At 39.6% G+C, this 57,671-nt stretch carries 45 protein-coding genes (1 of these 45 running past the window's edge); 23 read left to right on the forward strand and 22 right to left on the reverse strand.

All coding sequences use genetic code 11. The features are described 5' to 3' along the window. Window positions 1-149 precede the first annotated feature (149 nt). The gene (locus AAEY62_RS14955) at window positions 150-1,370 is read right to left on the reverse strand and encodes an alkaline phosphatase family protein (protein WP_024591549.1); all 1,221 of its coding nucleotides are present in this window, start codon (window positions 1,368-1,370) and stop codon (window positions 150-152) included. Window positions 1,371-1,533: 163 nt separating this feature from the next. On the opposite strand from AAEY62_RS14955, the gene dgt reads away from it, so the two are divergent. Next, on the forward strand, window positions 1,534-3,000 hold the full coding sequence (gene dgt, locus AAEY62_RS14960) for a dGTPase (protein WP_101163538.1): 1,467 nt from the start codon (window positions 1,534-1,536) through the stop codon (window positions 2,998-3,000). A gap of 70 nt (window positions 3,001-3,070) precedes the next feature. Then, a complete protein-coding gene (locus tag AAEY62_RS14965; protein WP_024591550.1) occupies window positions 3,071-4,738 on the forward strand; it encodes a hypothetical protein in 1,668 nt (555 codons plus the stop codon). 317 nt (window positions 4,739-5,055) lie between these two features. Here AAEY62_RS14965 and AAEY62_RS14970 read toward each other — a convergent pair whose 3' ends face one another. The 3 genes from AAEY62_RS14970 to AAEY62_RS14980 form a co-directional block, all read right to left on the reverse strand. Beyond that, window positions 5,056-5,934 carry a bile acid:sodium symporter family protein gene (locus tag AAEY62_RS14970; protein WP_024591551.1) on the reverse strand — a complete coding sequence of 293 codons (879 nt, stop codon included), beginning with the start codon at window positions 5,932-5,934 and terminating at the stop codon, window positions 5,056-5,058. A gap of 257 nt (window positions 5,935-6,191) precedes the next feature. Next, window positions 6,192-6,773 carry a uracil-DNA glycosylase family protein gene (locus tag AAEY62_RS14975; RefSeq protein WP_024591552.1) on the reverse strand — a complete coding sequence of 194 codons (582 nt, stop codon included), beginning with the start codon at window positions 6,771-6,773 and terminating at the stop codon, window positions 6,192-6,194. A gap of 150 nt (window positions 6,774-6,923) precedes the next feature. Continuing rightward, window positions 6,924-7,280 (reverse strand): VOC family protein, encoded by a 357-nt coding sequence (locus AAEY62_RS14980; protein WP_024591553.1) that lies wholly within the window; start codon window positions 7,278-7,280, stop codon window positions 6,924-6,926. Between the two features lie 232 nt (window positions 7,281-7,512). Between AAEY62_RS14980 and AAEY62_RS14985 the strand changes: the two genes are divergently transcribed. The 3 genes from AAEY62_RS14985 to AAEY62_RS14995 are packed head-to-tail and all read left to right on the forward strand — an operon-like array spanning window position 7,513 to window position 9,784. Further along, entirely contained in the window at window positions 7,513-7,854 is a 342-nt protein-coding gene (locus tag AAEY62_RS14985; protein WP_024591554.1) for a hypothetical protein, read from the forward strand. Then, on the forward strand, window positions 7,851-9,452 hold the full coding sequence (locus tag AAEY62_RS14990) for a PepSY-associated TM helix domain-containing protein (protein ID WP_024591555.1): 1,602 nt from the start codon (window positions 7,851-7,853) through the stop codon (window positions 9,450-9,452). Before AAEY62_RS14985 ends, AAEY62_RS14990 begins: the two co-directional genes overlap by 4 nt. Next, entirely contained in the window at window positions 9,449-9,784 is a 336-nt protein-coding gene (locus AAEY62_RS14995; RefSeq protein ID WP_007583595.1) for a DUF3325 domain-containing protein, read from the forward strand. Before AAEY62_RS14990 ends, AAEY62_RS14995 begins: the two co-directional genes overlap by 4 nt. Window positions 9,785-9,993: 209 nt before the next feature. Here the strand turns inward: AAEY62_RS14995 and AAEY62_RS15000 are convergent, their stop codons facing one another. Beyond that, window positions 9,994-10,515 (reverse strand): lipocalin family protein, encoded by a 522-nt coding sequence (locus AAEY62_RS15000; RefSeq protein WP_007376693.1) that lies wholly within the window; start codon window positions 10,513-10,515, stop codon window positions 9,994-9,996. 130 nt (window positions 10,516-10,645) lie between these two features. Between AAEY62_RS15000 and AAEY62_RS15005 the strand changes: the two genes are divergently transcribed. The 3 genes from AAEY62_RS15005 to AAEY62_RS15015 all read left to right on the forward strand — a co-directional run bounded on the left by AAEY62_RS15005 (window position 10,646) and on the right by AAEY62_RS15015 (window position 12,277). Further along, on the forward strand, window positions 10,646-11,101 hold the full coding sequence (locus AAEY62_RS15005; protein WP_007376692.1) for a YaiI/YqxD family protein: 456 nt from the start codon (window positions 10,646-10,648) through the stop codon (window positions 11,099-11,101). 1 nt (window position 11,102) lies between these two features. Beyond that, a complete protein-coding gene (locus tag AAEY62_RS15010; protein WP_024591556.1) occupies window positions 11,103-11,666 on the forward strand; it encodes a DUF6942 family protein in 564 nt (187 codons plus the stop codon). 218 nt (window positions 11,667-11,884) lie between these two features. After that, on the forward strand, window positions 11,885-12,277 hold the full coding sequence (locus AAEY62_RS15015) for an ACT domain-containing protein (protein ID WP_350635247.1): 393 nt from the start codon (window positions 11,885-11,887) through the stop codon (window positions 12,275-12,277). 160 nt (window positions 12,278-12,437) lie between these two features. On the opposite strand, the gene AAEY62_RS15020 is transcribed toward AAEY62_RS15015, so the two are convergent. The 4 genes from AAEY62_RS15020 to AAEY62_RS15035 form a co-directional block, all read right to left on the reverse strand. Continuing rightward, the gene (locus AAEY62_RS15020; protein ID WP_350635249.1) at window positions 12,438-13,094 is read right to left on the reverse strand and encodes a class I SAM-dependent methyltransferase; all 657 of its coding nucleotides are present in this window, start codon (window positions 13,092-13,094) and stop codon (window positions 12,438-12,440) included. A gap of 28 nt (window positions 13,095-13,122) precedes the next feature. Further along, window positions 13,123-16,773 carry an AAA family ATPase gene (locus tag AAEY62_RS15025; RefSeq protein WP_350635251.1) on the reverse strand — a complete coding sequence of 1,217 codons (3,651 nt, stop codon included), beginning with the start codon at window positions 16,771-16,773 and terminating at the stop codon, window positions 13,123-13,125. Further along, window positions 16,770-18,017 (reverse strand): exonuclease SbcCD subunit D C-terminal domain-containing protein, encoded by a 1,248-nt coding sequence (locus AAEY62_RS15030; RefSeq protein WP_024591559.1) that lies wholly within the window; start codon window positions 18,015-18,017, stop codon window positions 16,770-16,772. The genes AAEY62_RS15025 and AAEY62_RS15030 overlap by 4 nt, the downstream gene beginning before the upstream one ends. Before the next feature lie 78 nt (window positions 18,018-18,095). Beyond that, window positions 18,096-18,332, reverse strand: coding sequence for a hypothetical protein (locus tag AAEY62_RS15035; protein ID WP_002959190.1), 237 nt, complete (start codon window positions 18,330-18,332; stop codon window positions 18,096-18,098). Between the two features lie 579 nt (window positions 18,333-18,911). Between AAEY62_RS15035 and AAEY62_RS15040 the strand changes: the two genes are divergently transcribed. From AAEY62_RS15040 to AAEY62_RS15055, 4 genes are all read left to right on the forward strand, one after another. Continuing rightward, the gene (locus tag AAEY62_RS15040) at window positions 18,912-21,359 is read left to right on the forward strand and encodes a M1 family metallopeptidase (protein WP_197173468.1); all 2,448 of its coding nucleotides are present in this window, start codon (window positions 18,912-18,914) and stop codon (window positions 21,357-21,359) included. Next, window positions 21,359-21,853, forward strand: a complete 495-nt coding sequence (locus AAEY62_RS15045) for a DUF6702 family protein (protein WP_024609288.1) — start codon at window positions 21,359-21,361, stop codon at window positions 21,851-21,853. The genes AAEY62_RS15040 and AAEY62_RS15045 overlap by 1 nt, the downstream gene beginning before the upstream one ends. Window positions 21,854-22,172: 319 nt before the next feature. Continuing rightward, window positions 22,173-22,790 carry an HAD family hydrolase gene (locus AAEY62_RS15050; protein ID WP_007583617.1) on the forward strand — a complete coding sequence of 206 codons (618 nt, stop codon included), beginning with the start codon at window positions 22,173-22,175 and terminating at the stop codon, window positions 22,788-22,790. 133 nt (window positions 22,791-22,923) lie between these two features. Beyond that, window positions 22,924-23,649, forward strand: coding sequence for a YebC/PmpR family DNA-binding transcriptional regulator (locus tag AAEY62_RS15055; protein WP_024591562.1), 726 nt, complete (start codon window positions 22,924-22,926; stop codon window positions 23,647-23,649). 199 nt (window positions 23,650-23,848) lie between these two features. Here the strand turns inward: AAEY62_RS15055 and AAEY62_RS15060 are convergent, their stop codons facing one another. Beyond that, entirely contained in the window at window positions 23,849-26,038 is a 2,190-nt protein-coding gene (locus AAEY62_RS15060) for a malate synthase G (protein ID WP_350635254.1), read from the reverse strand. A gap of 402 nt (window positions 26,039-26,440) precedes the next feature. On the opposite strand from AAEY62_RS15060, the gene AAEY62_RS15065 reads away from it, so the two are divergent. Then, window positions 26,441-28,042 (forward strand): isocitrate lyase, encoded by a 1,602-nt coding sequence (locus AAEY62_RS15065; protein ID WP_024591564.1) that lies wholly within the window; start codon window positions 26,441-26,443, stop codon window positions 28,040-28,042. A gap of 816 nt (window positions 28,043-28,858) precedes the next feature. On the opposite strand, the gene AAEY62_RS15070 is transcribed toward AAEY62_RS15065, so the two are convergent. The 4 genes from AAEY62_RS15070 to AAEY62_RS15085 all read right to left on the reverse strand — a co-directional run bounded on the left by AAEY62_RS15070 (window position 28,859) and on the right by AAEY62_RS15085 (window position 34,911). Then, window positions 28,859-30,877, reverse strand: coding sequence for a S9 family peptidase (locus AAEY62_RS15070; protein ID WP_121953539.1), 2,019 nt, complete (start codon window positions 30,875-30,877; stop codon window positions 28,859-28,861). 152 nt (window positions 30,878-31,029) lie between these two features. After that, window positions 31,030-31,764, reverse strand: coding sequence for a 5-oxoprolinase subunit PxpA (locus AAEY62_RS15075; RefSeq protein ID WP_350635256.1), 735 nt, complete (start codon window positions 31,762-31,764; stop codon window positions 31,030-31,032). A gap of 1 nt (window position 31,765) precedes the next feature. Then, window positions 31,766-33,577 carry a glycoside hydrolase family 3 protein gene (locus AAEY62_RS15080; RefSeq protein WP_101163547.1) on the reverse strand — a complete coding sequence of 604 codons (1,812 nt, stop codon included), beginning with the start codon at window positions 33,575-33,577 and terminating at the stop codon, window positions 31,766-31,768. Window positions 33,578-34,386: 809 nt separating this feature from the next. Further along, a complete protein-coding gene (locus tag AAEY62_RS15085; protein WP_024591569.1) occupies window positions 34,387-34,911 on the reverse strand; it encodes a serine protease external chaperone in 525 nt (174 codons plus the stop codon). A 149-nt stretch (window positions 34,912-35,060) separates the two neighbouring features. Between AAEY62_RS15085 and AAEY62_RS15090 the strand changes: the two genes are divergently transcribed. Further along, window positions 35,061-39,083, forward strand: a complete 4,023-nt coding sequence (locus AAEY62_RS15090; protein WP_024591570.1) for a rhombosortase-dependent M36 family metallopeptidase — start codon at window positions 35,061-35,063, stop codon at window positions 39,081-39,083. A gap of 459 nt (window positions 39,084-39,542) precedes the next feature. After that, the gene (locus tag AAEY62_RS15095) at window positions 39,543-41,066 is read left to right on the forward strand and encodes a sensor domain-containing diguanylate cyclase (protein WP_024591571.1); all 1,524 of its coding nucleotides are present in this window, start codon (window positions 39,543-39,545) and stop codon (window positions 41,064-41,066) included. Window positions 41,067-41,742: 676 nt separating this feature from the next. Here the strand turns inward: AAEY62_RS15095 and AAEY62_RS15100 are convergent. Continuing rightward, a complete protein-coding gene (locus AAEY62_RS15100; RefSeq protein ID WP_350635258.1) occupies window positions 41,743-43,824 on the reverse strand; it encodes a TonB-dependent hemoglobin/transferrin/lactoferrin family receptor in 2,082 nt (693 codons plus the stop codon). 139 nt (window positions 43,825-43,963) lie between these two features. Here AAEY62_RS15100 and AAEY62_RS15105 point away from each other — a divergent pair, with 139 nt between their 5' ends. Genes AAEY62_RS15105 through AAEY62_RS15120 form a run of 4 tightly spaced genes read left to right on the forward strand, consistent with a single transcriptional unit; the run spans window position 43,964 to window position 47,323 of the window. Continuing rightward, a complete protein-coding gene (locus tag AAEY62_RS15105) occupies window positions 43,964-44,773 on the forward strand; it encodes a heme/hemin ABC transporter substrate-binding protein (RefSeq protein ID WP_350635260.1) in 810 nt (269 codons plus the stop codon). After that, window positions 44,770-45,822, forward strand: coding sequence for a FecCD family ABC transporter permease (locus AAEY62_RS15110; RefSeq protein WP_350635262.1), 1,053 nt, complete (start codon window positions 44,770-44,772; stop codon window positions 45,820-45,822). The genes AAEY62_RS15105 and AAEY62_RS15110 overlap by 4 nt, the downstream gene beginning before the upstream one ends. After that, a complete protein-coding gene (locus AAEY62_RS15115) occupies window positions 45,819-46,607 on the forward strand; it encodes a heme ABC transporter ATP-binding protein (RefSeq protein WP_350635264.1) in 789 nt (262 codons plus the stop codon). The genes AAEY62_RS15110 and AAEY62_RS15115 overlap by 4 nt, the downstream gene beginning before the upstream one ends. Beyond that, window positions 46,604-47,323 carry a HugZ family pyridoxamine 5'-phosphate oxidase gene (locus tag AAEY62_RS15120; protein WP_350635266.1) on the forward strand — a complete coding sequence of 240 codons (720 nt, stop codon included), beginning with the start codon at window positions 46,604-46,606 and terminating at the stop codon, window positions 47,321-47,323. The genes AAEY62_RS15115 and AAEY62_RS15120 overlap by 4 nt, the downstream gene beginning before the upstream one ends. Window positions 47,324-47,389: 66 nt before the next feature. On the opposite strand, the gene AAEY62_RS15125 is transcribed toward AAEY62_RS15120, so the two are convergent. After that, window positions 47,390-48,331 carry a ChaN family lipoprotein gene (locus tag AAEY62_RS15125; protein WP_350635268.1) on the reverse strand — a complete coding sequence of 314 codons (942 nt, stop codon included), beginning with the start codon at window positions 48,329-48,331 and terminating at the stop codon, window positions 47,390-47,392. Window positions 48,332-49,056: 725 nt separating this feature from the next. On the opposite strand from AAEY62_RS15125, the gene AAEY62_RS15130 reads away from it, so the two are divergent. Next, window positions 49,057-49,437, forward strand: a complete 381-nt coding sequence (locus tag AAEY62_RS15130) for a hypothetical protein (RefSeq protein ID WP_007583654.1) — start codon at window positions 49,057-49,059, stop codon at window positions 49,435-49,437. 226 nt (window positions 49,438-49,663) lie between these two features. Here AAEY62_RS15130 and AAEY62_RS15135 read toward each other — a convergent pair whose 3' ends face one another. Then, complete coding sequence (locus tag AAEY62_RS15135) at window positions 49,664-50,164, reverse strand: lactoylglutathione lyase family protein (protein WP_007583656.1); 501 nt, start codon at window positions 50,162-50,164, stop codon at window positions 49,664-49,666. Between the two features lie 114 nt (window positions 50,165-50,278). Here AAEY62_RS15135 and AAEY62_RS15140 point away from each other — a divergent pair, with 114 nt between their 5' ends. After that, the gene (locus AAEY62_RS15140; protein WP_222713190.1) at window positions 50,279-51,154 is read left to right on the forward strand and encodes a LysR family transcriptional regulator; all 876 of its coding nucleotides are present in this window, start codon (window positions 50,279-50,281) and stop codon (window positions 51,152-51,154) included. Window positions 51,155-51,215: 61 nt separating this feature from the next. Here AAEY62_RS15140 and AAEY62_RS15145 read toward each other — a convergent pair whose 3' ends face one another. Beyond that, window positions 51,216-51,893 (reverse strand): haloacid dehalogenase type II, encoded by a 678-nt coding sequence (locus AAEY62_RS15145; RefSeq protein WP_002959247.1) that lies wholly within the window; start codon window positions 51,891-51,893, stop codon window positions 51,216-51,218. Window positions 51,894-51,973: 80 nt separating this feature from the next. Continuing rightward, a complete protein-coding gene (locus AAEY62_RS15150; protein WP_350635270.1) occupies window positions 51,974-52,750 on the reverse strand; it encodes a DODA-type extradiol aromatic ring-opening family dioxygenase in 777 nt (258 codons plus the stop codon). A gap of 106 nt (window positions 52,751-52,856) precedes the next feature. Here AAEY62_RS15150 and AAEY62_RS15155 point away from each other — a divergent pair, with 106 nt between their 5' ends. Then, window positions 52,857-53,759: a LysR family transcriptional regulator gene (locus AAEY62_RS15155; protein ID WP_007583663.1), complete on the forward strand. Its 903-nt coding sequence runs from the start codon at window positions 52,857-52,859 to the stop codon at window positions 53,757-53,759. Between the two features lie 36 nt (window positions 53,760-53,795). On the opposite strand, the gene AAEY62_RS15160 is transcribed toward AAEY62_RS15155, so the two are convergent. Next, window positions 53,796-54,677 carry a LysR family transcriptional regulator gene (locus AAEY62_RS15160; protein ID WP_350635272.1) on the reverse strand — a complete coding sequence of 294 codons (882 nt, stop codon included), beginning with the start codon at window positions 54,675-54,677 and terminating at the stop codon, window positions 53,796-53,798. Between the two features lie 90 nt (window positions 54,678-54,767). Between AAEY62_RS15160 and AAEY62_RS15165 the strand changes: the two genes are divergently transcribed. Then, a complete protein-coding gene (locus AAEY62_RS15165) occupies window positions 54,768-55,196 on the forward strand; it encodes a PACE efflux transporter (RefSeq protein WP_350635274.1) in 429 nt (142 codons plus the stop codon). A gap of 456 nt (window positions 55,197-55,652) precedes the next feature. Here AAEY62_RS15165 and AAEY62_RS15170 read toward each other — a convergent pair whose 3' ends face one another. Both AAEY62_RS15170 and AAEY62_RS15175 read right to left on the reverse strand, forming a co-directional pair. After that, window positions 55,653-56,819, reverse strand: a complete 1,167-nt coding sequence (locus AAEY62_RS15170; RefSeq protein WP_024591585.1) for an aldo/keto reductase — start codon at window positions 56,817-56,819, stop codon at window positions 55,653-55,655. Window positions 56,820-57,170: 351 nt separating this feature from the next. Continuing rightward, window positions 57,171-57,671: the final stretch of an NADH:flavin oxidoreductase/NADH oxidase family protein gene (locus AAEY62_RS15175; RefSeq protein WP_350635276.1), read on the reverse strand. 738 nt of this gene lie beyond the right edge of the window; the window shows 501 of its 1,239 coding nt (coding positions 739-1,239); its start codon lies off the right edge, out of view; its stop codon occupies window positions 57,171-57,173.

Below are 57,671 nucleotides of genomic sequence, written 5' to 3' on the forward strand. Positions count from 1 at the left end.
TAAATTCAGAAGCCTTTATAAACTAACCAGAAGATCGGTCAATGGATCGTTAAATATTTCTTAACTGATCGGCATTAGGCTAAATAGCCCACTTTAAAGTTTTAACATGTTCTTCCCTGCAGAGCGCTTACGCGCTCTTTTAGATTAAGCTAATGCACAACGATTTTTTGCTTAATTGCTGGCATTAATGTTTTACCATTGCCATCTACTTTGTTTAACAATTTAAGTCCCATCACTTTTGCCAGTACTGGGTAAATATCAAGATTATTTACTTCTTTAAGGCTTACACCTTGTTTAAATGCAGGGCCTACAGCAATAAATGATGCTGCCATATCCTCGGTATATGCATAACCGTGAGTCCCTAAATAGGTTGGTTTTTTACCATTGGTAAATACCGCTGGCGCTGTAGTTTGCACCACAATATCGCCTACGCGAGTGCCTTTATTGTAATGATACGCTGCTAATTGCTCGTCAGTTAATACTGTATAACGACCGTTTGACGCATCTCGTAAACGTGCTTTGTAACCTTCAATATCAGCGTTTTTAGCATCAGGCTGAGTATAAATAAGTAAACGTGGACCAGTATTTTTAACTAAAAAGTTTTCATCTTGAGGCAGTGTGGTTACATCAATGCTTTTATCTGGATCTATACTCGTCATACCATGATCCGACACAATAACTAAGTTTACCTCTTGCTCTAATTTACTTAAGCGAGTTTGTAATTGCCCCATTAATTCATCAAGCTGTTTAACTGCATCACGCGTTTGTGGTGCGTCTGGCCCAAATTCATGGCCCATGCTATCAACTAGCGAAAAGTAACTCGCAATAAAACGTGGGCGCTGTGCTTTTGGTAAACTTAACCACTGAATAATTTGATCAACACGGCTTTGGTAATCGCTGTATTTAGAATAGTGATAAAAGTAATCTGGTGTCATGCCGTTAAATAATGCATCTGACTCAGGCCAAAAATAAGTAGCCGATTTAAGCCCCTGCATTTTTGCTAAATTCCAAAGCGGAATACCCTTTACCCATGTGCTATCGCCTAATGCTTTGCCCATGCTGTAACAGTCGTTCTTACGCGCTTTATCACAAAAGCTATTATCAACAATGCCATGGTTTACCGGCAGTAAGCCCGTAATAATAGAAATATGATTAGGAAACGTTTTAGTTGGATAAACAGGTATTAGCTTTTGTGCGCGAACACCGCGCTCGGCCATTGCTTTTAAATTTGGCGCGCCGTGTTTTTCAATATAATCCCAACGCAGGCCATCAATTGATACAAGCACCACAGTTTGCTCTTTTGCAGCAAATGCGCTGTTCATTCCTAACATTAGGCAAATTGATACTGCCTTTAAAATCCACTGTTTCATTATAAACACCTATAAATGCACAACAATTACTCAAAAAATTATTTTAAAGCAAGTTGTTACTTTATGATACAAACTGATAGATTAAACCCTGTATATTAAAGACAAATGACTATGTGCTAAAAACTATGCCAGTCATCAATTGTAAAAAAGGACAAGTATAAAGATGACCATAGATTTTAGTAAAAAAATAACGCCAGCACGAATGTACCGCACAACCTCTAACTTACAGATGGCGCTAGAAAGCGACCGTGGACGTATTATTAACAGTGCCGCTATTCGCAGGCTGCAGCAAAAAACACAAGTGTTTCCGCTTGAGCGCAACGCAGCTGTGCGCTCTCGCCTTACCCATTCGCTTGAAGTACAACAGGTTGGTCGTTTTATAGTGCAACGTATTTTTGCTAATTTAAGCTATGAGCAACAAAAAGATTACGGCTTAACCGACCTAGAGCGCCCACTAGAAAGCTTAGTAGAAATGGCCTGCCTAATGCACGACATAGGCAACCCACCGTTTGGACATTTTGGCGAAGCGGCTATTAACCACTGGTTTAATAACAACCTAGCAAGCGTAACACCCGAACGCTGTAAAGAACCAAACACCGGTATAGGTGTTGTTTTTAAACACCTTGCGCTCGATATTTGTAACTTTGAGGGCAACGCTCAAGGCATACGTATAATTCATTCTTTGCAAACGCTTAATTTAACCTACAGCCAGAGTGCTGGTATTTTAAAATACACTCGCCCTGCTGGGCTTGATGTAAAAGACACTCCGCAAAATAAAAACTATTTAATGAAAAAAGTAGGTTACTACTACAGCGAAAAAAACTTTGTTGAAGCGCTACAAAAAGAGCTCACTATTGAGCCTTACTGCCGCCATCCTGCAAGTTACATAATGGAAGCCGCCGACGACATTTCGTATTGCCTAGCCGACATAGAAGACGCCGTAGAAAAAGACATAATAAGCACTGAGTTGCTGTGCGAAAAACTTAAAAGTAGTTACAAAAAAGTATTAATAAATCTATTAATCGACGACGCTCAACATCAAAATTTTGTAGACAAAGCCGTAGACTACGCACTAGAGCGTGCACAAGCACAACCCTATAATTTTAATAGTGAATTTTTTATATACCTGCGGGTTGCATTGCTACATCCGCTAGTAAATCACGCCGCAAAACGCTTTATCGAAAATATAGAACCTATTTACCATGGCGATTTTAACCAAGCGCTTTTAGAAGATAGAAGCCATCTACATGCAGTAACTAAAACACTAAAGCAGGTAGCGCTTGAGCATGTATTTTCAAACAAAGAAGTCGAAAAATTAGAGCTACAAGGGTATCGCATAATTAATGGTTTGCTCGATTGCTATAAACCATTACTGCTACTAAACAAGGATGACTTTAAGCGTGCACTAAATGGCGATTCACGTTTATTAATAGAGTCGCGACTTATTAAAAAGCTCTCTAAAAAGCACTTAAATAGTTACCAACACGCAATAGATGCGATGCAAGAAGAGCCCGATCACTTTGCGGCATACGAGTTTTATTATCGTTGTAGATTAATCCAAGATTATATAAGCGGTATGACCGACCAATTTGCTTACGATGAATATCGCAGCCTTATGGTTATTGATTAGTTGTATTACTCTGGATAATTTTTAATTTTGCGCTTAAAATCAAACTATTAATATTTAAGCGCATAACTTCATGATATCAAAACTAATTAGATTTACCCTTTGCTTTGCCTTATTTTATAGTGCGCAAAGTGCTGCATACAACGAAGCTATGTGCATTTTAATTAAACAAGAAATGCAGCAAAATAGTAATAATAAAGCGAGTCAAAAATATCGTAAAGCTGCGCGTGATTACAAAAACAACTGTAATAAGCCAAAAGAAATTCAAGCACAACCTAAGCCTCAAATAATAGAGCCTGAGCCGACTATTATTACTCAGCCACAACCTAAAATTGTTGAACCTGCCCCTGTAATTAAACCTACTGAAGAAGCTGTTAAAGAAAGCATCAACGAGCAAACCCTTAATTTAACTAATGATCAAAAACAACAAATAAACGATCAGCTAAATACCAACAGTAACGAAATAGTAATTGATGCAGAGCCAACAAAAGCAGCACCCGAGCAAGTAGTTACAGAGCAAAAAAACGAAGCTGTGATAGAGCAAGTAAAACCGGCGACGCCAGAGCAAAGCGTTCAACCTGCGTCTGAAAAGCCTGTACTTGTAAAACCAGCACCGGTGTTAACTAAACCAGCGCCTGTAATTGCGCCGCAACCTGTAGCACAAAGCCCAAGCTCGTTACTTTTACCCACTTTAATACTTGTTATAGTGGTACTTATTGGCGCTATGGTAGTCGTGCGCCTGCGCCGTGCAAAACAAAGTAAAACGATGGCAGAACCGACTATAGCGGCTCCACCTGAAGTTAAATCAGAAAAAATTGCTACGCCAGCTAAACCTGAAATTAAAGCAACAAAGCCAGTACAAACAACAAAAGAGCCAAAGATTGAGCCTGTCGTCATTAACGAAGCAACTCAAAATAATAAAGCAGTTGAGAGCAGCGTAGCGACAAATGAAGAGTCAGTGGAACCTACTAACACAGCGCAAAATACTGATATTGAACATACAACAACGCAGATCTCAGATGAGCAAAACAACGTAGTTACTCCATCGCAAACAAGTGAAATTGAGTCTGCACAAATGGAGCCAGCAGATACTTTAGAGCAAACAAGTACCGCTACGTTTAACGAAGTAAAACAAAAACCAGAGCCTAATACCGCCGAGTTTGAAGCCGCCGCTAAAACAACCTTAGAGCGCATTAAAAATGCCAGCAGCTTTAATGAGCCAGAGGTACGCGACTTTGACCCAGATGCAAAGCCAGTAAAAAAACAACGTAAGCACTATACAGCGCAAGTAACGGAATCTTCGCCAATAGAAGCCGAACATAACACTGTAGAGCCGGTTATTACTACTCCTGAGTCAGTAACAGCGAGTGAGCCGGTTATAGATTTACACGCTCCAGAGCAAATATCTGACGCTCAATCGACTACGTATACAACCGAGCAAGACTTTAAAGAACCAGAGGTGCGTACATTTAACCCAGATGCCCCGTTACCTGGTGAAAAGCCGATGCCTAAAAAAGAAGACGCGATACCTGAGCAAGCACAAACAACACCGCTAGTTAATGAGCCAGTAATTGAGCCTAAAAAAGCGGACAGTAACAATCCATTTGCTAACTTATCGTTGGACTCAAGCTGGGATCCTGACTCGGCTGAAAAGCCCAAAATAGAAGAGAAAAAACGCGCCCCTAAATCACAAGCATTAATAGATGCAGAAGAACGCGCTAAAAACATGCAAACCAAATAGTAAGTTTTAAAGTAGCGCATCATATTTGAGGCGCTGTTTTAGTAACCAAATAATTAACTGTTTTTCACCGTATTACTTACACTCTTATCCCATCCTAAAATGCGCCTTAGTAATTAGAAGCTTCACTCCTCGCGCAAACAAGCTCAGCCCCTAGTGCAATATTCAAGCTTGAGAGTCTTTTGTGAGCCTACAATTTGTTGACGCGATGGGTGCTGAGCATACATTTAACAGGTGGTATTTTTAGACTGGAGTTTACGGCTACGTTATCCGCAGCCATAAATTAAAGTAACTTGGTCAACATGCCCTAATTAAAAGTCCTAGTTAACAGCCCTAGCGGTACGTTTATTTTTAAGCTTTAACCCGCCAATTAATAGCAGTGGCCCTATAAACATAGCAAGGCCATACACGCCACCGGTAACCGCGTATTCTGGTTTATTCAAAAAGCTAATAGCAATTAAAATAGCTAACGATGCATTTTGAATTCCAACCTCAATTGAAAGCGTCAGCGAATCAGTTAAATTTAATTTTGAACACTTAGCAATTAACCAACCAACAACCATTGAACCAATATTAAGTGCTATGCACGCCCAAAATACATCGTTAAATGAGCTAACTAATAAATCGCGCTCTTTTATTACTAGTGCGGCAATCATCATAAGCATAAAAAACAACGAGAAGCGTCTAAAAAACGGCTCTGCTTTAATGGCAAAATCACTTTTAAAGTGACGTAACCAAATGCCTATAGCAACTGGCACTAAGGTAATAAAAAATAGCCCTAATGAAGTAGTTAAAATAGAAAAAGTAGCATCGTCTGCTGGGGCAAACTGACTCATAGCAAAGCCAATAATAAACGGTGTGGTTATTATACTAATTGCGGTAGAGGCAGCGGTTAAACTTACCGAAAGCGCTAAATTAGCTTTAGCAAGCTGGCTTACTACATTTGACATAGTACCGCCTGGGCAGGCAGCTAATATCATTAAACCAATAGCGATAGGCGTTGGTAGGTTAAGTAAATAACACAGCCCTAATGCTAATAAAGGCATTGCTACAAGTTGGCCTATTAAACCCATAACAATGGCAAGCGGGCTTTTAAATAGACGAGTAAAATCGTTTGTTGTGAGCCCAAGACCCATACCAAACATAATAAGTGCAAGAGCGAGCGGAAGTATTACTTCAGTTAATATAGATGCATTCAAATTAAACAGCCTCGTTTGTTATTGTTTTTAATTGGAGTGTTAATTTTTAAGTTAACTGTATACCAATTCGCTTAATTAAGTGATCTATTTTGAGGATGGAAAAACGTGTTGATAGCTAGGCAAAAAATTCGCTATTTAGTTGTTCTAAATGAGAATTTTTTAACACAGGTAGCGACACGTTTAGCCCCGCAAAATGATTAAGTATTATTGCGGATTGGTATAACGCCCCTTTACAATAAATCCTAATGCTAGAAGCATTACTTATTTAAAATAGTAGCAATGCGTTTACCCAGTTCTGGAAGTACATCTTGCTCAAACCATGGATTCTTTTTAAGCCATATATTATTACGCGGACTGGGGTGTGGAAGCACTAAATAATTTGGCCAATACTCACGCCACGATTTTACTAACTCCGTAAGTGGCATTTTTTTAGTCTCCGGTAAGTGATACGCCTGCGCGTATTTACCTAATACTATTGTCAGCTCAATATTTGGTAGTGCAGCCAATAATTGCTCGCGCCATGCTGGGGCACATTCTTTTCTCGGTGGTAAATCACCCGACTTCCCCCTACCCGGGTAGCAAAAGCCCATAGGTAAAATTGCTATATTATTAGCGTCGTAAAATTCATCACGTGTTAGCCCAAGCCATTCTCGTAGGCGGTTTCCGCTTGCATCGTTAAACGGCACGCCTGTTTCGTGAACTTTTATACCCGGTGCTTGGCCTGCGATTAAAATACGTGCGTTTGGGTTAAATTGTATTACAGGTCGAGCCCCTAAAGGTAAATGAGGATCACAGATCACGCATTTACTAACTTGGTCTATTAATTGGTGACTATTCATGTTTATTTGGCCTTAAATGCTTAATTTTCATCCTAAATGGCCATTTAGGATAAATGAGTTGGTAAAAAATCGGTTTATTTTATCTAAAATGGCGATTAGTTAGTAAAATCCTGATCTTTAAGCCTAAATGCCCTACAGCCCTTATAGTACCTAGTGTTCTTTCGCCCATACCGCAAATTCGTTACCACTTGGTTCTGTAAAGTGAAACCGACAACCGCCAGGAAACTCAAAAATAGGTTTTAATATTACTCCGCCAAATGTCTCTACTTTTTTAAAGGTTGCGTGTATGTCGTCGCTATAAAAAATAAGTAATGCTGCCCCATGCTGAGTTAGTGATTTTAATGGAGCCTGAAAAATCCCACCATCTAACCCCTGCTCACTAAACGCCGTGTATTCTGGGCCGTAGTCAGTAAACTGCCAATTAAATACATGACTAAAAAAGGCCTTAGTTGCGGGTAAGTCGCATGCAGGAAACTCTACGTAATTTAGTTTTTCGTGATCGCTCATCGTTATTTCACTCTTTATTTTTACTCAGTTTATTAACCTTAAGCTTTACATACAGCCTGTGCAATATCATTAAACAATAACAGATCAGTATTTTACTAAGTAATTAAGTAAGTAAGCATAATTTACTTAAAAGTTAATGACTACAAATGAGAATAGCTATCTTTTGTATTTGTAACATATATAATAGCGCCTTTGTTTTATCCTCAGCTTTAAATAAAGGGATTAATTAACTATGCAGGCACCTTTGCACAGTGCGCCATTCGATAAGGTTAACGTAATTGCGCTTATAGTAAAAAGCGTAAGCAGTTATCGAGTTTTGGTATTTTTACGTTTTTTTATTGCCATAATTGGTGGCTATGCCTTTACCTCTGCAAGTATTGCGTTATTAAGTTTTGTATTGCCAATAGCTAAGCAAGACGCTGTACTGTTTAGTGTTTCAATCAGCATTTTAATTTATGCCGTAGTATTTATTTATGCCTTTAGCGTTAAATCATTAAGAAAAGTGTGGATCAGTATTTTACTAAGTACAGGTGCGTTTATCGGATTGCTTGTATTACTAAAGGGTTGGGTATGAAAGACAGCTTTTTTAGATCGATGACTTGGTTACACACTTGGGTAGGGTTACTCGTTTGTTGGTTATTATATTTAATATTTTTTGCGGGAACACTTAGCTTTTTTAGAGATGAAATAACGCTGTGGAATCAACCTGCCATACATAATGTACAAGCCCAAACACAGCGTATAGAAGCGCAAAAGCAGCAAATAATTACAGGGTTCGATTACCTAGCTAGCCATGGTGCTAGCTCACCAAACTGGCGTATTACTCTGCCTGAGCCGCGTATTCCTTATTTAATTTATGGTTATGCAAAGCCAAAAGAGCCAGGCCAGCGCCGCAGCCAGTTTAAAAACACACAGTTAAACCCTAATACCATGAAAGAGCTTGAGCCCTTTGTAGATACTAAAGGTGGTAACTTTTTTTATCGGCTGCACTATGATTTACATTACATGGATGCAATAACCGCACGCTGGATTGTGTGCTTTGCTAGCTTTTTTATGCTAATTGCCATTATATCGGGTGTGGTTATTCATAAGCGTATTTTTAAAGATATGTTTAGTTTTAGACGTAATAAAGGTAGCCGTACATGGTTAGATGCCCACAATTTAAGCTCTGTGCTTGCCCTGCCTTTTCATTTAATGATTACTTACACGGGCATGATTACGCTCATATTTATGTTGTTTCCCTACCCTGCGCAAACGTCTTACGATAACGGCATGCGTGGCTTTTTTAACGATGTAACCCCTCGCAACACCATGACCGATAAAGCCGAAGGCGAATCATCAATGGTGCCGATTCAAAGCATTTTGGATCAGGTTTATACTAAGTGGCCTCATGCAGATATTACTCGCGTACAAGTTAACCAACCAAATATGGCAGCTTCAACAATTACCGTATTGGTAAGCGCAGGTAAAACACTGCGTGACCAAGCACCACGCTTAATATTTAGTGGTGCTACAGGGCAAATGGTTGCTAAAACTGATGACGAGCTAACTAGCAGCAAAGCGCTTTACGAATCACTTAATTCAATGCATACAGGGCGTTTAGCTACGTGGTTACTGCGTTGGTTATACGTATTAGGCGGTATTGCAGGCTGTGTAATGATTGGCTCTGGCTGTATTATGTGGGCTAAGCGAATTCGCGAGCGAACTAAAAATAACGTTAAACCTTCGTTTGGTTTAAAACTAGTTGAAGGGTTAAACCTAGCCACTATTATGGGACTTCCACTGGCAACGTGTGCATTTTTTATTGCTAACAGACTACTTAGCCCAACTACCGCAGAGCGCGCCGATAAAGAAATACTCGCGTTCTTTTTAACATGGCTAGCGGTTGCTCTTTTAGCACTTATAAAGCGCGACACACTGCAATGGCGAGTTATGGCAGCTATAAATGCTGTTGCATGTTTAAGCGTACCGGTTATTAATGCACTTACAACTAACGGTAATATAGTTAGCTATTTGATGCACAAACAGTGGGCTTTATTTACTTTTGATGCACTGTTTTTGTTATTTAGTATATTATTTTTTATACAAACCGAAAAATTACGTACTGCTAAAAACAACTCAAAAATAATCAGCCCTAGTCAATCTAATAACCTTAAAAGGCAAAAACCATGATTGATTTACTTGGGTTTAGCCTATGCCTGCTCAGTTTTAACTGTTTTGCGCTGGCTAAGTATAATCATTTTAAAGATGTATTTAAAAAACGCCCTACAGAATCCCAACGTAAAAAGCTGCTATTAGCTGCTTGGATCAGTATTTTACTAAGCTTGGTGCTTTGTATAGTTACTCAAGGTGGATATGGAACATTACTATTTTGCGGGTTTATGAGCCTAAGTGTCTTAATTATAATGGTTTTTTATAATTTTTTAGTAGGCTACGTAAAGTGGTTTAGTGTTTTAAATAGCGTGTTAGTTGTACTAAGTGGGTTGTTTTTAGCATTAAACTAGCCTTAGTTAGTAAAAACGTGATCCGTTACTTTCCCATAGATTAGGCAAAAAAAATGGCAAGCTATATAGCTTGCCAACAATAGGGGATATTCAGTGTTTCCAATACTTACTGTCTCACGGCAAGTACACACAATATAACCATAATATATTTAAGTTACTTTACAGTTAGGTGACTCTTTTATTACTACTGTAAAGGGGCTTTACATTGTTTATTGCTCAACCCAAATTATTTCATCGGTAGCAAAGCCCAACTCTTTAGCTTTAGTTAAAAAGTGTTCTTTAAGCTCTTTGCTAACCGTTGGTGTACGCGATAAAAACCACAAGTAATCTTTGTTGTAACTGGTTATAAATGCATATTGATAATCGGGTTGGTCAAGTTCAAAAATCACGTAAGCGCCATAAAATGGACCAAAAAACGAGACTTTAAAATGCCCGGTGTCAGTGCCCTCAACAAACTTGGCTAAGCCTTCGGCGTCATCCCATTTTTTATCATCCGTTAAATACCCTTTGTTAAGGACCTTTACTGTGCCGTCGTCGTTAATTGAATAAGTCGCGGTAACTTGCTCCATACCTTCTTCGAATGAGTGATTGAGCCGTGCTATTTCAAACCATTTGCCTTTATATTTTTGTATATCAAAGTTTTTAACGGGTGTTATTCCCTCAGGAGGGCTGGTGCAAGCACTAAGAAAAAATAGCCCTGTAATAAGTAAACCGTATTTAATAGCCTTCATGTAAGCTCCTTTTTAAATTACATAAATAGTACGTATTATCTAAATATAGATGGATATAAAGTTTGCTAGCCGATTAAAAAATTTTGCTATAGGATCATATTAATTCTAAAGCAATAAAAATGACCATAGCATGAAAATTTGGGTAGATGCAGACGCGTGTCCTGTTGTTATAAAAGAAATACTTTTTAGAGCTGCAGAGCGTATGAAAATCGAGACTATTTTAGTGGCTAATCACGCAATGCGTATTCCGCCGTCAAAATACATAAGCCGCGTTCAAGTATCGTCGGGGTTTGATGTAGCCGACGACGAAATAGTAAAACGTATTGAAAAAGGCGATTTAGTTATTACGGGCGATATTCCGCTAGCAAGTGAAGTAATTGATAACGGCGGGCAAGCACTCAACCCGCGTGGCGAGCTTTATACCACCGAGAATATCCGCTCAATACTTAACGTGCGAGACTTTATGGATACCATGCGCTCAAGTGGCGTAGAAATGAGTGGTGGGCCGCCGCCACTTAGCCAAACCGATCGCCAAAACTTTGCAAATAACCTCGACCGTATTTTAGCGCAAAACAAGGCTAACTAACTTGAATACCCAATTAGTTGGCTTAGGTGATACGCAATTTAGCGTGGCGGTATACGTAGCAAAAGCGCCGCCAATGCCGTTTTTTGAAACACTTGAATGCCTAGAACCGGTTATAAATGAGCAAATAAATACCATAAACCAGCACTGTGGTAATGGTTGGCGCAAAGTGTTTAACGTGTACGCAAAAGTGCTATTTGCCCTGCCAAGTGAGCATTATTCATTTGCTAAACAAGCCCCTACTTGGCAACAATATCGCGATGAGTATTTACTGCAAAAAAATAGTAAAAACGCCCTGCTATTTAGCGCGCCCAACATTACTATTACGTGTGCAAATAAAGCTACTAGCAATAAAAACCAGTTACACATAATTGCCGGTCGTACGCACGCTAAAAACTTATTACAACAAGGTAAGTTACATGCACAATTTGATTGGCTCGACGACGAGTTTGCAATAGACACCAGTAACAACATTATTGTGTGCCCATATTTTGATTACAGGCAACTAAGTAATATAAAAATTGCGAGATTAAGCGAGCTAGTCGCGCAGCTAAAAATGACTAAATAACCTGAACTCTGGATAATAAATCTATCTCAAGCAGCTATTTTCAGCGCTAACTGCGTTGAATTTACTTGCAATAGGCCAGCTATTGACGCGTAAATTCGCCTTGCTTTCACTGAAAATCTCTGGCTAGAGAAAATAAATTTAAATATCAAAATAATTTAATATGTTAGTAAATATCTTAACCAGAGTTCAGGTTAAATAACACATTGTAGGGAACGACCATGGCCGGAATTTTAGAGTTAAACCAATTATTAAAATCAATGCAGCCTGTGCTTAAACAAGGTGAGTACATATTTTGCTGTTTAGCTGGTAAATTGGCCGATTATGTTCATTTAGAGCCACTTGCCACTTATGTTGAAGAAGAAGGGCTAACCCTTATTTTAAAAGCTGAAACCGCCGATAAAGCAGGTATTACTTACGAGGGTAAATATAATTTAATCACTCTTAACGTACATTCAAGTTTAGAGGCCGTTGGGCTAACTGCTGCGGTATCTGCAAAGCTAACTGAGCATGGCATTAGCGCTAATGTGGTTGCTGCGTTTTATCACGATCATATTTTTGTACAAACAGATAAAGCACAAGCTGCAATTAAAGCACTTGGAGAGATTGGTTAAGTTTACTGGCACAGTAAGAAGCTGAGCTAGTACAAGTAATGTTAATATTAGAGCGTCGGGTGGCGCTTCGCTTAACCGACCTACGTATAAAAACACCGAGTTTGTTCACTCGGTGTTTTTATTGGTGCTAAATAGCGGGTGCTTGTTTAGCTTGTAAAACTTAAACTACATACCCACTAAAGCCTAGAGCTTTAAAATACAGCTTCGGAATGCCAAATTTGCACTCATTTAGCAGTTCGCTAAAGCGCATTCTATCAAGCGGGTAAAACTCATTTTCTAAGTCGTGCCCTGTTTGTGTTTTACCTGTTTCGGTTAAGCCCAATTGCGCGCACGTTGTAAGCTGGGCTTCGCGCTCAAATGAAGTTTCAGGGCGCATTAAATCTGCAATATAAAGGTTGGCGTCTTTTTTAAGGCTGCCTTTAATCGCTTTTAATAACTCTTTTTTATCGCCGTTATCCTCTACAAAATGCATTACCAATAAACATAAAACAGCATCGGCTTTAACCGATAATTTATCAACTGGGCCATTATGAATATTTACGCGGCTTGTTATGCCTTGTTCATCAAATTGCTGCTGTGCGATAGCAAGCATATCGGCTGATGTATCTTGCGCAGTAAATTGCCATGTAGGGTTTAGTGCAGCCAGTGCAAGTACTTCTTTGCCTGTGCCTGCCCCTACTACCAAAATATGTGCATTGTCGCTTAGCGTTGCTTGTAGTTGCGCATTAGTGAGCTGATGTAATAATTCATAACCAGGAACTAAACGGGTTATGCGGCTATCGTATTGTGTTGCTTGCTCGCCTGTAAACGTTGGCATTGTATCTCCTTGTTTTCAGTAATGTTGCTTATAAAACTTCAACTGTGGAATATCCACCTGGCTTTTTGGCTACATGCACTTGAGTGGCTACACGCTCGCTCATTTGTGTTACGTGCGATATAACGCCTACTTTTCTGCCTTGTGCTTGCAAAGAATCCAAAGCGTCCATTGCAATGCTTAGGGTTTCGCTGTCTAACGTACCAAACCCTTCGTCAATAAACAAAGAATTGATTTGTACTTTGTTTGACGAAAGCGATGCTAAACCAAGTGCAAGTGCGAGCGATACTAAAAATGACTCCCCGCCTGAGAGTGTATTAACAGAGCGTTGCTCGTCGGCCATGTCGCGATCGATAATCGCAATGTCGAGCGTTTGCGCTATGGCGGTTAATTCGTAGCGTTTGTTGAGTGTTTTTAAATGGCTGTTGGCATAGTGCAGTAATATTTTTAACGTTTGTGTTTGCGCTAAGTTACGCATGGTTTTACCCGTTGCATCACCCAATACTTTATTAAGCAAGTGCCACTGCTCAACCTGCGTTTTAAGTTTAGTTAACTCAGCCTGCTTACCTTCAAGCGCTTTTGCGTTTTGGTTGTGTTGCTCAATAGCGGTATTAGTTGCTAGTAATGAATTTTGCAGCTGCGTTTGTTGCTCGTTTAAGCTGCTTAGTTGCGTACTTAAAGCCTCTGCACTTTGCGTTGGTTTATCGCTACTGTTGTGTTTTTCAAGCGTAAGTTGCTGCTGTTTTAATGCGGCGTTTGCATCTGTTAGGGCTTGAGTTAACTGCTCGTGCTGAGTTAAATGCGCTTTAATAGTATCGCTACTGAGCGTTAGTAAAATTTTGACCTGTTCGTGCGTTGCATTGCTATATTGCGCTTTAAAGTCAGTAAACCACTGGTTATAACGTGCCTCAAGCGTTGCTAGCTCTTGGCTGTTTTCAAGTAAGCGTTGCTCAACATTTTTAAGCGTTATAGCGTGCTCATCTCGTTGTTTTATAGCGTCGTCATAGGCTTTTTGACTCGCTTGAACCTGCGATTGCATTTGCTCTTGCGCACTTGTAAGTTTTGCTTGGTAGTCGTCTGCGCTTATTTGCTCGTTATTAAATAAAGCTAAGCGCTCACTTTGCGTAGCGTTTAATAGCTCTTTAGCTTTTACAAACTCTTCATTAAGTGCTTTTAACGATTGTTCGTTGTTACTTATAAGCGGTGTGAGCTGCTTTATTTGCTCATTAGCTGTGTCTTGACGTTTTTGGCTTTGCTCAAGTTGCATTTGAGTTTGCTGATACTGCGTAACTTGCTCGTGCAACTGGGTAAGCTCAAGCGTATTGGCTTGTAGTTGCTGCCAAAAATCACTGTTTTCAAATTGGCTATTAAGCGTTGTACCGAGCTCGTTAATTTGCGCACTTAGTTCGCTATGCTTACTCGTTATTTGGTTTTGCTGATGTGTAAGCTCAAGGTGTTTATTACTAAGTTGCTGCTGTACTTGCTGCTCTGCTTTAAGTGCTGCTAGTAGCTCATTTACTTTAGTTTGCAGTGTACGTTGGCGTTTTTGCTGCTCAAAGTATTGCGCTTTTTGCTCCGTTAACTGCTTATAAGTTACTTCAAGCTGATCAGGCGTTAAGTCGTTAAGCTCGGTGCGTGCACCTTGCATGGTATTTTTAATGTCGAGCTGTTTAGCTTTTGCTGTTTGTATTATTTGCTCAAGTTGTCCGTGTTCAGCAGTTAATACGGCATGTTGAGTTTGGTGCTTATGCAGCTCGCTTTGTGCATAGTCAAATTGCTTTTTAGCTATATTAAAAGCATTCTCAAAATCAGTAATTAAGTTATTTAATTGCTGATTTTGATTTACCGCATACGGGTGCTCAGTTGCGCCGCACACTAAACAAGGCTCATTAGGGCGAAGCTCTGTGCGTAAATGTTCTACGTTTTCGCTGGCTCTTAAGCGCGCTTGGTTAAGTGCGTACTCGCTGCCTTTAAGCGCTTGCTCACTGGTTATTAAATGCTGATTAAGTAAAGCATGGGCTTGCTGGCTTTCATTTAACTGCTGATTAAGTACTTGTTGGCGTTGAGTGCTTTGTTTTAGTTCTGCGTTAAATTGCCCGTAGCGCTCTCGCTGCTCTTTTAAGTAATCAATACTTTTTAGCTGCGCGTCGCAGTGCTCTGCATTAAATTCATTAAGCTGAGTATTTAATGCCTGTAAAGTTGATTGCTCACCACTAAGTGCCACCTCGCACTGCTGCACTTTATTATTTTGCGCATTTAAAAGATCGCTCTGACTTGCAAGCTCGCTATTAAGAGTTTGGCTTTGTGCAAGGTTTGCGGTTAATTGCTGCTGTGCATTTAAGTAAGTATTAAAGCTTTGCTGATAGTAGCTCCAGTCTTTTGCTAAAACATGCAGCTGTGCATGCTCATTAAGCCATTGCTGGCTTTTAGCTGAGTCGGTATTAGCAAGTTCAAGCTCGCTATTGCTTTGTTTAAGCTGTTGTTTGAGCTCATCTAATTGAGATTGCTCTTTGGTTATTTGCGACTCAGTACCTTTTACAGCTTGAGTTTGCAAGGCTATATTGCTATCGAGCTCTCGCGCTTTAGCTATAACGGGCGCTGCATTTTGTTTTTGCTCATTGGCGTTATTAAGCAGCTCGGTGTGTTTAGTAAGCGCGGTATTACGCTCGTTAATTACCGCTAAATGATCAACACTTTTAAGCGATGTTATTTGCTGATCCAAAGCCGTATTTTGATCGGTTAACAAATTAAAACGGCTGCGGTTATCTTTTATTTCAAGCGCTTGTTTAGCTTGTTTTGCCTGCTCGCTTTGCTCAACGATACTTTCAAGCGCTGAGCTTGCTTGTTGCTGGGTTTGCTGTGCTTGCAGTAAGTTTTGCTCAAGTACAGTAGCTTGCTGATACCAGTTAAGTGCTTTTTCGGTTTTGGATAGCTCTTTTTTAGTGTGTTCGGTTTGCGCTTTTAAATCGGTTAACTTGGTTTGTTGTAGCTCAAGTTCATCGCTCGTTAACAAAGTATAGCTTTCAAGACCAGCTTTAAGCGCTTCAAGCTTTGCTACTTGCTCTTTATGGCGCTCAAAAATACGCACGCCAATACGGCTAAATTTATCGGTACCTGTTAAGCACTCTAAAAGTTGCGCTCGCTCATCGCCAGTGGCTTTTAAAAACGCAGCAAACTCATGTTGTGCTAAAAGTACGGCACGGGAGAATTGCTCAAAGTTAAGCCCTATTTTACTCTCCACTTCTTTTATTGTGTGGCTTTTGTCAGCTATAAGGGTTTCGTCTGGCAGGGTTACTAAAGTGTGCTCTGCTACTTTAAGTTTGCCTGTTACTTTTTTATGAGTTCGTGCAATTGTATAGCGCGCACGATAAAGCTGTTTATCTTGTCCTAAAAAGTCGACCTCGGCGTAGCCTTCCCATGTACCTCTGCGTAGCAAGTTTCGCGCATCATTAAGCTTAATGCTGTCGCCGTTAAACTCAATTAAGTTACCTTTATCACCGCGCAGCCTCGCTGTTTTTGTATAAAGGGCTAAACAAATAGCATCTAAAAAGGTACTTTTACCAGCACCGGTATCGCCTGTTATAGCAAACAATCCTGCATCTTTTAATGGGGCTTTAGTAAAGTCTATTTCAGCGTCAACTATTGAAGCTAAATTATGAATACGAACTGCGGTTATTTTCATAGTTGTTCTTGCTCCGTTAGCTCGTTTATCACGTCACTTAAAAGTGCTTTTAGCTCATCGGGTACGCTTTGCCCTGCCATGTCTTTATCGTTTGCGAATGCTTGTTCTAATAGGTTTAGTGGGTTGAGCATTTCAACTTCGCTTAAATCTTCAAATACGGTGTTGTCGTCATTTTGCGCTGATTGCTCACGTACACGTTCAATACCACAAAATTTAATATGCTTACCTTCAAGTGCTTGTTCTATTTGTTCTCTGAAGGTGGTGTCGGTATCGCTTGATTTAAGCTTTACACGTAAATAAGGCGCTATTGTATTTTGTGCAGTGTCGAGCGCTTTAATTTGCTCGCATAGTTCGCTTAATGGTACACACTCCCCCTTTGGTAAAATAATTACATCGGCAGAGCGCGGAATGTAAAGGGGGTTTACAGTTGTACTAATATGTTGTTTTTCATCAATAATAAACTCAACAACATTTACTTGGTGCGTGTAGTTACGTTCTGAAAACGACATAGGGATAGGTGTGCCGCTGTATCGAATAACATCACTTTTAGCGACTTGTTGCGCTTTGTGTAAGTGCCCAAGGGCAACGTAGTTGGCTTGTTTACCAAATACATTGGCTGAAATAGACTCTTCACCACCTATTACTAAGTTACGCTCAGAATCACTTGAGATGTCCCCGCCCTTTGCGTGTAAATGCCCCATAACTATTAATGGTGAGTTTTGCTCGTTTATATTAGTAGCTTGCTCTAGTGCAAGTTCGTAAGCTTTTGAAACGCCTTGAGCATAACTAGGACCGTTTTCGGTTTGGCTAAGTAAACTTACATCACTTGCGCGTAAAAATGGCATAGCGACGATTACAGCGCGTTTACCATTGGTATTTATGGTAATAACAGTTTCATCGGGTGTTGCGACATCAAAGCGCCCTACTACGTGAGTATCAAACTGTGCAAGTAATGGCTGAGCTGCCAAAATACGATTTGCAGAGTCGTGGTTACCCGCAATAATCACTACGTGTAATAGTGGGCATGCTTTTTTGGCGTCTTTAATAAATTGATAAAGCTGATTTTCAGCGCTAGCACTTGGAGTCGCTGTATGATAAATGTCGCCAGCAACTAAAAGTAAGTCTATTTGTTGTTCAACAAGAGTGGCTAATAACCATGTAAAAAAAGCTTGATGTTCAACACGGCGATCGTGTTCGTAAAATTGTTGGCCAAGGTGCCAATCTGAGGTGTGGAGGACTTTCATGTCGCGCTCTTAATAAAACCGTAAGAGCGCCAATATACCCAAGGCTGTTAAAGATGCAAGCCTAAGGCATGCATTACGTTAGGTTAAACTGTACCAAGCTGAAAAAACAACCGGTAATGCTAAAAGTGCCATTAATAATGGAATTTTTAACGTTTTAGTTTGTTTTGCGTGTAGCGCCTTTAGTGCATTAGTTTCGTTGCACGCTGCTACTTTATCGATATAAAAATAACCCGAATCGAGATACTGCTTACAGTTATTCTCACTTGCTGGAATCGCAATTAGTTCTTGTTGTTTTTTTAGGATGTAAAAATCCATAAGCCCACCGCATTTCTTGCTAGTAATCGATATTAATTTGAGGATAAATGTGACGAATTTATTTGCCTCAAATAAAAAGGTTGGCGATTTTAAATATAAACAGCACTAAAGATCAACCTAAAATTACACTATTTGTTATTTATCGTACAAATAGCGAATATTAATGAAGTTCGGCAATATTTGAGCCAATTATTTACTCGTTTCACTGTGTTTTTGTTCAGTAGAAAGGGCTTTTAGGCCATTTTACTTGTTGCGCATTAGTAATACTTATACGTAGGATTAATGGTTTACCTAGTAATGCCAAAGCAATACTTTTTTAGCAATATATATAAAGTGAATGATATTTTTTTAAGTTCTGGGACTTTGTATTTAACCGATCAAAACCATTATTAAAACCCAATTTTGTAAACCCCCTTTACAGTTTTTATCTATTCGTATTTTGTTACAAAATAATTGTATTTTCCAATCTAAAAAACTAAGTGAACATCACCCTAAAAATACGGTACTTGGTCGCTAATTTATTGAAGCTAACTGGTATATTTGTCAAAGTACGCTCACAAAATTATATTAGGACTAACAATGAAAAAAATAGGTCTTACGCTAAGTGCTTTTGTATTGCCGTTCGCAATATCGAGTGCAGCTATGGCGTCTTCGGTTGAGCAAACAAAAGGTTCTTTTGTTGATAAATTTCGTCAATTAGACGAAGCACTTCCTACACCCAATGTTTATCGTAGTGCCGCTGGCGAACCAGGTGAAAAATACTGGCAGCAACGTGTAAATTACGATATTGATGTGAAGCTAGATGAAAAAAAGCACCGCATTACCGGTAGCCAAAGCATTGAATATAAAAATAACTCACCACATACGCTTAAATATTTATGGTTACAGTTAGATCAAAATATTTTTAAAAGTGACTCTATTGCCGAAACAACAAAAACATTTAAAAGCACTTTAGAAAGCCTACCAGCTCAAAAGCCCGCTAAATTAAGTTTAGGTGAATTACGTCGCCAGCAATTTATGAGCGACAACGAACTGGGTTATACAATCAGTGGCGTAAAAGATGACGATGGTAAAGAGCTACGCGTAACTGTAGTTGATACCTTAATGCGCATCGATTTAAACGAGCCATTAAAACCAGGTAAAGAAGTAGAATTTAGCATGAACTTTGCCTTCAACATTGTTGAAGAAGATGCAGTGGGTGCACGTTCTGGTTACGAGCACTTTGAAGAAGACGGCAACGACATATTCTTAATTGCTCAGTGGTTTCCTCGTTTAGCGGCTTATACCGATTACGAAGCATGGACAAACAAACCGTTTTTAGGCTCTGGTGAGTTTACGCTTGAGTTTGGTGATTACGATGTTGAGATTACTGTTCCGGCAGATCACATTGTATCGGCAACAGGTAAACTTGATAACGCGAGCAAAGTACTTACAAGTACTCAGCGTAAACGTTTAAAGCAAGCCGAAACATCTAAGCGTCCTGTGTTTATTGTTAACGCAGAAGAAGCGCTAGAAAACGAAAAAGAAGGCACCGACAAAACTAAAACGTGGCACTTTAAAGCGCAAAACGTACGTGACTTTGCTTGGGCATCGTCTCGTAAGTTTATGTGGGATGCAAAGGGTTATCAGCAAGGTGGTGACGTTCAGCCTTTAGTTATGGCAATGTCGTTCTTCCCTAAAGAAGGTGGTGACTTATGGGAGAAGTACTCAACTGAAGCGGTAGTACACACAATGGAAGTGTACTCTAAGTATTCTTTTGACTACCCATACCCAACTGCGCAATCGGTAAATGGCCCTGTTGGCGGCATGGAATACCCAATGATTACCTTTAACGGCCCGCGTACTAAGTTACAAGATGATGGTACACGTACTTATTCTCAAGCTGAAAAGCGCTTTTTACTTGGCGTAGTTATTCATGAAGTGGGTCATATTTACTTTCCAATGATTGTTAACTCAGATGAGCGCCAATGGACGTGGATGGATGAAGGCTTAAATAGCTTTTTAGATGGCGTTGCTGGTCGTGAATGGGATCCTACTATTCCTTGGGGTGTTGAGCCTCGCGATATAGTGAGCTACATGAAGTCTGAAAACCAAGTACCTGTTATGACTCAGTCAGACAGTGTATTACGCTTAGGTCCTAATGCTTATACTAAACCTGCAGCAGCCCTTAATATTTTACGTGAAGTAATTTTAGGCCGTGACTTATTCGACTTCGCATTTAAAGAGTATGCTCAGCGCTGGAAATACAAGCGCCCTACTCCAGCTGATTTTTTCCGTACAATGGAAGAAGCCTCTGGTGTTGATTTAGATTGGTTTTGGCGTGGCTGGTTTTACACCACAGACCATGTAGATATCTCTTTAGATAAAGTATATCAACTACGTTTAGACACTAAAAACCCTGATATTGATTACAGCCGTTTACGTGATATTGAAGCAGACAAACCTACTTCATTATTTGTTGAGCGTAACCGCGCACAAGGTAAAAAAACATGGGTTGAGAAAAACTCTGATGTTACCGATTTTTATGACGAAAACGACCGTTTTACTGTAACCAATAAAGAACGTAACTCGTACAATAAGTTTTTAAAAGGCTTAGAGCCGTGGGAGCGTAAAACGCTTAAGCGTGCTTTAGAAGAAGATAAAAACTATTACGTTATGGAATTTTCAAACCTTGGTGGTTTGGTAATGCCTATTTTATTAGAGCTAACATATGAAGATGGCACTAAAGAAGAGCGCTATATTCCTGCTGAAATTTGGCGTCGTAATTATAAAAACGTTCAAAAGCTGATTGTTACCGATAAAAACAAACCGCTTGTATCAGTTACTGTCGATCCAGGCTGGGAAACAGCTGACGTAGATGTTGAAAATAATAACTACCCTCGTCGTATTATTCCTTCACGTATTGAAGTGTTTAAAAAGGAAAAGAGTAAAGCTAAAGTAAGTCGCGATATCATGCAAGATATTAAAACTGAGCTTAAAACTGATGAGAAGAAAGACGAAAAGGATGACGGTGAGGAGCAGCAATAATGCGCTTTTTGCTTATTATTGTTTGCCTTTTAGTTGCTGCGCCAAGTATGGCGCATCAACTAAAGTCGTCAGTTACAACCGTGCTTTTTAATAAACGAACGCATAATGTTGAATTAATGCATCGCTTTTATTTACATGATACCGAACACGCCGTAGGAACATTGTTTAAAGGCAAAATTGATATTATTAGTAATAAAGCCGACCAACAACGTTTTGCTAAGTATGTTGAATCGCATGTTGCTCTACAAACGTTAAGTGGCGAACCTTTACCACTTAGCTTTGTAGGGGCACAAGTTGATGGTAAGTTTTTTTGGGTTTACCAAGAAGCACCAATTCCTGAAAACATTGAAGGAATTAAAATGAGTAATGGCGCACTTCGTGATTTATGGCCATCTCAGGTAAATATGGTAAACGTTGAGGGCAAAGGTAAGATTAAAACTTTAAACTTTGCTCAAGATGATACTTGGCTCGAAGCCCGCTTTGAGCAAAATTAATATTTAAAACTTCCCCAACCGACGCGCACAGCAGTTTATGTGCGCGTTTTCTTCATACGTTTAAACTGCGTTCATGTTTGATCTGTTATTTGTAAATTTACGTAAAATTTGTGAGTTCAATTTGTATATTTACCTTTTTTTGCGCATGATATATCAAGCACTTAAATTACTTTGTTATCAATAGATTGATAATGGTGCGTATTAATATTTAAATATAGTTAGTTTCATTTATCCCTTTGTATTTACCAGCCTAGGGCATAAGCAGTAGAGAATTTTATGTTTAAATTTCATTTAGTAATAACTAAATTCAGGGAATGATATGACTACTCAGGTTGAGGCTATTTTTGGAGTGATTTTTGATTTAGATGGAACATTGGTTTCATCAGAATTAGATTTTGCATTAATAAAGGCCCAAATAGGTTGCCCTTGCGAGCAAGACTTACTTGATTACATTGCTCAGTTGCCCTCACCGTATATGCGTGAAGAGGCAATGAATATAGTTCACCAACACGAATTAATAGATGCACAACATGCCAGTATATTACCTGGTGTGAGTGAAGCTATTCATGCTTTAAAGTCTAAAAATATTCCGATGGCGATTGTTACTCGCAATTTTGATAAAGCAGCGGCAATTAAATTACAAAATAATCCACTCCCTATCAGCACGGTTTTAACGCGAAGCGATGCCCCAGCAAAGCCAGATCCCAGCGCTTTAAATGCCATTGCTACACTTTGGAACATTAACGCCAGAAATTTACTTTATGTAGGCGATTACCTTTACGACATTCAAGCTGCGCACAATGCAAATATGCGCGCGTGTTTATACGCTCCAGAGTCAACGCCTGCTTATGCCGATCAGGCAGATTACGTTTTACATGACTTTGTTGAATTAGTGACATTAGTTGAGAGTTATTCTGAAAAAATAGAGTTATGTTAAATAGCGTACTATTAAATTTATTTAAGAATAAGTGCTACGTTATTTAAATTACAAAATAACGTTTGTTCCTAGCCCAATACGTTTTGAATTGGTAAAATACCGCAAAACGTAACGTATTCATTAGGGGCACAAAATGGGCAGAGCATTTGTAGTTCGTCAAAGTTCTATGATCAAAACAGCTAATGCAAAAACAAAAGTAAACTCAAAGTATGGTAAAGAGATTTACGTTGCAGCAAAAAGTGGCGATCCCGATCCCGAAGTAAATCAAACACTACGCCGTCTAATCGAAAAAGCTAAAAAAGACCAAGTACCCGCGCACGTTATCGATAAAGCAATTGAAAAAGCAGCCGGTGGCGCAGGGGAAGATTACTCTGTTGCCCGTTACGAAGGCTATGGTCCTGGTAATTGCATGGTTATAGTTGACTGTTTAACTGACAATCCGAACCGTACAATTAAAGATGTACGCTTACCGTTTACTAAAACAGACTCAAAAATTGGTACTCCTGGCTGCGTAGCACATATGTTTGATCATTATGCGGTACTTGGCTTTGCGGGTGATGACGACGAAATAGTATTAGAAGCATTAATGATGGCTGATGTTGATGTTAGCGATGTTGAAGCCGAGGACGGTAAAATATCGGTATTTGCACCGCCAACAGAATACTTTAAAGCTAAAACTGCCCTTGAAGACGCATTTGAAGGCATTAACTTTGAAGTAGACGAAATTACGTTTATTCCTCAAGTTAATATTGAAATTGAAGACGAAGAAGTTATTGCTAACTTTGATAAGTTTATAAATATGCTTGAAGATTGTGACGATGTACAAAATATTTATCACAATGCCATTGTAAAAAATTAGATTTAATTAGCTAAAGCTTTAAAAAGCGTGTTTTGTGTATGCAAAACACGCTTTTTTACGTTTGAATAAATGTTAGATATTCATGTGTATTATCTATATACCTTTAAAATGCCTTAAAAGTGATGTTATTCTAATTTTAGGCGATAAAAAACCAGCTTAAAAGCTGGTTTAGCACTTAATCTGAACTTTGCTTAAGCGGTTAAAGCGTATTCGTTTTTTGTGCTTTATATTTTATACGGTAGCTATGTAGCAGTGGTTCAGTGTAACCACTAGGTTGTGTTACCCCCTCCAAAACCAGTGCAAGTGCAGCTTGAAACGCAATGCTGTTATTAAGGGTTTCTTCGTTTATTGCCATGGGTGTATACGCAGTGTCGTGCTCGTTTTGACCATCAACTACTTTGGCCATTTTAGCCATTGTTGATTTTATTTGCGCCTGTGAACACACGCCATTTAGCAACCAATTAGCCATATGCTGGCTTGAAATACGCAGTGTTGCTCTGTCTTCCATTAGCCCGATATGGTTAATGTCGGGTACTTTTGAGCAGCCAACGCCTTGATCAATCCAACGTACAACGTAACCTAAAATGCCTTGTGCGTTGTTTTCAAGCTCGCTTTGAATATCTTCTTTTGAAAGCCTTTTAGGGTCTGTCATTAGCGGCGGTGTAAGCAGGTCATTAAGGCTCGCAATAGTTCGCTTAGCTATACTTTGCTGCTCGGTAAATACGTTTATATCGTGATAATGCATTGCATGCAGAGTAGCGGCTGTAGGGGAGGGCACCCATGCAGTATTAGCGCCTGATTTAGGGTGAGCTTGTTTTTGCTCCATCATTAATGCCATTTTATCTGGCATTGGCCACATGCCTTTACCTATTTGTGCTTTATGACTTAAGCCACAAGCAAGGCCAATATCGACGTTGCGATCCTCATAAGCTTGTATCCATGGTTGCTGCTTAATCTGTGCTTTTGGAAGTACAACACCCGCTTGCATAGAGGTATGAATTTCATCGCCTGTGCGGTCTAAAAATCCAGTATTTATAAATACAACACGCTCTTTAGCTGCATAAATACAGGCTTTTAGGTTTACAGAAGTACGGCGTTCTTCATCCATGATACCCATTTTAAGCGTGTTTTTAGGTAAGCTTAGCGCTTCCTCTACTAAGCTAAATAAAGTGTTAGTAAACGCCACCTCTTCAGGGCCATGCATTTTTGGTTTTACTATATTAATACTTTGCGCGCTTGAGTTTTTTATACCTGTTTTTTTATTTAGGTCGTGCAGGGCAGCGGTGGCAGTAAACATCGCATCCATAATGCCTTCAAATACCGGTTGATTGTACACATCGGTAATCGCAGGATTCGTCATTAAATGGCCAACGTTTCTAACAAACATCATGCTACGGCCTTTTAAAGTAACGGTGCCGCCATCGAGTGCGGTGTATGTTTTATCACTTTGCAGAGTACGCTCTACAGTTTTATCGCCTTTTTTGAACGATTCAACTAGGTTACCTTGCATCAAACCAAGCCAGTTTTTATAAACTTGTACTTTATCTTCTGCATCTACCGCAGCTACAGAATCTTCACAATCCATAATGGTTGTAAGAGCGGCCTCTAACACTACATCTTTTAAGCCTGCTTTATCTGCTTGGCCAATAATGTGGTGGTGATCGATATGTAGCTCTATATGTAAATCATTGTTTTTTAATAACACTACAGTTGGGTTTTGCGCTTCTCCTTGATAGCCAATAAGCTGAGATGGGTTAGCTAATGTGGTTTGAGAGCTATCACGTAACGTAATTAAAAGTGCGCCATCTACTACTGAATAATTAGTGCTTTCTATATGCGAGCCATTAGTCAACGGCAATGCTTTATCTAAAAACTGGCGAGCGTAGGCCATTACCTTAAAACCACGAACAGGATTGTAGGTATTGCCTTTTTCGGCTCCATCGTCTTCGCTTAACACATCTGTACCGTATAAAGCGTCGTATAACGAACCCCAACGTGCGTTAGCGGCATTAAGTGCAAAGCGTGCGTTACTTACAGGCACAACCAACTGAGGGCCTGCTGTAAGGGCTACTTCGGGTTCTACATTTTGGGTTTCAATTTCAAAGTTGGTAGGCTCTTTAACTAAATAGCCAATATCTTGCAAAAAGGCATAGTACTTAACGCTATCCCACGTTTTATTAGCAAGATGGTAGTCATCTATTTGCTGTTGAAGCAATTCTCGCTTTTCAAGCAGTGCCTTATTTGTAGGGGTAAGTGTTTGAACTATATGTGCAAAGCTTTGCCAAAATTGATGCTCACTTAAGTGAGTGCCTGGTAGTAATTGATTTTTAACAAAATCAGCGAGTTGTGTGTCTACGCTGAGTCCTGAATGTGTGAGAGTGTGGGACATAATTGCCTTCCTTAAACGGTCGCGATGTTGTTGTGTGCTTCTGCGTTAAGGCAACAATAACTCAAAAAGGCAATGTTGAGTGCTTTTTAGCCATTCACAAAATGTATAGCCACAATAACAACTATAAATTTACTAAATCTAGAAAAGGAGCCTAATGTTGAATCAAGCGAAACGGAGCACACACTCCTAGCCACTCTCACAACATTAAAATAATTTATACCAATCTGCTTATGTATGGGGTCTATTTAACGTTAAGAAAATTACGCTAGAGCTAGGCAAAAATTTTTGTATCTAGTTATTCTAAATAAAAAATTTTTAACGACGTTATAGTGCAATTTAATTCGTTAAATTGATCAAAGATTTATGCGGTTGGTATTACACACTCGTTCGAAGGATTTTATTATGACAACATATCAACGCGAAACAGACACACTCTCTACTCTTTGCCAATCACAAGGCAGCGCATGGAAAGCTATTAACCCTGAATACGCAAGCCGTATGCGTTTACAAAACCGTTTTCGTACAGGGATTGAAATTGCGCAATACACAGCAGACGTTATGCGTGAAGATATGGCTGCATATGACGCCGACACAAGCCTGTACACCCAATCTTTAGGGTGTTGGCATGGCTTTACTGCCCAACAAATGATGATGGCTATTAAGCGCCATCAAAAAACAACTAAACGCAGCTATGTATACTTAAGTGGCTGGATGGTTGCAGCACTTCGCTCTGCATTTGGTCCGCTGCCAGATCAAAGCATGCACGAAAAAACATCAGTACCTGCATTAATTGAAGAAATTTACACATTTTTAAAGCAAGCTGATGCACGTGAACTAGACCACTTGTTTAACGACCTAGATGCAGCAAAAGCGAATGGCGGCGATGTTCAAGCTGTTATTGATAAAATAGACAACTTTGAAACTCATGTTGTGCCAATTATTGCTGATATTGACGCAGGTTTTGGTAACGAAGAAGCAACTTACTTACTGGCTAAAAAAATGATTGAAGCCGGTGCGTGTGCCATTCAAATAGAAAACCAAGTATCTGACGCCAAACAATGTGGTCACCAAGCGGGTAAAGTTACCGTTCCACACGAAGACTTTTTAGCAAAGATTAACGCAGTACGTTACGCCTTTTTAGAACTTGGTATTGATAACGGTATTATTGTGGCACGTACAGATTCATTAGGTGCAAGCCTTACTCAAAAAGTACCTGTGTCGCAAACACCAGGTGACTTAGCAAGCCAATACAATGCATTTTTAGAAACGACGCCAATTAACGGTGTTGATGACTTAAATGAAGGCGACACAGCAATGAAAATTAATGGCCAGTTATGTAAACCAACTCGCCTAGATAACGGTTTATTTCAATTCCGCGAAGGCACTGAAAAAGACCGCGTAGTACTAGATTGTATTACGAGCTTGCAGTCGGGCGCTGATTTACTGTGGATTGAAACAGAAAAACCTCATGTTAAGCAAATTGCAGAACTGGTAAATCGTGTTAAAGAACACGTGCCAAATGCAAAACTGGTATACAACAACTCGCCTTCGTTTAACTGGACGCTTAAGTTTCGTGAGCAAGTATATCAAGAGTGGGAAGAAGCAGGCCGTGACCTTAGTGCTTACCCAAGCTTTGGCGACAATAAAGGCCTTATGGCACCAGAAATGGATGCAACAGAACTTGCGCAAGCAGCCGATTTACTAGTGCAAAACTTCCAGCGCGATGGCGCACGTGAAGCAGGTATTTTCCATCACTTAATTACTCTGCCTACGTACCATACAGCTGCGCTGAGCACTGATATTTTATCAGAAGGTTATTTTGGCGATATGGGTATGCTGGCTTATGTACGTGATGTACAACGCCAAGAAATTCGCCGCGAGCAAGCTTCTGTTAAGCACCAAGACCTAGCAGGGTCTAACATGGGCGATACACACAAAGAATACTTCTCTGGTGATAACGCGCTAAAAGCCGGTGGTGAAGATAACACCATGAACCAGTTTTAATTCCTAACTAGATAGTGTTACTCAAGGGCCAATAGGCCCTTTTTTATTGCTTTAAGTAAAGTTAGAACATTGAAGCATAATTACAGATCAGACTTTAACTAGGGCGTGTTGATCTTTGTGGATTGAAATTTGTTCAATCTAGGGGCGATTAAATCGCGGCGCGAGGTTTGTAACCTAGTGGGCTAAGTAAAAACCGAGCAACAAAGAGTTTATCGCCCCTAGAAAGAACCCAAAGGGCAGCGCATGTTTGGTATTTATGCTACGTTATCGCCTATTCATGGGGAATAACCACACTACATAAGCTCCGCCTTGCCTAAAAACCAAACATACTGCTGCAAATTAACCCACCAAAGTTCAACACGCCCTTGCCAAATAATTTTGGATCACTATTTAACTACCTGAGTGAATTTACAGATCAGAGTTTAACTAACCTTTCATAAAACGGCATATTTGGGGTGATTTTGCTGTAAAAAGCGTTTACAACAACTTTAAAAGGCAGGTAAGTGACTGATTTTTGCTTTAATAGGCAAACTTAGCGAATTTATAAACCGATTTTTTACTAACTTCTCTGTGCTATAAAACAAAATTTTACTAACTGATAGGCTATAAACAGTGACTCAAACCGATTTTTTACCAACTCAAGTTACAAAAAATGCTATAAACCGAAATTTTACTAACTGAAGTTTTAGCTAAGTCCGATATTTAACTGTCACAGAAGTGTAAAGGGGGTTTACAGTTTGAATACTAAGGCGGTAAATACAAAAGCCACTTATTTGAAGTGGCTTTTATTTGAGCTATAAATTTATTACCCAGAGTTTATTTAGTGTGTTTATCAAACCACCATTGAATATAAGCTACTTTAGTCATTAAGTTTGATGGGCGAGCTGTAATACCATGCGATGCATTAGGAATGCGCACCATTGCAGTATCAACGCCTTGTAGTTTTAATGCCTGATAAAACTGCTCAGTTTCTGATATTGGTGTACGGTAGTCAGATTCGCCAGTGAGCAACATAGTAGGAGTTTTAACGTTTCCAACATAACTAATAGGCGAGCGCTTCATGTAATGCTCGATGTGATCCCACGGTTTACCCGGAAACCAGTAATCAGCAAAAAACGGGTAAAAATCGGCAGTTAGTACAAAGCTGATCCAATTAATAACAGGCTTAGCAACTACAGCCGCAGCAAAGCGATCGGTATGACCTACAATCCAAGCTGTTAGTACGCCACCGCCAGAGCCACCGGTTACAAACAATTTAGACTCGTCAATAAAGCCTTTCGCTATTAGCGCATCAACGCCAGTCATTAAGTCATCAAAATCGTTACTTGGATAATTATGATGAATAGTTTGTGCAAACTCTTTACCGTATGAATCACTACCACGTGGGTTCATGTATAAAACGACATTTCCTTTGGCTGCAAACAGCTGAATTTCAGCGCTAAAGTGTGGACCGTAATTAGCTACTGGACCGCCATGTATTTCTAGTATTAGCGGATATTTTTTGCTGCTGTCAAATTCTGGTGGGTAAGCAATCCATCCTTGAATAGGCAGCTCATCGTGACTTGATTTAATCCAAATTTCTTCCACTTTAGCCAAAGCTTTGTCGCCCAATGCATCTGCATTAAGGGTAGTTAAACGCTGCGCTTTACCGCGTTTAATTGTTGCTATATCAGCAGGGCGCTGAGTATCGGCAAGGGTAAAGGCTACTTCGCCATCTTCGCTTACATCAAAGTCGCCACCAGAATAAGGGCGACCAAAGGCAACACTGCCAATTTGGGTTGTTATAATTTTACGCTTGCCGCTGCGTGGTTGATAGGCGAGGGCAGTTTGACCTTTATCTGCATAGCTAAAGTATATGCCTTTGGAGTTTGCACTCCATTTTATTTGACCTACGCTACGATCAAAATCTGGCGTTAAGCTAGTTGTGTTACCTGTTTTTAAATCACGAATATAAAGCTGAGCGTTTTCGTAGTTAGTGCGTTTATCATCGTAACCTGTGTACGCTAAGTAACGACCATCGGGCGATACTTTAGGCTGCTCGTCAGGACCATTTCGGTCAGTAATTTTAGTTATATTTTGCGAAGCTAAATCGAGTTTATAGATTTCACTGTTCGTGGGTTTTAGCTGGTTGTTTGTGTGCCTGTTCGCAGAAAAATAAAGCGACTTACCATCGTTACTAAAACTTACATCGCCTGCGCTATCAAATTCATCATGAGTGAGTTGTTTGGCATTACCACCGTTAGCGTCTATGGAAAATAATTGGCTAAAACCTTTTTGTGTGTAACCGCCACCATCTGAACGATAATAAACATTATCGATGAATTTAGCGGGTTCTGCCCAGGTTGCGCCTTTTGGTTTGCCTGGTAAGCTCACTGGCGGTGAATTAGCGCTTGGAACAAACATGCTAAATATTAGCTGGTTAGAATCAGGGTTCCATGTAATCGAACGTGGACTACTCGTTAAGTTACTAATTTTTGCCATAGCACCTGTTTTAAGCCATTTTATATATATTTGGCTGCTGCCATCGCGAGTTGATATAAACGCAAGGCGTTGACCATCAGGAGAGAGGACTGGCGAATAATCCATATGCACGCCAGAGGTTAGCGGTTGCATTTGTTTGGTTTTGTAATCAACAGACCAAATATTACCAACTTTGCGATCTGTTTTTATATCCATGCGGTTACGCACAAAATAAACAGTTTTACCGTCTTCGGTTATATCTATTTGATTGGCATATTCTAAATTAAACACGTCTTGCAGTTGTAGTGTATTTGTTTCAGCGTAGGCTAAATTGCTACAGCCTAAAATGAGGCTAAGTGTTAAAAGCTTTTTCATTTTAATCCCTGTTGTTACTTTTTTAATTTGCTAAGTAGTTATATGTTAGGGATTATTAAATTAACAGTAGGATGCGATGAAGCTCTTATTTAACTCTATGAGTTAAAGCTGTAAAGGGGGTTTACAGCTTCTATTTGAGGTTGTGTAAAAGTTTAGTTAGCTGAGTTACACAGGGCTTTTATATCTTTTATAAGCGCTATGCCATCAGCGTTGTCGCCATGTACGCATAAGCTATGGGCGTTGAGCGTTAGTTTTTTTCCAGTTCGTGTTGTCACGCTGCCATCGGATAAAAGCTGAGTTACTTGTTTTAGTAATGCAGCTTTATTGTGAACACTATCCTCAAGTGTTCGTGACACTAAATGCCCGTCGTCGGTGTACTGTCTGTCGGCAAATGCCTCGAGTACTAAATCAACTCCTGAGCTTTTAGCTATTTGAATGTGCTTATTGGCATTTTTAGTCGCTAAAACCATTAGTTTCAAATCTATTGGGTACCTGGCAATTGCATTTATAACGGTTTGTAATATTTGCTCATCAGCCATCATGTCGTTATAAAGTGCGCCATGCGGTTTAACATAGCTAAGTGTTAAACCTTGTACTTTTGCCATGCCCTCAATAGCAGCTATTTGATAATGCAGGCAATTTGTAAGCTCTTTTTCGCTAAGTACCATTGAGCGCCGACCAAAGCCTTGCTTATCTGGGTAGCTTGGGTGAGCACCAATTTGTACGTTATATTGCTTGGCAAGTACAAGAGTGTTTGTCATTACGTCGGCATCACCTGCATGGAACCCACACGCAATATTAGCCATATCAATATGTGGCATAACGTCATCGTCTAGCCCCATTTTCCACGCGCCAAAGCTTTCGCCTAAATCACAATTGAGTTTCATATTAGTGCGCCTTTTGCGGTTTTATTGTGACAGGTAATACGCCGTTAGCCGGTGCTTCTCCTAGTAACACTTTTGCAAGTGCGGTAAAAGCGGGACCAGACACAATATCGTTTTTATCTACATCAATATTATATGCGTAAGATGCAAGTACAGCATTTGCATAATTGCCAAATTTAGCAATGTCGTAAGGCGCTCTTAGGCTTATAAAAACAGTGCTTTTATTACTCTGCTTTGCCATCTTTAATAATGACTCAAGTGCTTTTGGTTGCTCTGCATTATTAAGTGCAAAATTAGGATCGTCTTTTAAATCATCCATACCGCCAATTTCTACCGCACTTTGATTAGGCGTTGCATTGCCGGCTATAACTACATCAGCAGCGTGTATTTGTGTTTTAGCTTGTGCAGGGTTAAACCCTTGTAGGCTGCTACAGCTATAGTTTAGTTTTTGCTGGCTGGTAGCTTCAATCGCTTGCTGCATTGCCATACATTTACGCGTGTCTGGCATAATAATATGAACATTACTTCCTGCTTTTAAATTAAGTGGCAAAGTACTGTTATTATTTTTAACCTGCGTTATTGCCTCTACAGCAAGCTGCGCTTCTATTTCGCGATGTGCTGCACTGCCGATTGTTTGCTTTGCATTTATGAGCGCGGTAATAGGGTCAAAATTAGTGCTTAATCTAAATTTATTTTTAAGCGTAATTATACGCATCGCTGATTGTGCTACTTCTTGCTCGTCAAGTTGGTTTGATTTAACCGCTGCAACAAGCTCTTTAATAAGGTCATCGAGCTTGTTTAAATCATCCGGCGTTCTAATTTCAACGGGCATTAGGGCAATGTCAGCCCCAGCCGCAAACGTATTTATTACCGCTTGAGTTGGTGTGAAAAAGTTACTAATGCCAGCCATATCAAGCGCATCAGTTACTACAACACCTTGGTAATTAAGCTCACCACGTAAAATATCAGTAATGATTGCACGCGACATTGTTGCCGGTTTTATCATAGTTTTGCCATTAACACTTATGAACGTTGTGCTATCGAGGGCAGGGTATTGAATATGCGCCGTCATTATCATGCCTGGGTTTTGCTTGGCGATAATGTGCTTAAACGGTGCTAAGTCTTGCTCGTAAATAACTTCTTTTGCATGGTTTACTTTAGGCAAACCTGTATGGCTATCTACATTTGTATCGCCGTGGCCTGGAAAGTGCTTTAACGAGGTAATAACACCGTTGTTCTCAAATCCTGCAACCTGTGCGGCGCCCAATTTACTCACTAATGCTGGGTTTTCACCAAACGAGCGTACATTAATAACAGGGTTATCGGGGTTCATGTTTACATCAACCGTGGGCGCGTAGTTTACATTGATACCCAGCGAGTTTAGTTCTTTAGCTATAACAGTTGCTGTTTTTGTCGCAAAGCTCGTACCGTGTTTTTTGTAGGTTGCGCCAATCGACATATTACCGGTAAATGAGGTGGCAACATCGCGTGGTAAACGCGCTACACGTCCGCCTTCTTGATCTATTGATATAAATAGAGGCAGCTTACTACTGGATTTACTTGCAGCTGTTTGCAATTGGCTATTAAGCGTAATGGTTTGTTCTATTGATTGGGTATTTTCAGAAAATAAAATAATTCCACCAATATCGTATTTAGCAATAGCGGTAGCAAGCTCATTAGGTAACTCGGTCATTGGAGTTCGGCATTTATTACTTGCTCCTTGCTGGCAAAAGTAGCGAAAGTCGAGTATTAACTTTTGCCCAAGTTGTTGTTCAAGAGAAAGCACGGGTTTAGCAAGCGAGGATTGTAATGGCATTAAACACCCAGATAAAAAAACGATAGACGGTACAATACACTTATTTAGCAAAACACACTCCAAGGCTAAAAAGTAGATAAATGTATGCAGCTTAACTACTTTTTAAAGTAACTGCAAAAGAAGGTTTTCTTTACAAAAACCATTAACGTATTGTAAAAATTGAAGAAAAATTATAGTTTTGAACTTAGTGAAAAGTTATATTTTTTCTGGCTTTATTGATATTAGGTAATAAATTTTTAATAGGGTGTAATTGCAGGCTTTATGCTCAATTATAGGTGCAAGTATTGAATGCCTCATACTTAGGATGGCATTCATTTTCGAAAGAATTATTAATAGCCTTAATCTTCGATTTCTTATTTTTCATTTAACGATTACAGCCTTTATTAGTACTTTAGTAAGTCGCTTTTATTCTACCTACCAAGCACAAAAGGAGCAGTTAAAAACGTACACTAAAAATAACTATGCCTACGCTAATAAACTAGCATCAACAACTTATACTCTTTAGAATCAGCAATGCAATAACCTGCCTATTCAACTAAAAATCATCTTGAAAAGACAATATTGTGGCGCGTTTAGGTAGAGAAGAATTTGTATTTTTTTACCTAAGAACAGCAAAGTGCGCAAAATAGCAGAGCGATTACGTCAAGCCGTTGAGTCTATAAATACGTAAACTATTGGATTTATAATAATTCCTATTGGCATTGCAACTTGGTCTGAGCATAGTAACGAAATAGACCAAGTTTACAAATGTGCTGACAAAGTACTTTACCATGTTAATAATATGGTAGTTGTAAGTGCATTGTTGCTGATTAAAAGTGTGTTTCGATAGGTGAGTAATCAATTGCAACTTCTACATTGCTCACTGAGCTATAATTGTTTAGATCTTTAGATAATCCTGCAATATCAACATCCTTTTCAACAAGTAATGTGTAATTGTGAGCTGTCGACTTAACTAACTCATAATTATTTTTTAACTCATCAGGCAAAGTATCGGTATTTAATGTAATGGTAAGAGTACCTGTTACTACACCTTTTTGCTTTAAGTTCTGATTATAAATAACGTCGCCTTTAAATAACTGCTCAGAGTTAAAAATAAGCTTATCACCCGATGAATTTATGCTTTTAGATGCTTTTTTCATAATACCTTGACTGCTTTCTTTTTTAGGGAAAATAGTGTCAGTTTTCTGGTTCTTAGATGGTTCTTTTATAATGATTTCTGCTGTTTTAGGTAGCGCCTGAGAGTTGTTAACCTCTGTTTTTTCACTGTTATTACATGCAGATAGTAATAAAGCTGCAATTATTGGCACTGAACTTGTAAAAATTATTTTTTGCATTCGTTTACCTTTGTTTACTTTTCTCTAAATTTAAAGCTATTCAGCTTCATTCAAGTATGTATATTAACAACTTAACTATGCGTTTACATAAAATAATCAATTAAAAAACATTAAGTGCTTTAATATAATAAATACAAACAGGTGGATACATGTCTCAATTTAAATTAACAACTATTGCCATAGTTGTAGCATCAACATTAGCAGCAGGTGAGCTAACGGCCGCTGAACAAACCCGATTTTATGATGTAAGTGCTACAAATGCAGTTACTCAGGGTACTTCTTTAGCTGCTGTTCAGCAGAGAACCTTAGCCGAACGCGCCACTGTATCGGGTCAAAAATCTATCTACGATGCACAAATGGGTAAAGCAACATTTTTATGGCAAGCAATAGGTCAGCGTAAGCCTGACATGGCTTTAATCGCAGCTGATAACCGTAATCAATATGCTGCTGACTTTTATATTGAAACTTTAACAGGTATTAGTAATCGTAAAACAACAGCATCTTCTGCTGTTATGGTTGATTTATCAGAGCAAAAACGCGGTTCTATTAGTGCAAAATACAAGCAACAAGTAAACGGTGTTGAAGTTTTTAACCGCGAATACAACTTGTTAATGGATAAAGAGTACAACCTAGTAGCAAGCTCGGGTTATTTTGCTGATACGTCGTCATCTAAAAATAAACTTGCTGCATTAACGGGTTTTGTAAGCTCTGAGCAAAGTATAAAAAAAGCATTTAGTGAATTAGCAAATATTGATGTCTCACTTCGTAAAATTGGTAATGAAGGTGGATATGCAAAATATGAGGCTAAATCATTAGATGACTCTAAGATTGTTTTAGGTACACCACGTGCAAAAGAAGTGTTTTTTGAAGTTGCAGGCGAGCTTAAATCTGCTTACTACATTGAAGTAGAAGTAGCAGAAGTTGGCTCTTTAGAAAGTGACTACTTTAGTTATGTAGTAGATTCGAATAACAGCAAAGTATATTTTGCGAAAGATTTGAAATCTCATGCAGCTGACTTTAATTACCGTGTTTACGCTAACCAAGATGGCTACCCAATGGAAAGCCCGCACGGTGACGTAATTCCTGCAGATGGCCCAGGGCAAGTAGACGAGACTGAGATTTTAGACGCGCCAATGGTATCTCTATCTTACTACAGTAAACTAAGCACAATGGACCCATGGTTAGCTGATGATGCAACGACAACATCAGGTAATAACGTATTTGCTTACGCAGATGTGGTTGCACCTCAAGATTTTAGTGAAGGTGACTTTACCGCTGAAACAACAGCAGACTTCACATTTGACTACCCTTATCAAGTAGATGAAGTTGCAAATAGCTACGCAAACCGTAAAGCGGCTATTGTTAACTTGTTTTATATGAATAACTTTTTACATGATTTTTTCTATGATCATGGTTTTGATGAGACGTCAAATGTAGCTCAAGTATCTAACTTTGGTCGTGGCGGCGTAGAAGGTGACCCGATTGAAGCACAAGCTCAAGATAACTCAGGTCGTAATAACGCAAATATGTCTACGCCAGCTGATGGTGCTAGTCCACGTATGCAAATGTACTTGTACAACAGTAAAGATGCCGTTGTTGGTGTAGATTTTGGTATTACAGTAACTTCACATGACTCTTTAGGCCTTTTAGCTTCAACAAAAGAATCTGGCTTTGGTAAATACCAATTCAGTGATGTGGCTGCAGAAGTTGTTCGTTTAGATGATGGAAATACAGTAGATTCAACAAGCGTGAATGATGGTTGTGAGCCTGCTATAAATGCAGCTGAACTAGCGGGTAAAATTGCAATTGTAGACCGTGGCTCATGCTCATTTACAATTAAAGTAAAAAATGCACAAGATGCAGGTGCAATAGCAACTATCGTTGTTAATAATGACCCAGATACAGCAGAACCGGCACCAATGGGCGGTGAAGACGATACTGTAACTATTCCAAATATGGGTTTAAATTACGCTGATGGTCATGCAATGTATGACCTAATTGATGCTCGTGAAGTTGTTACTGTAAACATGTTTACCAAAGCAACATTAAAAGATGGTACGTTTGATAATGGTATTATTGCTCATGAATGGGGTCACTACATTAGTAACCGCTTAGTCGGTAATTCATCAGGCCTTATTAACTTCCAAGGCCGCGCAATGGGCGAAGGCTGGGGCGATTTCCACTCATTAATGTTTATCGCTAAAGAAAGCGATATAAATATCACAGGTAACGATAAGTTCCAAAAAGCATATGGTAGCGGCACATTTGTAGAAGACTTCTACTTCGGTATTCGTCGTCTTCCTTATTCAACTGATACAGATGTAAATGCATTATCGTTCCGACATATTACTGAAAATGCTGGTGCTGATATTGGTATTTCACCAACAAGCGTGGCTTCTCCTCATGCTGCCGGCGAAATTTGGGCAACTGTATTATGGGAAAACTACGTAACGCTTATTAACGAGCATGGCTTTAATGAAGCACAAACTCGAATGGCAGATTACTTAGTTGCAGGTTACAAATTAACACCTATAGCACCAACCTACACTGAAGCACGTGATGCTATTTTAGCTGCTGCCTATGCAGTAGACCCTGCTGATTACAAATTAATGGTAGGCGCATTTGCTAAACGTGGTATGGGTCTTGGCGCAGTATCGCCAGATCGTTTCAGTGAAGACCTTACTGGTGTAGTTGAATCAGATAAAACACAGCTTTCTAGCTATGCATTTGCAAGTGCTGACTTAAACAATATGTACAATGGTACAGAGCTTGGTTTTTGTACTAACGACAATATTTTAGATAAAGGCGAAACGAGTACGGTTAGCGTAACAATTACTAACCGTGGTAGTGAAGTACTTAGTGGTACAACAGCACAGCTGACAGTTATAAGCGATCATGATGTAACATTTGAAAATGATGGCCTACTTACTTTTGGTGAAGTTCAACCGTACGAAGCAATAACTAGTAACGATATTAAAGTTACTTTGAACGAAGCGGGTACAGCTGAAACACTAGAAATTGAAGTCACATTCCCTGAAATTGAAACGGATGATGATATCGTTGAAGCGCTTGATCAAACACTTACGTTTGAAGTAAATATGGGCTTTAAATCAGAAACGCCTGTTGGAGCTGTAGTTTCAGATGATATGGAAGTAGCAAGTTCATCACTATTAGATTTAAAAGAAAACGTAATGTTTGGTGGTGATTTAGCTGCTGGCACTCAAGTAATGGATAATAGTAGTAATATTGCATTCTTTGAACAAGGTGGCTTTGGGCTAGGCACACAAGCAATGCGCCTTGTAAATAATGGCTTCCAATCGGATGTAGCAGTAGAGAGTAAGTCATTCGAAGTCGGTTACTCTGGCGACTTTGAAATTTCATTCTGGCATTTCTATAGTATCGAGGAAAACTGGGATGGTGGTGTTGTAGAAGTTAGTGTTAATGGTGGTGACTGGGTTGATGCTACTGAAATTGGCGGCACATTTGATGTTGGCTATGACGCTGTTCTAATCGAAAACGATTCTCAAGAGCTTCAAGAACGTGAAACATACACAGGTAATAACGTACAAGATAGTGGCGCGTATGGTAATTATGAAACTATCAACTTTGGTGATGCTCTAAACGGCAACTTAGTAAAGGTACGCTTTAGAATTTCATCAGATGGCGCAGTAAGTGATTTAGGTTGGTGGATTGATAACCTAACTATGTCTAACGTTTTATCTCCTGTATTTTCAGAACTTGTAGCGGGTGATTCACTAGCATGTGATAACGCAGCTCCACTTGTTTTAGTCGAAAGCGCTTCAGCGGAAATCACTGAATCTGCTACAGGAACAATTACAGCAACAGCGTCAGATCGCAATGGTCAAACACTAACTTATGCTTGGACTCAGGTTAGCGGTAGTGATGCTACGCTCACTGGTACTGATACAGCAACTTTGAGCTTCACACCTGCAGCTATTACTGCAGATGAAGAGCTTGTTTTTGAAGTTGCCGTAAGTGATGGTGTAACAACTGTGACTCAACAAAGTACTGTAATGGTAAAAAATGAAGCGGTAGCAACAGTGCCTGTAACAGAAGCAAAATCTAGCGGTGGTGGTAGTTTTGGCTTTATAGCTTTATTACTTACTCCATTAGTATGGTTTAATAGACGTCGTAAAAACGTTAGTAAATAAGTTTAAATAACATCCCGTCGTCTCTAAACACATGACGGCTTTAATGAAAGGCCAGTAGCTTTTGCTTCTGGCCTTTTTTATAAACTTAGTGTGATGTTTTTAGTCCTGACCTCATATTAACTTTTTCATGGCCATACACTTTGACTTATCTATTAGTCATATTGCCTTTTTATACGACATCAACAACTTATATCTTAAAGCTTAATAAACAACCTCGGTGCGTTCACTTAGTTGGCTAGAGTTTTACTGATTAAAGGATAAAAAATGGCAATGCTGGAATATATTATTTATCACGCCATACCCTAACGCATAGTCGCTAAATTGAACAAACCAACTTAATTAAAAACACTTAAACGGGTATAATACCTAACTTCGTATAATACGCGCTGAATTTGAGTGCTTTGGAATGCAGCTTTGCTATATAAATTACTACCCGCTTTAAATTTAAGATTTCTTATATTGCTACTCGCATTCTCTGCAGCACTGAGCACATTGGTAGGGAGTTTTTATTCTACCTATCAGGTTCAAAAAGAGCAGTTAACATCATATACGCTAAAAAGTAATTTAGCCTATGCACAAAAATTAGCCTCCGCAACTGATAACTTTTTAAAGTCTGCGCTTCAGCAGCTTGAATACTCAGCTAAAATTATTGAGCAATCACCAAATAACTCCAAATTATTAAACGATGAAGCCATTCGTTTAAATCATCAAACGGATAGCTTTAACTCTGTTGTGATTAATTTACATGGCGTAGTTGCAGCGACGTCGCCTCACTTTGAAAGTTTAATAGGCCAAAAAATACAGTCTCCAGGAGCAATAGAAGCACTAAAAGAAAAACGCCCATTAATTAGTGAGCCTTATTTATCGGCAGCTGATAATTTAATTGTTTTTATATCGCACCCGCTATTTGATTCTGAAGATAAGTATTTAGGTTATATTGGGGGCTCTCTTTATTTAAAAGAGAAAAATATTTTAAATGAGCTTTTAGAACAACATTACTACAAAGGTGGTTCGTACCTTTATGTTGTTAGCTCAAATAAGCGCATTTTATATCACCCAGAACCTGCCAGAATCGGCAACGTTATTGCTAACAATGCTGTGATTGACGCTGTTATAGGTGGCGAAATAGGCACTTCAACGGTTATTAATAGCTTAAATAAGCCGATGCTCGCAGGCTACGCACCCATTACTTTATCTAAATGGGGAATAGTGGCGCAAAGACCATTAGAATCAACGCTCTCTTCGCTAGATACATTAACTATTGAAGTCATTGAACAAACAATACCTATGGCATTAGTCACATTTATTTTTATTGGTTTATTCGCACACTTTATAGCAAGGCCGCTAAAGCGATTAGCCGATAACGCAAATACACTCGATGATCCAAAAAGCTTAGAAAAACTTAAAAGCGTGAAGTCGTGGTATTTTGAAAGTCAAAAACTGAAGTTAGCGATGTTAAGAGAGGTTACTTTATTACAAGCACAAATAGGTGTGCTACGCCATGACTCACAAACAGATCCCTTAACAGATACGCATAACAGAAGAAGCTTAAACGGCCTACTTAACCAGCTTATGCTAAAGCAAACCCCATTCGCTATATTAGAAATTGATATCGACTTTTTTAAACGTGTTAACGATACTTTTGGACATGGTAAAGGCGACGAAACTTTAGTTTCGCTAACAAATATAATTAAAAAACTATCAAGAAGAGACGACATAGTATCAAGAATCGGCGGTGAAGAATTTGTTCTTGTGCTACCAAATGAAAACAGCCAAAGTGCCTATAAAATAGCAGAGCGTTTACGTAAAACAGTAGAATCGACAGAAATAAACACCATTGGAACAATCACTATTTCTATAGGTATTGCAACCTGGCCTGAGCATAGTACTGATATTGCACAAGTATATAAATGTGCCGATAAGGCACTATACCATGCTAAAGAGGATGGTCGTAACCGATGCGTAGTGGCCGATATTAGCTAACCACAGCTTTGTTAAGTAATACTCTGTATTACCTTAAATTGATAAATACTTTACACAGAGTGCATGAGTTTATTAAGCCAGCCATCTGCTTTTGATGGCTTGTAAATCATTGCTATGCCTTTGCTATAGTGACTGTTAACCCCCTTTACAGTTATTTTGTAAGCCCTAAATCGTCAATAACAAAATTTGGTAAATACGCTAATCCCAAAGCAGTTTTACTACCAAACTAACCTTTTAAAATCCGTTATATGTTGAAAAGCAAACGACAAATAAAACACAAAAAATGCATTTTCATTAGTAAAACTAACGCAGCAACAAGGCTTGGTAATTCATAAAATACAAAGTAATCGTTAAGCTTAGTGCCGCTTACTAGGGGGAAGTATAACGGGTAATTAGAGTGCGACAGCGCAATAAATACAACGCTTGCAAGTAAGCTAACGGCATATTTTAAAAACGCCCCCAGCTATTTAGAAACCCAAGACTTTGCGATTAATTAATTTATAAATAACGGCGATTTTGGCTTTAAAAGTGCTGTTTATATTAAGTGTTAATGGGCATTAAGTATGTAGAGGTGTACCTGAATATACTCACCATTAAGTAATTTGACTTGGGTAAATATGTGGCAGGCAAACGCTGCATACCCATGCAGCGTTTATTGCCATTTGTTTAGCCCTAATTAAAACTGATAGCTTACCCTTGCTGAAAAGTTACGCCCAGGTTGGGTGTATTGGCTAAAATCAGCACTTTGCGATTGACCTGCAATCAACTCAAAAGGTACATATTCTTTATCGAGCAAGTTAAGTACACCTACATTTAGCTGCCACGCTTGCCATTCGTAGTTTGCGTATAAATCAACAACGCCGTAGCCATGCCCTTGCGTAGTTTTATCATCGTTTGCATCAAGTACTACATCCGATTGCGATTTAGCTAAACGCAACGCAGCGGTCCAGTTAATATTACCCAGTTCTGTACTTAACAATATTGAGCCGTTTAACGGGCTAATACTGGTAAGTGGCTGATCGGTTTCTTTGTTTTCACCATCAACATAGGCTACGTTTGCCTCTAGTAGTATATTTTCAGCGACATACATGGCAATTCCGGCTTCCACACCGCTTATTTGTGTTTCGCTAATATTTTGGTACTGATACAGCGTTTTGTTTACGCCAGGAATGTACGTTGGCTCAACACCCACTACGGCGGTTTCTATAAAGTCATCGTATGCTGCATAAAAAGCACTTAAATTTACGCTAATTTCGCTGCTGGCGTATCTTAGCCCAAGCTCAAACGAATCACTGCTTTCAGGGTCTAAATCGGCGTTTGGTAATATTTGATAAAACGGTTCAACGCCGTGACTTTGATAGGCTTGGTCGTGTGGTGGTATTTTAAAGCCTCGTACGTATTGCCCGTACAACGATAAGTTATCATCCACTTGGTATATAACACCTAGCTTAGGCGAAAAAGCAGATTCGGTAATATCACCAAGCTGCGCATCGGCGTATAGCTCATCATTTTTAGCCTCTAGGGTGTAGTAATCATATCGCACACCCGCAATAACCGACCACGCGCTATTATTAAACGAGATACTGTCTTGTACATAAGCGCCAATTAAAGAGGTATCAGCCCCCGGGAATGCTTTTTGTTTTTGGTCTGTAAAATCAACAGTGCCATCGGCTAAAATACGGGTTTTAAAACGTGGGCGGGTGGTGTCGTATAAGTCTATATCAATCCCGTATACCACTTCATGATCGGCACCCTCTGCGTTAAACCCTTTATTAAATACCGCTTTTAAACCTAAAATATTTTGCTCAAAACGATAGTCGTTATAATCGGTGTAGGTGCTTGCGCCACTAATTTGATCGCTTTGTTGCTCGTAACTACTATAAGACACTTGCCCGTACCATTTATCAAACGCAGCGGTTGCTACTTCTGAATGGTAATCGAGCGCCAGTGACCAACTCGTGTCATCTTCTTCGGTTTCTTGAACAGCGGGGGTTATTACTTGCTCAGTTGTTTGGTTAAAGTAATCAAGGGTGTATTTAAGTGTGCGTTTTTCATCAAGCTGTTGCTCAAATTTAACTAATAAAGCGTCCGACTTAGCATCATAACCGGGCAAGTTTTCGTCGTAGTTTTGTACTTCTTCGCTATCGCGGTGGCTATACACGGCGCTTACTGCAAAGTCGCCTAAGTCTTTTGCAGCAGTAATATCGGCGGCAACTTGGTTACTTTGACCTTGATACCCCAGCGCCATTTTTACAAAGCTGCTGTTATTTTTTAAATAATCACTTGGATCTTTAGTGGTTATAACCACAATGCCACCAAGTGCATCAGAGCCATATAATGACGATGCAGCACCTTTGGCTACTTCTACTTGTTTTACACCTGCTACGTCAAAATAATTACGGCCAACTAAATAGCCCCCTCCACCTGCATAACCATCGTTGGTGCGTCGGCCATCTTTTATAAATACAACCCGGTTACCACCAACACCACGTACTGTAAGTGTTTGCGCGCCTGCGCCACTGCCTGTCGTTGCAATGCTTGGGTCGTACTTAAACATGGTTTGTAAATCTACAGCTAGCTGACGCTCTATGTCTTGCTCGGTAATAACAGTGACGGAGCCTGTTACATCTTTAAGCTTTTGCTCAAAGCGCGAGCCACTTACAACAATATGATCGTCAATTATGTTTTCGGCAATGGCAGTGCCCGAGCCGAGTAGTAAGGTTGCTATAGCAGTAAATCTAAACGCAGAGGGATTCATTTCAACTCCAAATGATAATAGTTATTATTTATGGCGGAGATGTTACAACTAAGTCAAAATAAGATCAATTAATTATGATAATCATTTTCATTTAGATTTAACTAGTTATAATAGCCAAAAAATAAAACCGGAGTGTGTAATGAAATACCTATTTATATTGTTTGCTTTAATGGCCCAATCTGCACTTGCACAAGAGCGCGTTATTAGCGCTGGCGGCACCCTTACTGAAATAATTTATGCGCTAGGCAAACAAAATACCCTTGTAGCTGTTGATCAATCGAGCATGTACCCGCACCAAGCCACGCAATTACCGCAAGTGGGCTATTATCGCGATTTAGCGGCAGAAGGCGTACTTTCAATGCGTCCAACCAGCTTGTTAGCGCTTGAAGGCGCAGGGCGAAGCCAAGCACTTAAGCAAATTGAGGCAACAGGGGTTAAGCTAATTCATTATAAAAAGCCCACCTCAGTTAATGAGCTACTTGATCTAATTAAACGCCTTGGTACCGACTTAAACGCCAAGCAAGAAGCGCAATCACTTATTACGCACATTACAAACTCATTACCTGAAAAAGCAAAACAACAAACGCACAGTGCACTATTTTTACTCTCAGCTAATGAGCGCGGGCTTGTTGCTGCAGGGCAAGAAACCGTCCCTAATTTATTATTTAGCTATGCGGGCATTACTAATATAGGCGCTACACATTCAGGCTTTAAAGTAATTAATACCGAAGTACTTGCTGTAAATCAGCCTGACTTTTTAGTAGCCCCAGCCCACGTTGTACAAAGCCTTGGCGGCAAGCAGGCTTTTTGTAAGCAACCGAACCTACGCTTATTAAAAGCTGCGCAAAGCTGTAACTTACTTGTAATGGATAGCCTGCTTTCGCTTGGCATGTCGCCGCGTATAGCCACAGCAATTAATGAGCTTAACGAGTATAAAACCCGCTTATGAACACCCTAACATTGAGCCGTTTTAACCCTTTAACACTTAGCCAAACCCATAAATGGATGCTATTAGCCTCTGTGTGTATTTTTGCTTTGGCGCTACTTAGCATGGGGTACGGGCCAGCAGGGTGGGATTGGCGTTTAGCCATTGCTTGGCTTGCGCCCGAGCACTTTAATCAGTTTGATGCGCTGCAAATAAATGTCGTAATGCAAATACGTTTGCCACGCTTTGTCCTTGCAGTGCTTGTAGGGTTGGTGCTTGCCCAAACAGGCGCGTCAACGCAAGCGCTGTGCCGCAACCCATTGGCCGACCCATCTATTATTGGCATTAGTGCAGGTGCGGCTATGGTTGCTGTGGCGTTTATAGCACTTAGCGCGCAGTTTAATTTTAACGCGCAGTTGTATTTACCTTATGCGTCGTTTTTAGGGGCGCTTGGTGTTACCTCGCTGGTATATTTTATTGCTAAGCAGCAAGGGCAAATTAATATCACCACACTTATATTGGTGGGGGTTGCTATTAACGCATTAGCATTTGCGGTTATTGGGCTACTGAGCTTTTTTGCCGATGACAGTGCATTACGATTAATAAATTACTGGACCATGGGCTCATTAGGCGGAGCAAGCTGGAGTACGATTATTCAAGCTTTGCCATTACTGCTTATTAGCCTAGTTGGGCTATGGCGATTAAAAAATCCCATGAACTTACTCCTTATTGGCGAGTCACAAGCTCAGTACCTAGGAGTAGACACCAACAAGCTTAAATTATATGTAATTATACTTGTTGCATTGGGTGTTGGGGCGGTTGTAGCGCTTACTGGTTTAATAGGGTTTGTTGGTTTAGTAGTCCCGCATATTGCCCGATTAATGGTGGGGCCGCATTTACGTAATATGCTGCCGCTTTGTATGCTAATTGGCGTAGTGGTATTGCTACTTTCTGACTGGCTAGCACGCATTGTGATCATGCCATCAGAGCTACCCATTGGCATTATTACTGCATTATTGGGTGCGCCATTGTTTATTTATTTAATAGTGAAAAATAAGCGAGGTTGGTCATGATCACGTTTAACAACCTAAGCGTTGGCTTTGATAATCACAGCATTTTAAACGCTATTAATGGCAGCGCTAAACAAGGGCAACTTGTAGCACTACTTGGTGAAAATGGCGCAGGTAAGTCTACCTTGCTGCATACCTTAGCAGGTATGCATTCCTTTACAGGCAGTGTACTTTTTAATGCTAAGCCGCTGGCCTATCACGCTAAAAAACGCCTAGCCAAACAGCGCGCAGTCATGATGCAAGCAAACCACGTAGGGTTTGATTTTACTGTATTTGAGCTTATTGCAATGGGCCGCTACCCGTATGTAGAGTCATTAAAAATGCAAAGCGAAAAAGTAAATAAATACGCCGCTATTATGGATTTAAGCCATTATTTAACTCGCCGCGTAAGTGCGCTTTCGGGCGGAGAGCAACAACGTGTGCATATGGCGCGCACTTTGGCGCAACTAAACGCCTTTACACAATCGGCCGAGCCAAAACTAATGCTGCTCGACGAGCCTACATCAGCACTTGATATGCGCCATCAACATGCTTTGCTCAGCTGCGTTAAAGCATTTGTAGAGCAGGGTAACAGCGCCATTATTGCAATACACGATCTAAATTTGGCCAGCCTTTATGCGTCCGACGCTATTTTACTGCACAACAAAAAAGTGCTGCAAAGTGGGCCTATAAACACCGTATTAACTGAACAAAACTTACAACAAATGTACGCCATGAAACTGCACGTAAATCCTCATCCTTATAACGATGCACCCATGGTTTTTTCTCAACGTCAGGAGTTTTTATGAGAGAGCAAGCGTTAAACGATGCACGCACATTGGTTTACAAAACCAATGCTGGTGTCATGTCGACCATTTCTAATAATTTACGCGGTTACCCGTTTGGCTCAGTAACCCCCTATATGTGCGACGAACAAGGCCGTGTTTACTTTTTTATTAGCGATATAGCCCAGCACACTAAAAATCTAAAGCACGACTCTCGTATGAGCCTAACTGTATATGATGCCGCCGACTACGGCGATCAAAACGAGCACGGGCGGGTAACGCTTGTAGGCGATGGCTCTGTTGTGCCAAGTGAGCAAGCACACACTTTACTTAATAACTATATTGCCCTATACCCCGAAGCCGCTAGCTATCGCAACGCGCACGACTTTCAATTATGGCAATTAGACGTAGTGCGAGTGCGTTACATTGGCGGGTTTGGCAAAATATTTTGGCTTGAACAAACCGAGTGGCAAAACGAGGCAAAAGCCTGGGACGAAAGCCAACAGAAAAGCATGATTAACCATATGAATGAAGATCACCAAGATGCTATGTCGCTCATATTAATGCAGCACTACGGCGTAGCTGATAACACCCCAATAATGAGCGGCTTATTACCCACTGGCTTTTATATACAAAGCCAAAAGCGTAACTACTTTATTAACTTTAAAACCCAGTGCCACAGCCCGTTAGAGGTACGTAAAGCGCTGGTTGAGCTAACCAATCAAGCCCGAAATAACTAAACTAAATACATGACGACATAGTTAACCTGAGCCCTGGTTAAGAGATTCACTAACTATGTCGTTATTTTATAAGCAAGCTGTTTGCTCGCCTCGCTCACTTCGCTTGCCTAACGCTTTAAAAGCGGCTTGCTGATGTTCTTTTTGCACATAACGAGGAGGCAAAGGGTTAACCTGCAACTGATATCCATTTTGATTAGCTTGCACACTTGTTACCGGCGATATCCACACAACATTTAGCTCTGGCGCTAAACGCTTAATAACGCGCGCTATACCTTCGCCATTTTTCACATGAAAATCGCCCGCTATATGCATTACCTGCGCATCTTTATGATTATTTAAATAGTTAACGATAGACTCCCCCATGGTTTCATCCCAGGTAACTTGCGCTGCATAATAGTTTTCGTTTTGACTTGGCGTACCATGGTGCATCGAGGTCATAAAACGTTGCTTGTAATCACTGGGGGACGTATCAATAGTGGCTGCAATATAGCTTTGCTGTGTTTCATCAAGTTCATTTAGGTAACTTATGCCTTGCCTGCCAATACAGGTGACTATATTTTTAGGGGCATTTGCAGCGATTACATCGCTATTGTTCGTTTTTGCCAGCTCTACCAGCGCACGGTAATCACTTTTGTAGTTAGGCCACGCTTGGGTGTTGTCAATTAAGTATTGCTCACCAATTTCACCCTTAACATACTGGTTTAAAATAGGCTGATCCGCGCGGCTAAATTGTTCAAGCGACAGGGCAGTGCGTTTATTGACTCTACTTAATTGCTCAAATAACTCAGCCTGAAATAAATGCACACCCGGGTGCGTATGCCATTCACCCACTAAAACCACATCGGCATTTAATAGCGTGGGCTCTAATAAGACAGAGCTAACAGGCTTTGCTTGTGCATTATAAAGCGCAGTATAATAAAGCGATGAGCTTTTATCAGGCGGCACAGTTGTTGTGCTACAACCACTCAAACCCATAACTAATGCCAGAGTTAACATAGACTTTTTCATACACACCTTTAAAACCCTTTAATGCAAATAATTATCAATATCATATACTTGTAATACCTATTAAGCCAGCCAAACTGCTGCTTACTTACATAATCAAGGAAATGAGCGAAACGCGCATTTATATGCCTTAACTTTGCTTGTAAATATTAAATAGCTTTTGATAGCAATGCCTTAGGTAATTTGTTAAAACTGTATAAAGTAGAAGCATGAGCGTGACATCGGCAGAAGTATGCTCGATTCGCGGCCTATAAAATTGTTAGATGTTAAATGGAGTTCTATAAAGCATCCACTTTTTAGTGAAAACATGGAAGATGGTTTTAGCCTATTCTTACTAAAATTTTCAGAATCAAGAAGCTGTCTCTTATTTGGTACCTCAGCTCTTTTGTTATTTATATTTGCAAGTCAAAACACCAGTTTTATGAGTTTCCTTAATGAACACTGGTTTGGTAACATTCTTCAGATTTTATGTGTAATTGGAGCTTTATTAAGTTGGTTTTCAGCACAAGCACATTCATATAAAAATGGACACTTTAAACTAGTAGCTTCCATATTCTTACTTTGGCCCATTAGCTATATACACTTGTTTTATATACAGTTAACTAAAAAACCTAACGTAAATATCAAATGAAAAAATTATAGTTGGCTGTTTTTTGTTCCTAAAACCATTTTGGTCAACTATATTTTTCCGCTTATGTAAGCGTTAGGCACTGGAGAAGGTTTAATAGATGGAACCAAATTATTCAGAATATTCTATTACTGAATTGCAAGAAGCTATCACGTCTATTGATAGGGCTTTGTACCCTGAACGCTTTGAGCTATTAAAAGCCGAACTATTAAATAGAGACGAGGAAGAGCATGATGCTTCTCAATTAGTAAGTCTTTCATCAAAGGACTTACTTATTAAGCTCAGCAATGCATTTTTTGTAATTCCGTTGATGATCTATATAGGAATAGATGCACTTAATAGCGGTGAAATACTCCTTAAAGGAGGAGCTATATCAAAAAATGAAAACTTTATATTATTTACATTAAGCGTAATATTTTGTTTTTTAATCTCAGCGGTACTGACATGTAGCCTGTTTGTGGATAAGAGCAAAAGTTCCTGACAAATACATTATGTCGTTCATAAATTCACTAGGACACAGTTCGATTGGTAGTGTTTTTCTGGAGGTTGATAATATTTTCAACTCAGGGCAAAACATGCTGCACAAGCTAAGCAAAAACAAGTTATAGAGAATAAGAAGACGGTGAAGTGTATTTAAAAACTCTATAACTGAAACAAAAAGGCCGCAGTAATAAATACTGCGGTCTTTGTTTTTAGCTAAGTGCTATTTAGTAAGCGCCTGCGCTGTAAATAAGCTCGTAGCTGTGGCTGTAAATTTCAAGGATGTTACCAAACGGGTCTTCCATGTAGATCATGCGGTACGGCTTTTCACCCGGGTAGTAATAACGAGGGGCTTGCATACGTTTTTTACCGCCAGCTTCTACAATACGCTCGGCTAAACCTTCTACATCAGGGTCTTGAACACAAAAATGAAAGATGCCTGTTTTCCAGTATTCAAAATTGTCTTTTGGGTTTTCTTGGTTTTTAAATTCGAAAATTTCGACACCAATACGATCCCCTGTAGATAGGTGCGCAATTTTAAACTTTTCCCACTTTTCGCCAAATACTTCTGTGCACATTTCGCCAATTGGGCTTTTGTCTTCGGTAATTAAAGTGGGTTCCATTATTGTGTACCAACCCATAACCTTAGTGTAAAACTCGACTGCTTTTTCAACGTCGGGAACCGAAATACCAATGTGCGAAAAACTACGTGGATATGTATGACTCATAATGCTTCCTCTTTAACTTGTGACTTATCTTGTGACTAGTTGATGGAGTTAGTTTACGAATCGACCAACATTAAGTAAAATTATCATTAATCATCATTTTGAGTACGTTTTGTAATGATAAATCCAACATGGTTAAATACGTTTTGTACTTTGGTTGAGGTAAATCATTTTACCCAAACCGCTGAGCGCCTTTATATGACCCAATCTGGTGTAAGTCAGCACATTAAAAAGCTAGAGCAACAAGTTAACTGCGCTTTGCTTGAGCGCCATGGTAAGCAGTTTTCGCTCACCCCTCAGGGTCAAAACTTATATCAGCAGGGCAGCCTACTTCTTAAAGATTGGCAGTTTTTAGAACAACAATTAAAAGATGATTCGTCGTACAGCGGAGCGGTAAAGATTCAATCTCCGGGCAGTTGTGGTTTAAAGTTTTATAATCAATTATTAGCACTGCAATCTGAGCATAAAGAGCTGATTATTGATTACCGCTTTGCGCCCAATGTAAGTGTTGAACAAGCTGTAGCAAACCACAGTGCCGACATTGGGTTTTTAACTCAAGCTCCAACATTTAGCGAACTAACCAGCCATAAAATAAGCCAAGAGCCACTACTACTTGTAACGCCTGCAGGTATAAACATGCCTAATTGGCAAACCCTGTGTGAGCTAGGGTTTATTGCTCATCCCGATGCAAGCCATCATGCGCAGCTACTACTAAGCGAAAACTACAGTGAGTTTGAGCATATTGACCAAATAAGACGTACGGGATTTTCTAACCAAATTAGTTTAATACTAGAACCAGTAAGTTTAGGGTTGGGCTTTACGGTATTACCTGCTCATGCTGTTGGCGCATTCAATAAGCCCGCGCTTATTAAAACGCATCATTTAGAATGTCCGGTTAGTGAATCTATTTATGTGTGCCATCACCGAAATAGGCCGTTGGCAAAACGTATGAATACAGTGATTGAGCTAATAAAGGCGGGAGTAAATAGTTAAAACGTAAACCCCCTTTACACCCACGGCACTTAATACCATAGGCAAAAGGGGGGACAGAAAATTAGTTAACGCTTTCTAATTTTGCTTTTAAATCGAGTAAGTCGGTTGCAATCGTATTTGGCTGTATTTCCCACGGATCGAAGATTGATTCTTTAGATCGTTGAATCCACGCCGCGCGCATGCCGTGCGATATGGCACCGGTTACATCAAACGGGTTACTTGATACAAGCCACGTGTTTGCGCCTGTTGAATTAGTTTCGCGTAAAAAGTGGCTATAAACCCCTGGGTTTGGTTTAAAGGTTTTAACGTCGTCGGCACTTACTACCCCTTCAAAAAGCTCACTAATGCCAGCGGTTTCTAATAAGGTATGAACTGCGTCGGCAGCTCCGTTTGAAAATGCAAACAAACGGTAATCCTTCGCCTTTAATTGCTCAAGGCCTGCTTTTACATCATCGAACGCAGGAAGCGTTTTATAAAGCTCTAGCAGTTGCCCCTTTTGATCTTCACTTAGCTCGGTTTTGTGCGCTAAGCAGGCATAATCGAGTGCGTGTTTTGTACATAGCGAGAAAGGAATATAATTTTGCATTAATCCACGTCTAAATGAATACTCTAATTGCTTTTCGCGCCATGTATTTGAAAATGCTTGGGCGTTATCGCCAATCATGTCGTCGAGTAAGGACAGTACGCCGTGAGTGTTTATTAGCGTACCGTATACGTCAAATGCAAGTGTAGTTGCCATGTTTGCTCCGTAATAAAATAAATTAAGTTGGTTTTAGAGTACTTGCTTACAGCTTAACTTAATTTGAACGAACGCTCAAATTAATAAAACTTATAAGCATCGAGTGCTAAAATATCCATTTCTATACCTTCATGTATTTTTTTGGCTTTACCGTCACTACTTCCAAGCGCTGCAAAAAGAGGTAAAAAGTGCTCCTGGGTAGGGTGATTAAATAAAGCATAGGGTGCTTCATTTAAATAGTTAAGTAACGCTTGGGTGTTTTGCGCTATTAATTTTTGCTCAACCCAATGAGTAAACTCATTAACCATTTGAACACGATTAGGTGTAGCAGGGCTTTTAAATATTTCACGTAGATTGTGACTAATACCGCCGGAGCCAATAATTAATACGTTATCGCTGCGCAGTGGTGCAAGTAACTGTCCGTATTTATACATCGCCTGAGCGCCTAAACGCGTGTTAATAGACACCTGAACAATGGGAATATTAGCTGTTGGGTACATTAAGCGCAGCGGGATCCACACACCATGATCCCACCCTTGATCTGCACTTTTCACCGTTTTAATACCCGCTTTGTAAAAGTACTCACTAATAGTATTAGCAAGCTTAGTGTCTCCTGGTGCTGGGTATTGAATTTCATACAGGGGCTTGGGGAAGTTATAAAAGTCGTGAATAGTATGCGGCGCATCTCCGGATGTAATAACTATATCGTGCGCTTCATCAAAGTGGGCAGAAAACACCACAATAGCACGAGGCTTACTAAGCGTTTGACCTAATGATGCAAGAAAATCTGACGTAGCCGATTGCTGAACAGCCATCATTGGCGAGCCGTGAGATATAAATAAAGCAGGCTGAGTCATACTAAAACCTTAAACAAGTAGATGCGTTATAAACACTATATAAGTTTCTATTTTGACGATAAATATGATACTTATTTATACATTATCAACAAAGCATTGTTAAAAAATGGATAAGCTCACCACCATGAAGACCTTTTTAGCCGTTGTGCAAGAAGGATCGTTTTCAAAAGCGGCCGATAAACTCGATATTTCGCCGCAGTTAGTCAGCAAATATATTTCTGCATTGGAAGATAATCTACGCACGCGTTTATTACATCGTACAACGCGAAAAGTAAGTGTTACAGAGGCTGGAAATCAGTATTATCAGCGTTGTCAGCAGGTGGTTATTGATATTGAAGACATGGAAAACTCACTAAACAACTTAAGCGAAAATGTATCGGGTGTGCTTAGTATTAGTGCGCCTATGTCGTTTGGTACTAAGCATTTAGCAGGTTTGTTGGTTGATTTTCAAAAGCAGTATCCAAATTTAAAGTTAGATTTACGGCTCACAGACCAATATGTAGATATAGTAGAGCAGGGTATTGATATTGCTCTGCGCATTGGCGTATTAAAAAACTCAACGTTGATAGCTAAAAAAATTGCCCCTATACGTTTAGCTGTATTTGCGTCACCCGACTATTTAGAACGCCATGGCACGCCACAAACGCTTTTAGATTTACAGTCACATAATTATTTACGCTATTCCCACAGCGAGCCCACAAAACGATTATTTGGAGTTAATGAGTTAAAAAGCGAGCTAAAGCTTGAAAGTAACTTTGTGGCTAACAATGGTGATTTGCTACTAAATACAGCCATTGCGGGTGGTGGTATTGCTATGCAGCCCACATTTATTGCTGGCGAAGCGCTGGCTCAAGGCAAAGTAGTGCGCATTTTAAATGACTACGAACCCGACCCAATGGGACTGTATATGGTGTACGCTAACAGACAGTTTTTACCGAGCAAAGTACGTGCATTTGTTGATTTTACAAGTGACTTTTATGGCGATACACCTTACTGGGATTTAGCGTAATAAAAAGTAAACCGCCTAACAGGCATTATATAAAAGCTAAATTTTTAAAAAATTCCGTAGTAAATTTCTTAGTACTTTAAACACCTCTTGATTACTGTGTTGCTGATGCTGTAATACATCAACATTAGCCAACCAACCCATTTCTTCAAACTCAAGAGGAAGTTTAACCAGCTCACCACTTTGTACTGCATCTACAGCTACATGGTTTGGTAATAAGCACCACCCGTTACCTTGTATTGCTAGCTCGAGTAATACAAAGTAATTATCGGCATACCAAATCTCTGGGCTAATTTTTAGCTGAAAGCTACTTGTTTGCGTATTGCGAGAACGAAGAAGAAGTTGTCGATGTAGCCGAAGGCCATCCATATTTTCACATCTGATCCCCGCTAAAGGGTGCGATTTAGCAACATATAAATCAAATTTTACCGATCCAATACATTCATAGTCTAAGTAGCTCGGTATATTTAATTCACTAAAAATAATACCCGTTATAGGCTTTTCGCTGTTTAGCATGTCAATTATGTCATGGCTGGATGCACTTAAAAACTCAAGCGATACGTAAGGATACTTACTTTGTAGCTTGCTAATAATACTCGCGATAGTTTTAAACGGGATCCCTTCGTCAAGTGCGATAGTGATTTCGGTTGGTGTTTTTTCGTTTAGTGCTAATGCAGAGTTTGTTAATCGCTGGTGTTGATTAAGCACGGCCTTAGCCTGGGGTAGTAACTGTTTACCGGCTTCGGTTAATTGTGGATAGCGCCCTGTGCGCTCAAATAATGTCGCATTACAGTCTATTTCTAAATTAATAATATGCTGGCTTATTACCGACTGCGCTTTACTTAAACTACGCGCTGCGGCCGAAAACGATCCAGCCTCAACGGTAGCCACAAATGCTTGAAGCTGTTCAATACTAAACATATCGCTTTTCCCGATACTAAGTAACTAACACATATCTTTATAATGAATGAAAATACAGCCATCGTCATCAACTTAAGAAGTTATTTATATATGAACACAGCAGAACGTATTTTTCAGGCACTAATATTTGAGATGATAGCATTATCTTTTGTTGTACCTGCATCAGTTTATTTTGGTGGGTTTGCAACAGGAAAAATGGCAATAGTAGGTATTGGTTTATCAGTCTTCGCCATGCTTTGGAATTACATTTACAACATAGTGTTTGATAAAATAGTTGGGCATAACCGAATCGAGCGAGGTTTAGTAACCCGCATTACGCATGCATGTGGCTTTGAGCTGGGTATGTTAGTAATAACGCTGCCAATACTTGCTTGGTATTTAAATATTACATGGCTAGCCGCTACAGCATTAGAAGCTGGCTTTTTAGTTTTTATACTCATATACACGTATATTTTTAATGTGTTGTACGATAAGTACCAACCTTACAAAAAATGGGTTAATAAATCGCAATGTGCTTGATATTTTTAAGTTTATAAAAGCAACGTTGTGGAGTATTGAGATCGTTTTGGCAAAAGCGCAATGGCAATGGCAATGGCAATAAATAACGGTAAATGTGGCTTTTAATTAAACCAATTAGCACTGCTCAATTGACTAAGTAGTGCTAATTTACCGGCTAACTGTAATGGGGGTTTACAGTAACTTTTTACTCTATATATTTAGTCCTTTCAATATGTTCCACACGCTCTCACCACTAGGATGAAGCGCAGCATGATACCGATACGCGTAATATTTAATAGGCACGTAATAATGCTTTTGACTACCTAATAACTAATTTTAAAAACTTCGCTTTTAAACGCCAGCAAGCTGCGCTTATACAAATGCCCAACAATCAATGCACTTACTACTAAGCGTTGCTTGAAAATCAACCTCATTAGCTATAACGAGGTGTGCCAAGCAAATGGCACACCTATTTTGTTATGCAGGTATGGGCGCGTTTTCAGCAATAAGCTGTTTAGATTTCAATTCACTCCAAAATTCGCTTGGTATGGTAACTTTCATTGAGGCTACATTAGCTTTAATCTGATCTGCCGTGCGTGCGCCAGGAATAATTGAGGATACCGTTGAAGGCGCCTCTGCGAATTGCAGTGCAGCTGTTTTAATATCAATCCCATGTTTAGATGCAATGTCGCTTATTGCATTAAACTTTTGCTGCATAGGCCCAGGAATTTTAGGTGAATAATTAAAGCGGTTACGACCGGCTAAAAAACCACCATTAAGCGGAGCACCAATGACTGCTGAAACACCTCGTTTATCAAGCATAGGAAAGGTTTTATCAAGTGCCTGCTTATGATCTAAAATTGAATATTGCAGCGCTAGTAAGCAAATATCAGGATCTGACATATCAAGCGCTTTATAAATAGCATGAGGTGTATTTACTCCAAAACCCCAGCCTTTAATTATTCCTTCATCACGCATTTTAGTTAACTCAGGAATAGCCCCTTTTGCTGCCTGATCAAAATACTTAAGCCAGTCATCTCCCATATCACTATTTTGCGGTGATAAATCGTGAATATAAACAATATCAAGCGAGGCGACACCAATACGATGCAACGTGTCTTCTATTGAACGGCGCGTACCTGATGCAGAGTAATCATATTTATAATGAAAAGGTGAGTGATCAGCCCAATGCCAGCTATTTTCTAGAGGCTCTGCTGAAGGGGTAAGAAGGCGACCTACTTTTGAGGATAAAACATAATCTTCACGCTTTTTGTTTCGAAGTAAATCACCGAAGCGCCTTTCACTTAAGCTTAAGCCGTAAAAAGGTGACGTATCAAAATGACGAATACCAGAATCCCATGCTGCATTTAGCATTGTTAAAATTTCTGCATCGCTTGATATAGTATTAAAGCCATTCCCAGCGGCAAGACCGCCTAAGCCCATTCTTGATTCAGGCCGGTAATGCTTAGCGTTAGTAACATCGTTTGTGGGCAGAGCAGCGCTTTTATCTATTGATCCTTTAGTTTGCATAACACTGCCGTTAGACATTTTTACTTTTAATTGTTCAGCCAAAGCTGAAGCACTAAAAATAGAGCCTAAACTTAAAGCAGCGCCTGCTTTAATAAAATTTCTGCGAGATACCATGTAACTATTCTCCTTGAGTAAGGTTAAATATCCACGCTATAAACTAGTATAAATACCAACCAAACTCAAGCGGGAGAAAAACAATAAATATCAGTACTTTCAATAAGATGAACAAATTAACAAACGCTGAACGCGCACTTTAATTAACATTTTAGAATGATTATTTTCTTTACTCGTACAGTACTTTAATATGCACAAAATAGTGCACTATAATAGCTTGATAAAAAAGCAAACTTCCAAATTGGTGCACGCCTTAATACTCATTTACACAACATAAAAATGGTTACATTTATTCAAGTGTAAAAATTAGTAAACAAAACCGGAATACATAAAAAGAGTGAATACCAAAGCTTAGTTAATCTCTCTAGCAAAGCGATTGCGGTAACGCTTAGTTAATTTAACCGAACGTAGCTGGTCGCTAATTAAAGTAAATATTGGTGAAGCGTTTGTTTTTACAGGTTTGCCTTGGCCTAAACGGCGTATTTGCCTTTTTACCAGTGCCATAGTGGCAAGCCCTGCAAGGGTTTTATCTTGCCAAGTAACACTGGGTAATACGGCTAGTTGCAGTGGCTCATTTTGCCATTTGTTTGGTAAATTTGGTTGGTATGCAAGCGCAGTGGCAATACCCACGAGGGCCACTCCACTTTCAATCACGTTGTTGGCAATAGATAAGCGACTAATGCCGCCGGTGGTCATTATTGGGATTGATGAGCGGTGGCTAATCGCTTTTGCAAACTCTAAAAAGTATGCTTCGCGGGCAAGTGTGCGTTCGTCACCTGTTTTACCTTGCATGGCAGGGGCTTCGTAACTACCACCCGAAAGCTCTACAAAATCAACATTGAGTTCATTCAA

Origin of the sequence: Pseudoalteromonas sp. GW168-MNA-CIBAN-0100 (assembly GCF_040309225.1) — a bacterium.
GTDB lineage: Bacteria > Pseudomonadota > Gammaproteobacteria > Enterobacterales > Alteromonadaceae > Pseudoalteromonas > Pseudoalteromonas arctica.

Excerpts from the sequence above, each read along its gene's own strand:
- AAEY62_RS15045 (WP_024609288.1), top strand. The coding sequence starts at position 21,359 with ATGCGCTTTTTGCTTATTATTGTTTGCCTTTTAGTTGCTGCGCCAAGT.
- AAEY62_RS15050 (WP_007583617.1), top strand. The coding sequence starts at position 22,173 with ATGACTACTCAGGTTGAGGCTATTTTTGGAGTGATTTTTGATTTAGAT.
- AAEY62_RS15025 (WP_350635251.1), bottom strand. The coding sequence starts at position 16,773 with ATGAAAATAACCGCAGTTCGTATTCATAATTTAGCTTCAATAGTTGAC.
- AAEY62_RS15065 (WP_024591564.1), top strand. The coding sequence starts at position 26,441 with ATGACAACATATCAACGCGAAACAGACACACTCTCTACTCTTTGCCAA.
- AAEY62_RS15030 (WP_024591559.1), bottom strand. The coding sequence starts at position 18,017 with ATGAAAGTCCTCCACACCTCAGATTGGCACCTTGGCCAACAATTTTAC.
- AAEY62_RS15090 (WP_024591570.1), top strand. The coding sequence starts at position 35,061 with ATGTCTCAATTTAAATTAACAACTATTGCCATAGTTGTAGCATCAACA.
- AAEY62_RS15150 (WP_350635270.1), bottom strand. The coding sequence starts at position 52,750 with ATGACTCAGCCTGCTTTATTTATATCTCACGGCTCGCCAATGATGGCT.
- AAEY62_RS15130 (WP_007583654.1), top strand. The coding sequence starts at position 49,057 with ATGGAACCAAATTATTCAGAATATTCTATTACTGAATTGCAAGAAGCT.
- AAEY62_RS15100 (WP_350635258.1), bottom strand. The coding sequence starts at position 43,824 with ATGAATCCCTCTGCGTTTAGATTTACTGCTATAGCAACCTTACTACTC.
- AAEY62_RS14985 (WP_024591554.1), top strand. The coding sequence starts at position 7,513 with ATGCAGGCACCTTTGCACAGTGCGCCATTCGATAAGGTTAACGTAATT.
- AAEY62_RS15110 (WP_350635262.1), top strand. The coding sequence starts at position 44,770 with ATGAACACCCTAACATTGAGCCGTTTTAACCCTTTAACACTTAGCCAA.
- AAEY62_RS15160 (WP_350635272.1), bottom strand. The coding sequence starts at position 54,677 with ATGTTTAGTATTGAACAGCTTCAAGCATTTGTGGCTACCGTTGAGGCT.
- AAEY62_RS15105 (WP_350635260.1), top strand. The coding sequence starts at position 43,964 with ATGAAATACCTATTTATATTGTTTGCTTTAATGGCCCAATCTGCACTT.
- AAEY62_RS15055 (WP_024591562.1), top strand. The coding sequence starts at position 22,924 with ATGGGCAGAGCATTTGTAGTTCGTCAAAGTTCTATGATCAAAACAGCT.
- AAEY62_RS15075 (WP_350635256.1), bottom strand. The coding sequence starts at position 31,764 with ATGAAACTCAATTGTGATTTAGGCGAAAGCTTTGGCGCGTGGAAAATG.
- AAEY62_RS14975 (WP_024591552.1), bottom strand. The coding sequence starts at position 6,773 with ATGAATAGTCACCAATTAATAGACCAAGTTAGTAAATGCGTGATCTGT.
- AAEY62_RS15140 (WP_222713190.1), top strand. The coding sequence starts at position 50,279 with ATGATAAATCCAACATGGTTAAATACGTTTTGTACTTTGGTTGAGGTA.
- AAEY62_RS15080 (WP_101163547.1), bottom strand. The coding sequence starts at position 33,577 with ATGCCATTACAATCCTCGCTTGCTAAACCCGTGCTTTCTCTTGAACAA.
- AAEY62_RS14990 (WP_024591555.1), top strand. The coding sequence starts at position 7,851 with ATGAAAGACAGCTTTTTTAGATCGATGACTTGGTTACACACTTGGGTA.
- AAEY62_RS15135 (WP_007583656.1), bottom strand. The coding sequence starts at position 50,164 with ATGAGTCATACATATCCACGTAGTTTTTCGCACATTGGTATTTCGGTT.
- AAEY62_RS15085 (WP_024591569.1), bottom strand. The coding sequence starts at position 34,911 with ATGCAAAAAATAATTTTTACAAGTTCAGTGCCAATAATTGCAGCTTTA.
- AAEY62_RS15115 (WP_350635264.1), top strand. The coding sequence starts at position 45,819 with ATGATCACGTTTAACAACCTAAGCGTTGGCTTTGATAATCACAGCATT.
- AAEY62_RS15125 (WP_350635268.1), bottom strand. The coding sequence starts at position 48,331 with ATGAAAAAGTCTATGTTAACTCTGGCATTAGTTATGGGTTTGAGTGGT.
- AAEY62_RS15040 (WP_197173468.1), top strand. The coding sequence starts at position 18,912 with ATGAAAAAAATAGGTCTTACGCTAAGTGCTTTTGTATTGCCGTTCGCA.
- AAEY62_RS15170 (WP_024591585.1), bottom strand. The coding sequence starts at position 56,819 with ATGGTATCTCGCAGAAATTTTATTAAAGCAGGCGCTGCTTTAAGTTTA.
- AAEY62_RS15145 (WP_002959247.1), bottom strand. The coding sequence starts at position 51,893 with ATGGCAACTACACTTGCATTTGACGTATACGGTACGCTAATAAACACT.
- AAEY62_RS15020 (WP_350635249.1), bottom strand. The coding sequence starts at position 13,094 with ATGCCAACGTTTACAGGCGAGCAAGCAACACAATACGATAGCCGCATA.
- dgt (WP_101163538.1), top strand. The coding sequence starts at position 1,534 with ATGACCATAGATTTTAGTAAAAAAATAACGCCAGCACGAATGTACCGC.
- AAEY62_RS15070 (WP_121953539.1), bottom strand. The coding sequence starts at position 30,877 with ATGAAAAAGCTTTTAACACTTAGCCTCATTTTAGGCTGTAGCAATTTA.
- AAEY62_RS14965 (WP_024591550.1), top strand. The coding sequence starts at position 3,071 with ATGATATCAAAACTAATTAGATTTACCCTTTGCTTTGCCTTATTTTAT.
- AAEY62_RS14980 (WP_024591553.1), bottom strand. The coding sequence starts at position 7,280 with ATGAGCGATCACGAAAAACTAAATTACGTAGAGTTTCCTGCATGCGAC.
- AAEY62_RS14955 (WP_024591549.1), bottom strand. The coding sequence starts at position 1,370 with ATGAAACAGTGGATTTTAAAGGCAGTATCAATTTGCCTAATGTTAGGA.
- AAEY62_RS15000 (WP_007376693.1), bottom strand. The coding sequence starts at position 10,515 with ATGAAGGCTATTAAATACGGTTTACTTATTACAGGGCTATTTTTTCTT.
- AAEY62_RS15035 (WP_002959190.1), bottom strand. The coding sequence starts at position 18,332 with ATGGATTTTTACATCCTAAAAAAACAACAAGAACTAATTGCGATTCCA.
- AAEY62_RS14995 (WP_007583595.1), top strand. The coding sequence starts at position 9,449 with ATGATTGATTTACTTGGGTTTAGCCTATGCCTGCTCAGTTTTAACTGT.
- AAEY62_RS15005 (WP_007376692.1), top strand. The coding sequence starts at position 10,646 with ATGAAAATTTGGGTAGATGCAGACGCGTGTCCTGTTGTTATAAAAGAA.
- AAEY62_RS15015 (WP_350635247.1), top strand. The coding sequence starts at position 11,885 with ATGGCCGGAATTTTAGAGTTAAACCAATTATTAAAATCAATGCAGCCT.
- AAEY62_RS15155 (WP_007583663.1), top strand. The coding sequence starts at position 52,857 with ATGGATAAGCTCACCACCATGAAGACCTTTTTAGCCGTTGTGCAAGAA.
- AAEY62_RS15120 (WP_350635266.1), top strand. The coding sequence starts at position 46,604 with ATGAGAGAGCAAGCGTTAAACGATGCACGCACATTGGTTTACAAAACC.
- AAEY62_RS15060 (WP_350635254.1), bottom strand. The coding sequence starts at position 26,038 with ATGTCCCACACTCTCACACATTCAGGACTCAGCGTAGACACACAACTC.
- AAEY62_RS15165 (WP_350635274.1), top strand. The coding sequence starts at position 54,768 with ATGAACACAGCAGAACGTATTTTTCAGGCACTAATATTTGAGATGATA.